This is a genomic window from Bosea sp. RAC05 (assembly GCF_001713455.1).
In the GTDB taxonomy this organism is placed as follows: domain Bacteria; phylum Pseudomonadota; class Alphaproteobacteria; order Rhizobiales; family Beijerinckiaceae; genus Allobosea.
The window spans coordinates 2,806,138-2,861,292 of sequence record NZ_CP016464.1 but is presented as its reverse complement, the minus strand read 5'-3'; the positions used below and the strand labels follow the sequence as shown (position 1 = coordinate 2,861,292).

The 55,155-nt window shown below is 67.8% G+C and carries 55 protein-coding genes and 1 tRNA gene (2 of these 56 cut by a window edge); 14 read left to right on the top strand and 42 right to left on the bottom strand.

The features are described 5' to 3' along the window. The 11 genes from BSY19_RS17020 to dusB all read right to left on the bottom strand — a co-directional run. On the bottom strand, window positions 1–901 hold the 5' end (the start) of the coding sequence (locus BSY19_RS17020) for an AAA family ATPase (protein WP_069055182.1). The gene continues 1,730 nt to the left of window position 1, outside the view; only the first 901 of its 2,631 coding nucleotides appear in the window; the start codon lies at window positions 899–901; its stop codon lies off the left edge, out of view. A gap of 10 nt (window positions 902–911) precedes the next feature. Continuing rightward, entirely contained in the window at window positions 912–2,036 is a 1,125-nt protein-coding gene (locus tag BSY19_RS17015) for a metallophosphoesterase family protein (RefSeq protein ID WP_069055181.1), read from the bottom strand. Between the two features lie 102 nt (window positions 2,037–2,138). Then, a complete protein-coding gene (locus BSY19_RS17010; RefSeq protein WP_069057191.1) occupies window positions 2,139–3,707 on the bottom strand; it encodes a cryptochrome/photolyase family protein in 1,569 nt (522 codons plus the stop codon). 136 nt (window positions 3,708–3,843) lie between these two features. Further along, complete coding sequence (locus BSY19_RS17005; protein WP_069055180.1) at window positions 3,844–6,180, bottom strand: DNA translocase FtsK; 2,337 nt, start codon at window positions 6,178–6,180, stop codon at window positions 3,844–3,846. Between the two features lie 113 nt (window positions 6,181–6,293). Further along, window positions 6,294–7,676 carry a GTPase HflX gene (gene hflX / locus BSY19_RS17000; RefSeq protein ID WP_069055179.1) on the bottom strand — a complete coding sequence of 461 codons (1,383 nt, stop codon included), beginning with the start codon at window positions 7,674–7,676 and terminating at the stop codon, window positions 6,294–6,296. A 5-nt stretch (window positions 7,677–7,681) separates the two neighbouring features. Next, entirely contained in the window at window positions 7,682–7,930 is a 249-nt protein-coding gene (gene hfq, locus BSY19_RS16995) for an RNA chaperone Hfq (protein WP_054141683.1), read from the bottom strand. Window positions 7,931–8,139: 209 nt separating this feature from the next. After that, window positions 8,140–9,507, bottom strand: a complete 1,368-nt coding sequence (ntrX, locus tag BSY19_RS16990) for a nitrogen assimilation response regulator NtrX (RefSeq protein WP_069055178.1) — start codon at window positions 9,505–9,507, stop codon at window positions 8,140–8,142. Then, entirely contained in the window at window positions 9,504–11,792 is a 2,289-nt protein-coding gene (locus tag BSY19_RS16985; protein ID WP_236840382.1) for a sensor histidine kinase NtrY-like, read from the bottom strand. Before BSY19_RS16985 ends, ntrX begins: the two co-directional genes overlap by 4 nt. 127 nt (window positions 11,793–11,919) lie before the next feature. Continuing rightward, window positions 11,920–13,368 carry a nitrogen regulation protein NR(I) gene (gene ntrC, locus BSY19_RS16980; RefSeq protein WP_069055176.1) on the bottom strand — a complete coding sequence of 483 codons (1,449 nt, stop codon included), beginning with the start codon at window positions 13,366–13,368 and terminating at the stop codon, window positions 11,920–11,922. 20 nt (window positions 13,369–13,388) lie between these two features. Then, the gene (locus BSY19_RS16975) at window positions 13,389–14,465 is read right to left on the bottom strand and encodes a two-component system sensor histidine kinase NtrB (protein ID WP_069057190.1); all 1,077 of its coding nucleotides are present in this window, start codon (window positions 14,463–14,465) and stop codon (window positions 13,389–13,391) included. Between the two features lie 82 nt (window positions 14,466–14,547). Further along, a complete protein-coding gene (gene dusB, locus BSY19_RS16970; RefSeq protein ID WP_236840381.1) occupies window positions 14,548–15,540 on the bottom strand; it encodes a tRNA dihydrouridine synthase DusB in 993 nt (330 codons plus the stop codon). 188 nt (window positions 15,541–15,728) lie between these two features. On the opposite strand from dusB, the gene BSY19_RS16965 reads away from it, so the two are divergent. Together BSY19_RS16965 and BSY19_RS16960 are read left to right on the top strand one after the other, a co-directional pair. Beyond that, window positions 15,729–16,955, top strand: a complete 1,227-nt coding sequence (locus BSY19_RS16965; RefSeq protein WP_069055174.1) for a bifunctional 2-C-methyl-D-erythritol 4-phosphate cytidylyltransferase/2-C-methyl-D-erythritol 2,4-cyclodiphosphate synthase — start codon at window positions 15,729–15,731, stop codon at window positions 16,953–16,955. Between the two features lie 17 nt (window positions 16,956–16,972). After that, window positions 16,973–17,470, top strand: coding sequence for a CinA family protein (locus tag BSY19_RS16960; RefSeq protein ID WP_069055173.1), 498 nt, complete (start codon window positions 16,973–16,975; stop codon window positions 17,468–17,470). An 8-nt stretch (window positions 17,471–17,478) separates the two neighbouring features. Here the strand turns inward: BSY19_RS16960 and BSY19_RS16955 are convergent, their stop codons facing one another. From BSY19_RS16955 to BSY19_RS16900, 12 genes are all read right to left on the bottom strand, one after another. Continuing rightward, window positions 17,479–19,593, bottom strand: a complete 2,115-nt coding sequence (locus BSY19_RS16955) for a spermidine synthase (RefSeq protein WP_069055172.1) — start codon at window positions 19,591–19,593, stop codon at window positions 17,479–17,481. Between the two features lie 42 nt (window positions 19,594–19,635). Beyond that, entirely contained in the window at window positions 19,636–20,115 is a 480-nt protein-coding gene (locus BSY19_RS16950) for a type II toxin-antitoxin system RatA family toxin (RefSeq protein ID WP_069055171.1), read from the bottom strand. Window positions 20,116–20,130: 15 nt separating this feature from the next. After that, window positions 20,131–21,156: a lipoyl synthase gene (lipA, locus tag BSY19_RS16945; protein WP_069055170.1), complete on the bottom strand. Its 1,026-nt coding sequence runs from the start codon at window positions 21,154–21,156 to the stop codon at window positions 20,131–20,133. 118 nt (window positions 21,157–21,274) lie between these two features. After that, on the bottom strand, window positions 21,275–21,553 hold the full coding sequence (locus BSY19_RS16940; protein ID WP_069055169.1) for a GlsB/YeaQ/YmgE family stress response membrane protein: 279 nt from the start codon (window positions 21,551–21,553) through the stop codon (window positions 21,275–21,277). Between the two features lie 74 nt (window positions 21,554–21,627). Then, window positions 21,628–21,966: a GlsB/YeaQ/YmgE family stress response membrane protein gene (locus tag BSY19_RS16935; RefSeq protein ID WP_083247662.1), complete on the bottom strand. Its 339-nt coding sequence runs from the start codon at window positions 21,964–21,966 to the stop codon at window positions 21,628–21,630. Window positions 21,967–22,009: 43 nt separating this feature from the next. Further along, window positions 22,010–22,780, bottom strand: a complete 771-nt coding sequence (locus BSY19_RS16930; RefSeq protein ID WP_150129648.1) for an alpha/beta hydrolase family protein — start codon at window positions 22,778–22,780, stop codon at window positions 22,010–22,012. A 47-nt stretch (window positions 22,781–22,827) separates the two neighbouring features. Further along, a complete protein-coding gene (lpdA, locus tag BSY19_RS16925; RefSeq protein ID WP_069055167.1) occupies window positions 22,828–24,267 on the bottom strand; it encodes a dihydrolipoyl dehydrogenase in 1,440 nt (479 codons plus the stop codon). 15 nt (window positions 24,268–24,282) lie between these two features. Further along, window positions 24,283–25,608, bottom strand: a complete 1,326-nt coding sequence (locus BSY19_RS16920; RefSeq protein WP_069055166.1) for a pyruvate dehydrogenase complex dihydrolipoamide acetyltransferase — start codon at window positions 25,606–25,608, stop codon at window positions 24,283–24,285. Between the two features lie 15 nt (window positions 25,609–25,623). Beyond that, the gene (locus BSY19_RS16915; RefSeq protein ID WP_069055165.1) at window positions 25,624–27,006 is read right to left on the bottom strand and encodes a pyruvate dehydrogenase complex E1 component subunit beta; all 1,383 of its coding nucleotides are present in this window, start codon (window positions 27,004–27,006) and stop codon (window positions 25,624–25,626) included. Window positions 27,007–27,063: 57 nt separating this feature from the next. Next, window positions 27,064–28,044, bottom strand: coding sequence for a pyruvate dehydrogenase (acetyl-transferring) E1 component subunit alpha (gene pdhA, locus BSY19_RS16910; protein WP_069057188.1), 981 nt, complete (start codon window positions 28,042–28,044; stop codon window positions 27,064–27,066). A gap of 297 nt (window positions 28,045–28,341) precedes the next feature. After that, window positions 28,342–28,653, bottom strand: a complete 312-nt coding sequence (locus BSY19_RS16905) for an FtsB family cell division protein (RefSeq protein WP_069055164.1) — start codon at window positions 28,651–28,653, stop codon at window positions 28,342–28,344. A gap of 35 nt (window positions 28,654–28,688) precedes the next feature. Next, window positions 28,689–29,777: a hypothetical protein gene (locus BSY19_RS16900; protein WP_069055163.1), complete on the bottom strand. Its 1,089-nt coding sequence runs from the start codon at window positions 29,775–29,777 to the stop codon at window positions 28,689–28,691. A 139-nt stretch (window positions 29,778–29,916) separates the two neighbouring features. Between BSY19_RS16900 and BSY19_RS16895 the strand changes: the two genes are divergently transcribed. Continuing rightward, window positions 29,917–29,991, top strand: a tRNA-Lys gene (locus BSY19_RS16895). 155 nt (window positions 29,992–30,146) lie between these two features. On the opposite strand, the gene BSY19_RS16890 is transcribed toward BSY19_RS16895, so the two are convergent. Beyond that, window positions 30,147–30,413 (bottom strand): hypothetical protein, encoded by a 267-nt coding sequence (locus BSY19_RS16890; protein ID WP_069055162.1) that lies wholly within the window; start codon window positions 30,411–30,413, stop codon window positions 30,147–30,149. Between the two features lie 88 nt (window positions 30,414–30,501). Here BSY19_RS16890 and BSY19_RS16885 point away from each other — a divergent pair, with 88 nt between their 5' ends. The 5 genes from BSY19_RS16885 (at window position 30,502) to BSY19_RS27605 (ending at window position 33,645) form a co-directional block, all read left to right on the top strand. Further along, window positions 30,502–30,750 (top strand): transcriptional regulator, encoded by a 249-nt coding sequence (locus BSY19_RS16885; protein WP_069055161.1) that lies wholly within the window; start codon window positions 30,502–30,504, stop codon window positions 30,748–30,750. Then, a complete protein-coding gene (locus BSY19_RS28390; RefSeq protein WP_236840380.1) occupies window positions 30,747–31,415 on the top strand; it encodes a DUF6998 domain-containing protein in 669 nt (222 codons plus the stop codon). The genes BSY19_RS16885 and BSY19_RS28390 overlap by 4 nt, the downstream gene beginning before the upstream one ends. 120 nt (window positions 31,416–31,535) lie before the next feature. Further along, window positions 31,536–32,099: a hypothetical protein gene (locus BSY19_RS16875; RefSeq protein ID WP_069055160.1), complete on the top strand. Its 564-nt coding sequence runs from the start codon at window positions 31,536–31,538 to the stop codon at window positions 32,097–32,099. Window positions 32,100–32,683: 584 nt separating this feature from the next. Next, window positions 32,684–33,262, top strand: a complete 579-nt coding sequence (locus tag BSY19_RS16870) for a Panacea domain-containing protein (protein WP_069055159.1) — start codon at window positions 32,684–32,686, stop codon at window positions 33,260–33,262. A gap of 2 nt (window positions 33,263–33,264) precedes the next feature. Next, on the top strand, window positions 33,265–33,645 hold the full coding sequence (locus BSY19_RS27605; RefSeq protein ID WP_150129647.1) for a hypothetical protein: 381 nt from the start codon (window positions 33,265–33,267) through the stop codon (window positions 33,643–33,645). An 81-nt stretch (window positions 33,646–33,726) separates the two neighbouring features. Here the strand turns inward: BSY19_RS27605 and BSY19_RS27600 are convergent, their stop codons facing one another. The 15 genes from BSY19_RS27600 to BSY19_RS16805 all read right to left on the bottom strand — a co-directional run bounded on the left by BSY19_RS27600 (window position 33,727) and on the right by BSY19_RS16805 (window position 44,948). Next, window positions 33,727–34,452 carry a hypothetical protein gene (locus BSY19_RS27600; protein ID WP_150129646.1) on the bottom strand — a complete coding sequence of 242 codons (726 nt, stop codon included), beginning with the start codon at window positions 34,450–34,452 and terminating at the stop codon, window positions 33,727–33,729. A gap of 9 nt (window positions 34,453–34,461) precedes the next feature. Continuing rightward, the gene (locus tag BSY19_RS27595) at window positions 34,462–34,983 is read right to left on the bottom strand and encodes a helix-turn-helix domain-containing protein (protein WP_150129645.1); all 522 of its coding nucleotides are present in this window, start codon (window positions 34,981–34,983) and stop codon (window positions 34,462–34,464) included. Continuing rightward, window positions 34,980–38,243 (bottom strand): lytic transglycosylase domain-containing protein, encoded by a 3,264-nt coding sequence (locus BSY19_RS16865; protein ID WP_069055158.1) that lies wholly within the window; start codon window positions 38,241–38,243, stop codon window positions 34,980–34,982. The genes BSY19_RS27595 and BSY19_RS16865 overlap by 4 nt, the downstream gene beginning before the upstream one ends. After that, a complete protein-coding gene (locus tag BSY19_RS16860; protein ID WP_069055157.1) occupies window positions 38,243–38,752 on the bottom strand; it encodes a hypothetical protein in 510 nt (169 codons plus the stop codon). The genes BSY19_RS16865 and BSY19_RS16860 overlap by 1 nt, the downstream gene beginning before the upstream one ends. Next, complete coding sequence (locus tag BSY19_RS16855) at window positions 38,749–38,949, bottom strand: helix-turn-helix domain-containing protein (RefSeq protein WP_069055156.1); 201 nt, start codon at window positions 38,947–38,949, stop codon at window positions 38,749–38,751. Before BSY19_RS16855 ends, BSY19_RS16860 begins: the two co-directional genes overlap by 4 nt. Before the next feature lie 64 nt (window positions 38,950–39,013). Further along, window positions 39,014–39,340 (bottom strand): hypothetical protein, encoded by a 327-nt coding sequence (locus tag BSY19_RS16850; protein WP_069055155.1) that lies wholly within the window; start codon window positions 39,338–39,340, stop codon window positions 39,014–39,016. Window positions 39,341–39,372: 32 nt separating this feature from the next. After that, a complete protein-coding gene (locus tag BSY19_RS16845) occupies window positions 39,373–39,633 on the bottom strand; it encodes a hypothetical protein (RefSeq protein WP_069055154.1) in 261 nt (86 codons plus the stop codon). A 565-nt stretch (window positions 39,634–40,198) separates the two neighbouring features. Continuing rightward, a complete protein-coding gene (locus BSY19_RS16840; protein ID WP_069055153.1) occupies window positions 40,199–41,041 on the bottom strand; it encodes a helix-turn-helix domain-containing protein in 843 nt (280 codons plus the stop codon). 64 nt (window positions 41,042–41,105) lie between these two features. Further along, window positions 41,106–41,693 (bottom strand): hypothetical protein, encoded by a 588-nt coding sequence (locus BSY19_RS16835; protein ID WP_069055152.1) that lies wholly within the window; start codon window positions 41,691–41,693, stop codon window positions 41,106–41,108. A gap of 7 nt (window positions 41,694–41,700) precedes the next feature. Next, complete coding sequence (locus BSY19_RS16830; protein ID WP_069055151.1) at window positions 41,701–41,925, bottom strand: hypothetical protein; 225 nt, start codon at window positions 41,923–41,925, stop codon at window positions 41,701–41,703. Then, window positions 41,922–42,332 carry a hypothetical protein gene (locus tag BSY19_RS16825; RefSeq protein ID WP_069055150.1) on the bottom strand — a complete coding sequence of 137 codons (411 nt, stop codon included), beginning with the start codon at window positions 42,330–42,332 and terminating at the stop codon, window positions 41,922–41,924. The genes BSY19_RS16830 and BSY19_RS16825 overlap by 4 nt, the downstream gene beginning before the upstream one ends. Window positions 42,333–42,335: 3 nt before the next feature. Then, window positions 42,336–42,548 carry a helix-turn-helix transcriptional regulator gene (locus BSY19_RS16820; RefSeq protein ID WP_069055149.1) on the bottom strand — a complete coding sequence of 71 codons (213 nt, stop codon included), beginning with the start codon at window positions 42,546–42,548 and terminating at the stop codon, window positions 42,336–42,338. Window positions 42,549–42,643: 95 nt separating this feature from the next. After that, a complete protein-coding gene (locus BSY19_RS16815; RefSeq protein WP_150129644.1) occupies window positions 42,644–43,162 on the bottom strand; it encodes a hypothetical protein in 519 nt (172 codons plus the stop codon). Window positions 43,163–43,167: 5 nt separating this feature from the next. Then, window positions 43,168–44,424, bottom strand: coding sequence for a tyrosine-type recombinase/integrase (locus BSY19_RS16810; RefSeq protein WP_069055147.1), 1,257 nt, complete (start codon window positions 44,422–44,424; stop codon window positions 43,168–43,170). Window positions 44,425–44,663: 239 nt separating this feature from the next. Next, window positions 44,664–44,948 carry a hypothetical protein gene (locus tag BSY19_RS16805; RefSeq protein ID WP_069055146.1) on the bottom strand — a complete coding sequence of 95 codons (285 nt, stop codon included), beginning with the start codon at window positions 44,946–44,948 and terminating at the stop codon, window positions 44,664–44,666. Between the two features lie 231 nt (window positions 44,949–45,179). On the opposite strand from BSY19_RS16805, the gene BSY19_RS16800 reads away from it, so the two are divergent. Beyond that, window positions 45,180–45,773: a PRC-barrel domain-containing protein gene (locus BSY19_RS16800; protein WP_069055145.1), complete on the top strand. Its 594-nt coding sequence runs from the start codon at window positions 45,180–45,182 to the stop codon at window positions 45,771–45,773. 50 nt (window positions 45,774–45,823) lie between these two features. Here the strand turns inward: BSY19_RS16800 and BSY19_RS16795 are convergent, their stop codons facing one another. Further along, window positions 45,824–47,347, bottom strand: a complete 1,524-nt coding sequence (locus BSY19_RS16795; RefSeq protein ID WP_069055144.1) for a bifunctional ADP-dependent NAD(P)H-hydrate dehydratase/NAD(P)H-hydrate epimerase — start codon at window positions 47,345–47,347, stop codon at window positions 45,824–45,826. Between the two features lie 309 nt (window positions 47,348–47,656). On the opposite strand from BSY19_RS16795, the gene BSY19_RS16790 reads away from it, so the two are divergent. The 3 genes from BSY19_RS16790 (at window position 47,657) to BSY19_RS16780 (ending at window position 50,538) form a co-directional block, all read left to right on the top strand. Beyond that, on the top strand, window positions 47,657–47,995 hold the full coding sequence (locus BSY19_RS16790; protein WP_066724541.1) for a P-II family nitrogen regulator: 339 nt from the start codon (window positions 47,657–47,659) through the stop codon (window positions 47,993–47,995). A 93-nt stretch (window positions 47,996–48,088) separates the two neighbouring features. After that, window positions 48,089–49,498, top strand: coding sequence for a type I glutamate--ammonia ligase (gene glnA / locus BSY19_RS16785; RefSeq protein ID WP_069055143.1), 1,410 nt, complete (start codon window positions 48,089–48,091; stop codon window positions 49,496–49,498). Window positions 49,499–49,710: 212 nt separating this feature from the next. Continuing rightward, entirely contained in the window at window positions 49,711–50,538 is an 828-nt protein-coding gene (locus BSY19_RS16780) for an FkbM family methyltransferase (protein ID WP_069055142.1), read from the top strand. Here the strand turns inward: BSY19_RS16780 and BSY19_RS16775 are convergent, their stop codons facing one another. Both BSY19_RS16775 and BSY19_RS16770 read right to left on the bottom strand, forming a co-directional pair. After that, window positions 50,539–51,756, bottom strand: coding sequence for a glycosyltransferase family 4 protein (locus tag BSY19_RS16775; protein WP_069055141.1), 1,218 nt, complete (start codon window positions 51,754–51,756; stop codon window positions 50,539–50,541). It abuts the gene before it with no gap. A 91-nt stretch (window positions 51,757–51,847) separates the two neighbouring features. Further along, entirely contained in the window at window positions 51,848–52,033 is a 186-nt protein-coding gene (locus tag BSY19_RS16770) for a hypothetical protein (protein ID WP_069055140.1), read from the bottom strand. A gap of 211 nt (window positions 52,034–52,244) precedes the next feature. Here BSY19_RS16770 and parE point away from each other — a divergent pair, with 211 nt between their 5' ends. Further along, window positions 52,245–54,353: a DNA topoisomerase IV subunit B gene (parE, locus tag BSY19_RS16765; RefSeq protein ID WP_083247934.1), complete on the top strand. Its 2,109-nt coding sequence runs from the start codon at window positions 52,245–52,247 to the stop codon at window positions 54,351–54,353. A gap of 228 nt (window positions 54,354–54,581) precedes the next feature. After that, window positions 54,582–55,155: the 5' portion of a LysR family transcriptional regulator gene (locus tag BSY19_RS16760; RefSeq protein WP_069055139.1), read on the top strand. Its footprint extends 386 nt past the window's final position; the window shows 574 of its 960 coding nt (coding positions 1–574); its start codon is at window positions 54,582–54,584; the stop codon falls past the right edge of the window.

Genomic DNA, 55,155 nt, shown 5'->3' with positions numbered 1-55,155 from the left:
GGCGCAGCGTGTCGAGCGCCTCGCGGGCCGCGTCGCGGGCATTGCGGGCGAGCGCGGCCTCGACCTCGGCCGTGCGCAGCGCCTCGCCATGGGCCCGGGCGGCGGCGAGCGCCGCCTCGGCCTGGGCGACCTCGCGCAGCAGGGTCGCATGGCGCTCGGCGTCGTCCAGCTCGGCGAGCCGGGCCCGCAGGCTGCGGCGCCGGTCGAGCGCGTCGCGCAGTTCGCGCAATTCGCCCGCAAGCTTCTGCTCCAGCTGGGCCAGCGCGTCGCGCTCCTCGAGCGCCTGGGCATAGGGACCGCCGGCCTTGGGCCGGCCCGTCGCCGTGACGAGAGGCGCCAGCTCCGCCTCGCAGGCCGCGAGCGCCTGCGCCATGCGGCGGCCGCCGGTGAGGGATTCGACCTCGCCCTGGACCGAGGTCAGGACGGATTCGCGGGCGCGCTTCTCGCCCTCCTCGTCGCTCTTGGCCCGGCGCTCGATGCCGGTGATGCCCTGGCGCACCCAGAGCAGACCGGCAGGGCCGCCGGGACCGGCCTGGACGAGGTTGGTGATGAAGCGCTCGGCCTCGTCGGCCTGGGCGACGAGCCGGCCGGACGCGAGCTCGCGCACCATGGCGCGCTTGCCGCCATAGAACTGCTTCGTCAGCCGGAAGGCGCCGTTCTCGGTCGTGATGTCGGCCTCGACCAGCGGGTTGCCGCCGCTATAGGGCCGCAGGCCCTGTACGGCGCCGGGCGTGCCGGTATGGGGCTGGAAGAACAGGGCGTGAAGCGCGTCGAAACAGGTCGACTTGCCGAACTCGTTGACGGCGCAGAGCACGTTGACGCCGTCGCCGATGCCCTCGACCGCGACGCCCCGGCCGGCGAAGCGGCGGACATTGTGAAGGCGCAGCGCCGTCAGCTTCATGCCGGGCACCTCATGACGGCATGGCCGCGCAATAGGAGAACAGCCGCGCCAGCGCGTCGCGCGCCGCCTGGCGCTCGGCTGCGGACCGGGCCTCGTCGAGGCTCTCCGTGAGGAGCGCGTCCGCGGCCTGGCGCAGCGCCCCGGCCCGGTCGATCGCGTCGAGATCGTCGCTCTCGCAATCCGTCGCCAGGGCCTCGGCGTCCAGTTGCAGGAAGGCGAATTCCGGCGCGACCGCCGCGATCGCGGCCTCGAGCCCGGCGCGCGCCTGTGGCCGCAGGCGCCCCGCGGCGACGACGCGCAAAAGGGTCTGCCGGCGGACGGGGCCGGCCGGCAGACGCTCTGTCAGAGCCGAGGCACCATCATCGCCGGAGAGCAGGTCGAGCGGCAGGCTGCGCCAGTCGAAGCTGCCGGTCTCCACGGGCGCGACATCGGGCACCGCGCCGGGACCGGCGAGCGAGACCAAGAGCGCCCGGCCCGGCTCATCATGCTTGAAGCGGTCGGGCTCCGGCGAGCCGGAGTACCAGCTGCGCGGACCGATCGGCATCTGGCCGTGCCAGTCGCCCAGCGCGAGATAGTCCAGCCCGGCGCGTATCGCCCGGTCGGGTGCGATGATGTCGAGGCCGCCGCCATCTTCGGAAAAGCTCTGGATCGCGCCATGGGCGAGGCCGATGCGCAGCGCGCCCTCCGGCGTGGGGGCTGAGTCCATCCAGTCGGTCAGGTCGCGGCCCGGGCGCCGCGTCGTGCAGGGCGCGGGCAGGATCACGACATCGGGTGCAAGCGCGAGCGGCGCGGCCTCCGTCGCCAGCACGACATTGCCCGGCAGGGCGGCGCGTGTCGCGGCCCAGAGCTCGTCGGCGAGCAGCGAGTCATGGTTGCCGGGCAGGATGATCCAGCGCAGCGGCGCATGGCCCGCCATGGCGGCGAGCGCCTGGCGCAGCATGGCCGGGCTCGGCGTCTCCGTGTCGAAGCTGTCGCCCGCCAGCAGAACGGTCTGCGCCCCGCCGGCCCGCGCCTGCGCCGCCAGCCGGTCGAGCACGGTATGGCGCGCCTCGCGCAGCCGGCCGCGCAGCTCGTCGGGCATGGTGCCGAAGCGCTTGCCGATATGCAGGTCGGAGGTGTGGAGAAACCGGAACATCGCGCCTGGGGACAGAGAGCGGACAGCGAATCCGCGGAGGCCCCGATCGGGCCGGCGCGCAGCATCGTCGCAAACGCGCGCGAAGGAAATGGCGGGACGCGATCAGCCGAACAGGTCCGGCTGCCCGGCCGGTGGCGCCGAAGGCGGAGCGTCGAGTCCATCGAGGATGGCGGCGGCCTCGCGCCGGATCGTCTCGACATGAGCCGGCGTCATCCGGGCCAGATTCTTGTAGGGCATCGCCATGCGCGGGTTGTTGCCGAGCCGGTCGCGGTTGCGGATCAGGAAGTCCCAGTAGAGCGGATTGAAGGGGCAGGCCCCCTTCCCGGTCTTGATCTTCGGATCATAGGCGCAGGACCCGCAATAATCCGACATCCGGTCGATATAGGCGCCCGAGGCGGCATAGGGCTTCGAGCCCAGCAGCCCACCATCGGCGAAGATCGCCATCCCGTGGGTGTTGGGCAGCTCGACCCATTCGAAGGCGTCGGCATAGACGGCGAGATACCAGGCCTCGATCTCGGCCGGGCGGATGCCGGCGAGCAGCGCGAAGTTGCCGGTCACCATCAGCCGCTGGATGTGATGCGCATAGGCGTTGCGGCGGGTGTCGGCGATGGCGTTGGCCATGCAGTTCATGTCCGTCTCGCCCGACCAGTAGAACCAGGGCAAAGGGCGGTCGGCCGCGAGCGCATTGGTCTGCGCATAGGCGGGCATCTCGAGCCAGTAGATGCCGCGGACATATTCGCGCCAGCCGAGGATCTGGCGGATGAAGCCCTCGACGGCGTTGAGCGGCGCCTTGCCGGCGCGCCAGGCGGTCTCGGCGGCGACACAGACCTCGCGCGGCAGCAGCAGGCCGATATTGAGATAGGGCGACAGCAAGGCATGGAAGAGGAACGGCTCATCTTCAGCCATCGCATCCTGATAGTCGCCGAAGGACGGCAGGGCGTCCGCGATGAAATGGTCGAGTGCGGCCAGCGCGTCGGTGCGCGTCACGGCCCAGCCAAAGCCGTCGAGATCGCCGAAGTGATCCGGAAAACGGTCCGCGACCAGCGCCATGACCTCGCGCGTGACCGCGTCCGGGGCCGTGCGCCCGCGGGGCGGAAGCGTCAGCGACGCCGGCAGGCGCTTGCGGTTCTCCGCGTCGAAATTCCATTGCCCGCCGACGGGCCCGTCATCCTCCATCAAGAGCCCGGTGCGACGGCGCATCTCGCGGTAGAAGAACTCCATGCGATAGGATTTGCGCCCGTCGGCCCAGGCGGCGAAATCGGCACGCGAGCAGAGGAAGCGGTCGTCGTCGCGGATCTCGACGGGGAGCCCGAGATCCTGCGCCCAGTCGTCCATCATCCGGCGCACGCGCCATTCGCCGGGCTCGGTGACGACGACGCGATCGGGCCGGTGGCGGGCGATGGCGCGCGCCAACTCGCCCGAGAAGGAGCCGGTATTGGCGGGATCGTCGAGCGCGACATAGTCGACGCTCAGCCCCTCCTCGCGCAACTCCTGCGCAAAATGGCGCATCGCCGCGAGAATGAAGGCGATCTTCTGCTTGTGATGGGGGACATAGGTCGTCTCCTCCGCCACCTCGACCATCAGCACGACGTCTCGCTGGGGGTCAAAGCCGTCGAGCGCGGAGAGGTCGCGGCTGAGCTGGTCGCCGAGGATCAGGACGAGGCTCTTCACCGCGCGGCTCTCGGCGGGCACCGGCGGTCGGTTGAAGATCCTGTCGGCCTCATCGCAGCGCTCCTGTCGTTGCGATGACTACGCCCAGCTCCCACAACCGGTTCAGCCCCGGCGCAGGCCGGCAGCTGTACCGCCGCTAGTCTTCGTCTTCCCTGGCCCTGCCGGTTTCGACGAGGATTTCGCGTTTGCCGGCGTGGTTGGCGGGGCCGACGATGCCCTCGTTCTCCATCCGCTCCATGATCGAGGCGGCGCGGTTGTAGCCGATCTGCAGGCGTCGCTGGATGTAGGAGGTCGAGGCCTTCTTGTCGCGCAGCACCACCGCCACCGCCTGGTCGTAAGGGTCCTCGCTCTCGGCCGCGGCCAGCGCGCCCTTGTCGAAGACGGCGCCGTCCTCGCCCTCGGGCGCAGCCTCTTCCTCCTCGGAGGTGACGGCGTCGAGATATTGCGGCCGGCCTTGCGTCTTGAGATGGGCGACGACCTTCTCGACCTCGGCATCCGAGACGAAGGGGCCGTGGACGCGGGTGATGCGCCCGCCGCCGGCCATGTAGAGCATGTCGCCCTGGCCCAGCAGCTGCTCGGCGCCCATCTCGCCGAGGATCGTGCGTGAGTCGATCTTGCTCGTGACCTGGAAGGAGATGCGCGTCGGGAAATTCGCCTTGATCGTGCCGGTGATGACGTCGACCGATGGGCGCTGCGTCGCCAGCACGACATGGATGCCCGCGGCACGGGCCATCTGGGCGAGGCGCTGGATCGTGCCCTCGATCTCCTTGCCGGCGACCATCATCAGGTCGGCCATCTCGTCGACGATCACGACGATATAGGGCAAGGGCTCGAGGTCCATGACCTCGTCCTCGTAAACAGCCTCGCCGGAGTGGCGGTCGAAGCCGGTCTGGACCGTGCGGGTGATGACCTCGCCGGCGGCCTTGGCCTCGCCCACGCGGGCGTTGAAGCCGTCGATGTTGCGCACCGAGAGCTTCGACATCTTCTTGTAGCGCTCCTCCATCTCGCGCACCGCCCATTTCAGGGCGACGACCGCCTTCTTCGGGTCGGTGACGACGGGGGTGAGCAGATGCGGGATGCCGTCATAGACCGACAGCTCCAGCATCTTGGGATCCACCATGATCAGCCGGCACTGCTCGGGCTTGAGCCGGTAGAGCAGCGACAGGATCATCGTGTTGATCGCCACCGACTTGCCCGAGCCGGTCGTGCCGGCGACCAGGAGATGGGGCATCTTGGCGAGATCGACGATCACCGGCTCACCGCCGATGGTCTTGCCGAGGCCCAAAGCGAGCTTGTGCTTGGAGCTCTCGAAATCCTGGCTCGCCAGCAGCTCGCGCAGATAAACCGTCTCGCGCTTGGCGTTGGGCAATTCGATGCCGATGGCGTTCTTGCCGGGAATCACCGCCACGCGCGCCGAGATCGCACTCATCGAGCGCGCAATGTCGTCGGCCAGCGAGATCACCCGCGAGGACTTCGTGCCCGGAGCCGGCTCCAGCTCGTAGAGCGTCACCACAGGGCCGGGGCAGGCCTGGACGATCTCGCCCCTGACGTTGAAATCCTCCAGCACGCCTTCGAGGAAGCCGGCATTCTGCTGGAGTACCTCGGTGGGGATCGCCGTCTCGACCGCCGGCGGCTCGCCGAGAATGGCGATATCGGGCAGCTCGAAGGGCGCCGGCGGCGCGACGCGGACCTCCGCACGCTCCGGCACCGGCGCAGCCACCGGTGCCGCGACGGGCTCTGGCATCGCCATCTCGGCCCGCGCGCGGCGGGTCACGACGACACCGCGCGCCGGACCGGCTGAGACCGACTCGGCGAGGGGGGCCGGCGCGACGGGCGTGACCATTGCCTGCGCAGCCGGGCGCATCGCTATCGCCCGAACAGGCGTTGCATGCTGCGGCTCAGCCTTGCGGGCCGCGCTGCGGGCCGGCGGCCTCGCGGCGACGGGCGCGGCCGGCCGCGCGGGACGTGGCATGGCGGCGGGCGCCTCGGCCCGGGGTGCGGCGGCCGTGCGGCCGGTCTCGTCCTCGGCGACATCGGCGGCGACGACTTCCCAGAAGGCGTGATCCGAGATCAGATCGAAGGGCGTCAGCGGAGCCGGCTCATGAGCGTCATCCGCGAAGGCCTCATCAACGACGACCTCGTCGACAGCGGCATGGCCCGACATCTCGACGAGCGACTCGACTTCGATCTCATCGATATCCGACTCGTCGTCGCCCAGCGCGACTTCGATCCCGGCGCCGCGCGCCCAGACGCTGCCGATCAGACGATCCGGCGTGCGCCAGAAGCGGACCTGCGGCGGTTCGGGGTGAGGCGGCGCAGCGGGAGCCTCGCCGGGCTTCACCAGCGCCAGCGGATTGGCGCGCGACCGGACGTAGACCGGGCCGCCCTGCTCCGTGGGCAGGTCCGGCGCATCGTCGGAAAAGGCTTCGGCGGCAATCTCTTGCGCGGAGGTGTGAAGGCCGGAATGACGCATGAGAAACCGCGGAGGCTGGCGTAGAAGACAGGCTCCAAGGGGTATCGGCCCAGCGTTAAGACGCGATGAACAAGCGCGCCGGCCGCAGCCTCGGGCGCGCTCCGTCCGCCTGCCTAGATCTCCCGCTGCGCCTCGGGGAAGCGGGCGCCGAAGGCCCCTTCCCGCTCGGGCGGCAGCCGGACCGTCAGGTCCAGCGTGCCGTCCTCGGCGTCGCGGCGTTCGAGGATCTCGCCATTGGCGTGCAGCCAGGCCAGCGACTGACCGTCCCCGGGGGGCAAGGCCAGGCGATAGATCGGGCGGCTGCGGGCGATTCGGCTCTCGATCGCGTCGGTGAGCCGTCCGATGCCATCGCCGGTCAGGGCCGAGACCAGGACCGGACGCGAGACCTCGGGCTTCAGACCGGCGAGGCCGAGCTGGCGCTCGCGCTCCTCCGGCGCCAGCAGGTCGGACTTGTTCCAGACCTCGACGACACGCTGGCCGTCATCGGGGTCGATGCCGAGATCGCGCAGGATCGCCTGAACGTCGGCGGCCTGGGCGGTGGTGTCCTCATGGGCGACGTCGCGGACATGGAGCAGCACATCGGCCTCGATGGCGTCCTCCAATGTGGCGCGGAAGGCGGCGACGAGCTGTGTCGGCAGGTCGGAGATGAAGCCCACCGTGTCCGACAGCATGATCCGGGCGCCATGCGGCAGCTTCAGCGCGCGGGCCGTCGGGTCGAGCGTGGCGAAGAGCATGTCCTGCGCCAGCACCTCGGCGGAGGTAAGCCGGTTGAACAGGGTCGACTTGCCGGCATTGGTGTAGCCGACCAGCGCCACGACCGGATAAGGCACACGCTTGCGGCTGGCGCGATGCAGACCGCGCGTGCGCTTGACCGCTTCCAGATCGCGCTCGATCTTGGTCATCCGCTCCTGGATGATGCGCCGGTCGGCCTCGATCTGGGTTTCGCCGGGGCCGCCGAGGAAGCCGAAGCCGCCGCGCTGGCGCTCGAGATGGGTCCAGGACCGCACCAGCCGGCTCTTCTGGTAGTTGAGATGGGCGAGTTCGACCTGCAGCGCGCCTTCCTTGGTGCGCGCCCGGCGGCCGAAGATCTCGAGAATCAGGCCAGTGCGGTCGATGACCTTGCAGCCGAAGGCCTTTTCGAGATTGCGCTGCTGCACCGGCGAGAGTGCGCAGTCCATCACGACGAGGCCGATCTCCTCGAGCTTGATACGCTCGGCGATCTCCTCGACCTTGCCCTTCCCGAGATAGGTCGCCGGCCGCAGCGCGGTCAGCATGACCTGGATCGGTTCGACCACGGTCAGGTCGATCGCGGCCGCCAGACCGACGGCCTCGTCGAGGCGCGCGGCGAAGGAGCGCTGGTTGGCGTCTCCGGCACCGCGACGCTGCTGATAGGGGCCGACGACATAGGCGCGGGTGTTGGCTGCGATCTCGCGCTCAATGGCGTCGAGCGGCTTGGTGGCCGTCCGCGCCTCGTCCGCATCGCTGCGGGCGCCCATCGGGGTCAGGCCTTGTCCTGTTCCTCGGGCTCGAACAGCTGCACCGGCTGGCCGGGCATGATCGTCGAGATGGCGTGCTTGTAGACGAGCTGCGAATGCCCGTCGCGGCGCAGCAGCACGCAGAAATTGTCGAACCAGGTGACGACGCCCTGCAGCTTAACGCCGTTGACGAGGAAGATCGTCAGCGGAATCTTCTGCTTGCGCACGTAGTTGAGGAACGTGTCCTGAAGGTTTTGAGCCCGCTCTGCGGCCATGGGTAGCCCCTGTTGTTGGGATCGCTCATCGGGTTCAAGCCCGCGATCCAATTCGTCCCGTTGGCGGCGCGAGACCGCGCGCCACTTCGGGACACCGATCCCGCATTAGATCGCTGACTCCGCCTACAACGCAAGTGCAACATTGCTTCGCATTGCGGCGAAGGGCCTGCGCCGCGCGCACGCGCTCATGCAAGCCATGCCTGCCGGCCTCAGCCCACGCCGAGCGATTTCAGCTTCCGATGCAGGGCCGAGCGCTCCATTCCGATGAATTCGGCGGTCCGGGAGATGTTCCCGGAGAAGCGCGCGATCTGCGCGATCAGATACTCGCGCTCGAAGATTTCGCGCGCATCGCGCAGCGGCAGGCTCATCAGGCGCTCGCCACCGGAGCCGGACGGCGTCGTCGGCACCATGGCGCCGACCTCGGCCGGCAGCATGTCGACGGTGATGTCGGCGGTGGGATCGCCCTTGGTCAGGATCATCAGCCGCTCGACATTGTTTCTGAGCTCGCGAACGTTGCCGGGCCATTCATGCGACTGCAGCACGGCCATGGCGTCCTGCCCGATCCGGCGCTTGGGCAGGCCGGACGCGATCGAGATCTGCTCCATGAAGAACTCGATCAGCTCCGGCACGTCCTCGCGGCGCTCGGAGAGCGCCGGCACCTTGACCGGAACGACCGAGAGCCGGTGATAGAGGTCCTCGCGGAACTGCCCGCCCGAGATCAGCTGGGCGAGGTCGCGGCTGGTCGAGGAGATGACGCGGACGTCGACATGAACCCGCGTCGCGCCGCCGACACGCTGGAAGTTCTGGTCGACCAGCACGCGCAGGATGCGGTTCTGGGTCTCGCGCGGCATGTCGCCGATCTCGTCGATGTAGAGCGAGCCGCCATGGGCCTCCTCCAGCGCACCGACGCGGCGGGAACGGCCGTCCCCGGCCTCGACGCCGAAGAGCTCCTCTTCCATCGTCTCGGGGGTGATGGTGGCCGCGTTGATCACCACGAAGGGGCCGGTGGCCCGCGTCGAGGCCTCGTGCAGGGTGCGGGCGGCCAGTTCCTTGCCGCAGCCGGGCTCACCGGTGATGAGGACGCGCGCATTGGTCGGTGCGACGCGCTCGATCGTCTGGCGCAGCTGGTTCACGACGGTCGACTTGCCGACGATGCGGCTGGCCTGGACCGAACCCTTCTTGAGTTCGCGCACCTCGCGCCGCAGCCGCGACGCCTCCAGCGCCCGCTCGGCGACGAGGACCAGCCGGTCGGCCTTGAACGGCTTCTCGATGAAGTCATAGGCGCCGCTCTTAATGGCCGAGACGGCGGTCTCGATGTTGCCATGGCCCGAGATCATCACCACCGCGAGGTCGGGATGGGCCTGCTTGACCAGTTCCAGCACCTGCAGCCCGTCGAGGCGGCTGCCCTGGAGCCAGATGTCGAGAAAGACGAGATTGGGACGGCGCGCCGCGATCGCCGCGAGCGCCTCGTCGGCGGAACTCGCCTTGCGCGTCCGATAGCCCTCGTCCTCGAGCAGGCCGGCGACCAGCTCGCGGATGTCGGCCTCGTCGTCGACGACCAGAATGTCAGCGCTCATACGCGTGCCCCATCATGTTGTTGCCGTGCCGCCGCCGCGTCGCGAGCTTGGTCGCTACGGCCGCCTTCCGGGTTCTCCTCGGCCGGTCCGGTCTCCGGGAACCAAAGCCGGACACGGGCGCCGCGCCCGCCCTCGCCCGCATCCGGACGATCGAGCAGGTCGATGCCACCGCCATGGTCCTCGAGAATCTTGCCGACGATCGCGAGGCCCAGCCCCGTGCCGCCCTCGCGGGTCGTCATATAGGGCTCCAGCAGCTTCTGGCGCTGGTCGGCCGGCAGACCCTTGCCGTTGTCGATCACGTCGATGACGATCCGGCCATCCTCGCGCCGCTCGAAAACGACATCGATCCGTCCGGGCCCGCGCTCGTCCATCGGCACGGCCTCGATCGCCTCGGTGGCGTTCTTGATCACATTGGTCAGGGCCTGGGAGAGCAGGCGACGGTCGAAGCGCGCCATCGCCGGCCCGTCGGGCAGATTCTCGGTAATCGTCAGCTCGGGATTGCCGACGCGCATCAGGAAGACGATCTGGCGAACCGTCTCGGCGATGTCGTCGCGGGCCAGCGAGGGCTTCGGCATGCGGGCGAAGGAGGAAAACTCGTCGACCATGCGGCGGATGTCCTCGACCTGGCGGACGATCGTCGCCGTGCACTGCTCGAAGACCTCCTTGTCCTCCACGATCACGCGCCCGAACTTCCGCCGGATGCGCTCGGCCGAGAGCTGGATCGGCGTGAGCGGATTCTTGATCTCATGGGCGATGCGGCGCGCCACGTCGGCCCAGGCGGCGGTGCGCTGCGCCGAGACCAGATCGGTAATGTCGTCGAGGGTGACCACGAGACCGGCGCCGGCCCCCTCGCCCTCGCGGGCGGCGCGGACATTGACCATGCGGTCGCGTCCGGCGCGGGTGATCGCGATCTGGCCGGAGGTCTGGCGCTGGCGCCCGGTGAGGGCTTCCGTGACGAAGGTGGCGATCTCGGGGGCGACGGCCGCGATCGGCTGGCCCAGCAGCCGGCCGCCGGTGCCCAGCAGGCTCTCGGCCGAGCGGTTGATGATGGTGATGTGGCCGTCGCCGTCGAGGCTGAGCACGCCGGACGAGACGCCCGACAGCACGGTTTCGGTGAAGCGGCGCCTGCGGTCGATGACCTCGCTGGCGGTGACCAGCCCGTCGCGCTGGCGGCGGAGTTCCGCGGTCATCTTGTTGAAGGTTTCGCCGAGATGGGCGAGGTCGCCCTCGGAACGGCGGATCGGAACCTGGACGTAGAAATTGCCGCTGGAAACCTGGTCGGTGGCGTGGATCATCCGGCGGATCGGCGCGACCAGCGCATTGGCGAAGCTCAGGCCGAGCCAGATCGCCGAGAGCAGCAGGATGACGGCGATCAGCCCGTACATCGAGGCGAAGGCGATCTGGACCCCCTTCCGCCGCGCGTCGATCGAGAGATACTCCGTCGCTGCGGCCCGCGCGATGGCCGGGAACTCGACCGCGAGCGGATCGACCTGCCGCGCGATGTGGAGGAAGGCGTTGTCATAGGCCGGCAGCTTCATCAGCGCGCCGAAGACCCGGCCGGTCGGGGGAATCACGCAGATCGGCTCGGGCGAGGCCATGGCGTCGTCGAAGGCCGCCTGGTCGGGCTTGGCCGCATCGCGCAGCACGTCGATGTTGGCGCGCGCCAGAACCTTGTCGGGAGACTGCATGATCGCGACGACGGGAACGCCGAGCGCCGTCGCCCGCGCCGTCAAGAAGCTGTCGAACCACTTGCGGTCGACATCAAAGGCGGCCCTGGCACGGGAGAGATCGTCGGAGAGCAGCCGGATCTCGCGGCCGAGCGACTGGCATTGCGAGCCGGCATAGGCATCGGCGACGTCGACCGAGCGGAAGATCGCGTCGCGCATGCGGTCCGAGAACCACGGCTCGAGACCGCGCTCGATCGTCACCGTGGCGATGATGGCGACGAGGATCGCGGGCAGCGCCGCGATGATGCTGAACAGGCCGACGATTCGGACGTGCAGCCCCGCCGCCGCGGCACCCGCCCGGCGCGCGCGGATCAGCACCGCGGTCTCGAAGGCGACGACGACGAGAAGCAGCAGGATCAGCAGGGCATTGAGGACGAAGACGCCGACGACGACCTGATGGACCGGGACCACCGGCGTGACGCCCGACAGCACGAGGAAGGTGACCAGCGCCGAGACCAGCGCGAAGACGACGACCGTCGCTCCCAGCCAGCCGGACACGCGTCGCGGCGTGTCCTCGGCGCGCGGCACGATCCTCAGGTCACTCGGTGATGCAGACACGATCGCAGACAACTCCCTGGCGGCCGGCGCACAGGACGCGCCCGGCCGCAGCGCCGCACTGATGCGCCGCCGCAACGGTGTTGTCAAAATATGACATATGAAAGGCGGAGCCGTGCCGCCATCCGTCTCACCGGGGTGAGCGCACCACCTGCATGTCGAGCTCGCGGATCTTCTTGCGCAGGGTGTTGCGGTTGAGCCCGAGCAGTTCAGCCGCGCGGATCTGGTTGCCGCGGGTCGCCGCGAGCGCCGCGGCGATCAGGGGCGGCTCGACCTCGCGCAGAATGCGGTGATAGAGGCCCGGCGGCGGGATATTGTCGCCGAAGCCACCGAAATACTGGTTGAGATGGCGCTCGACCGAACCCGACAGGGTTTCGGCCCTCTCCTGGGCGGGGTTGCCGGAGAAGCTCGCCGTCGCCGTCGCCGGCTGCAGCTCCGCCTCGATGATCGGGGCGGTGATGGTTTCCTGGGGATAGAGCGCCGCGAGGCGGCGCACCAGATTCTCCAGTTCGCGGACATTGCCCGGCCAGCGATAGCGCCGCATGACGTCCATCGCTTCCGAATCGATCTGCTTGCGCGGCAGCCCCTCCTTCTCGACCAGCGAGAAGAAGTGACGCGCGAGGTCGGGAATGTCCTCGACGCGCTCGCGCAGGGGCGGCAGGCGGATCGGCACCACGTTCAGGCGGAAGAACAGGTCCTCGCGGAACAGACCCTGGGCGATCGAGATCCGCAGGTCCTTGTTGGTCGCGGCGACGATGCGGACATTAGTCTTGATCGGGGTGCGGCCGCCGACGGTGGTGTATTCGCCCTGCTGCAGCACGCGCAGCAGGCGCGTCTGCGCCTCCATCGGCATGTCGCCGATCTCGTCGAGGAAGAGCGTGCCGCCCTCGGCCTGCTCGAAGCGGCCCGAGGAGCGGGTCAGCGCGCCGGTGAAGGCGCCCTTTTCGTGGCCGAAGAGCTCGGATTCGATCAGGTCCTTCGGGATCGCGGCCATGTTGATCGCGACGAAGGGGCCGTTCTTGCGCTTGCCGTAATCGTGCAGGGCGCGGGCGACGAGTTCCTTGCCCGTGCCGGATTCGCCGTTGATCATCACGGTCAGATCGATCGGCATCAGCCGGGCGAGCGCGCGGTAGACGTCCTGCATGGCCGGGGAGCGGCCGATCAGCGGGATGTCGTCGGGCTCGGCCGCATTGGCCCGGGCCCCCTCGCCGCGGGGCCGCGACAGGGCACGGCCGACGATGGCAACGAGCTCCTTCAGGTCGAAGGGCTTGGGCAGGTATTCATAGGCGCCGCGCTCGGAGGCCTTGATCGCGGTCATGAAGGTGTTCTGCGCGCTCATCACGATGATCGGCAGTTCCGGCCGCACGCGCTTGATGCGTGGCAGCAGGTCGAAGGCGTTGCCGTCCGGCATCACCACGTCGGTGATGATGAGGTCGCCCAGACCTTGGGCGGCCCAGGTCCACAGCGTCGCCGCCTGGCCGGTGGTCCTGACCTCGTACCCCGCCCGCGCCAGGGCCTGATTGAGGACGGTGCGGATCGCGGCGTCGTCGTCCGCGACGAGAATGTTACCGGTGGGCATTCACTGTGGTCCTGTAGGCCTCAATCCGCCTGCCGCGCCCGGAACTGGTGCAGAGGCAGCAGAATTCGAAACGTGGTGCGGCGGGGGACGGATTCGCATTCGACGATCCCGCCGTGATCCCCGATCACCTTGGCGACAAGTGCAAGTCCAAGGCCACTGCCCTGGGCCTTGGTGGTGACGAAGGGATCGAACAGGTGCGGCAGCAGATCGGGCGGCACGCCGGGACCATTGTCGCGGATGCCGATTTCGAGCGGCAGCGCGATGCGGCCCGACGATCCCGCGACCTGCATGCGGATGCCGGGCCGGTAGGCCGTGGTCAGGGTGACCTCGCCGTCGATCGCCTGTGTTCCAATGGCTTCTGCCGCATTCTTCATCAGGTTCAGCAGCACCTGCACGAGTTGGTCGCGGTTTCCCGAGACCGGCGGCAGGGACGGATCATAGATCTCGCTGAAGCGGATGTGGCGCGCGAAGCCGGACTGGGCGAGGCGCTTCACATGGTCGAGCACGTCATGGACGTTGACGGGATCGCGCTCGGTCGGGCGTTCGTCGCCGAAGAGCTCGACGCGCTCGACGAGCTTCACGATCCGGTCGGTCTCGTCGCAGATCAGCTGAGTCAGGATGCGCTCCTCGTCGGGAACGGTCGCTTCCAGCAGCTGCGCGGCGCCGCGAATGCCCGAGAGCGGGTTCTTGATCTCGTGGGCCAGCATCGCACCGAGCGCCGTGATGGAGCGCGCTGCTCCTCGATGCGTCAGTTGTCTGTCCATTTTTTCAGCAATTGTTCGTTCTTGAAGCATCAGAACGACCGCTTCGCCCTGGCTGGGCAAAGGCGAGGCAAAAACATCGACGATCCGATCGGCTCCGAGCCGGGGCGACCCGAGATCGAGCCGGTACTCGCTGACGCTCGACCCGCGGCGCTGAACCTCCTCGACGAGCGCCAGGACGGGCGAGCCGAAGGCGATGAGGTCATCGAGGCGCTGGCGCTTCAGCACCACCGCGCTGGACTGGAAGAAATCCTCGGCGGCGGTGTTGGCGTAGAGGATGCCGTTGCGCTCGCCGATCACCACCACGGGCATCGGCAGCACATTCAGCGCCTGCATCTCGATCGGATCGAGCAGGTAGCCGTCCCTGCCCTTTCCGCCGCTCTCGGCGAACGCCATCGTCATACGCGACACCTTCGGTTCAGGCCGCAACGCGGCTGCAATCGGGAGAAAAGAGGCGGGCCAGCATCGCGATGGCGCGGTCCGGCTCGTCGGTCGTCAACAGGATGCGGCGCTGCTCCGCATCGGCGGTGCCGCCGCTGGCGACGGCCTCGTCGGCATAGGCCGCCAGGTGCTTGCGGGCATGGCGGACGCCATGGGCTTTGCCCATGAGGGTCAGCAGCCCCTCATAGTGTTCCCGCGCCACGGCATGCTTCTGGGCGAGCGACAGCTCGACCGGGGCGAGCCCGTCCAGCGCGGCCCCGATGGCCCCGACGAGCCAGGGGCGCCCGAGCGCCGCGCGCCCGACCATGACGAGATCGGCCCCCGACCGGGCCAGGCACAGCCGGGCGTCGTCGGCATCGCGGATGTCGCCGTTCGCGACGAGCGGAAAGTCGCCAGCCGCCCGCACGGCGCGGATCGCCGCCCAATCGGCGACGCCCTTGTAGAACTGCTGGCGCGTGCGGCCATGGACCGTGATCAGCCGGGCGCCCGCCGCGACCGCGCGGCGCGCCAGCTCCGGCGCATTGCGCGAGGAATCGTCCCAGCCGAGGCGCATCTTCACCGTCACCGGCACCTTCACGGCGGCGACCGCGGCCTCGACCAGCGCGACGGCATGGTCGAGATCGCGCATCAGGGCCGAGCCGGCCCAGCCGCCGGTGACCTTCTTGGCCGGGCAGCCCATGTTGATGTCGACGATGGCGGCGCCGTTGGCCTCGGCCAGGCGCGCCGCCTCGCCGAGCCAATGTGGGTCGCAGCCGGCGAGCTGGACGACATGCGGCGAGATGCCGGCGCCCTCCGCCCGGATGCGCGCCTCTTCGCTGCCGCGGACGAACTCGTCCGAGGCCACCATCTCCGAGATGACGAGCCCCGCGCCATGGCGTGCCGCGATCCGGCGCATGACGATGTCCGTCACGCCCGACATCGGCGCCAGCAAGGCGCGCGACGCGAGCGTCACGGGAAGCGGAACGGCCATGGCGGAGCCTGTATTAAAGGCAACCTGCATCTTGCATATTTATTGGACATTGCTGCAGGAGCGCAAGGGACTCGCACGAAATAGTGCACCGCATCATCAACGTCCCCCGCAAGCCGCCGCGCGAGCCTGGGGGCTTGGCGCGGGTGCCGCCTGCGACTATCACCGAAGACCCTGCAGGACCAAGAGCCGTGGCCGCCGAACGAGATGACACGCAAGCCGCCGTCGCCGTGCTCGTCGTCGCGGGTGGCCGCGGGCTGAGGGCCGGCTTCGATGCTCCCAAGCAATACCGGCTGCTGGACGGGCGCCCGGTTCTTCGGCACGCGCTGGCTCCTTTTCTGGCGACGCCCGGGATCGCGCGCCTTGCGGTGGTGATCGGCGCCGGTGACGAGGCGCGCTATCAGGACGCCGTCGCCGGCCTTACCGACGATCGCATCGATCCGCCGACGCCAGGCGGCGCCACCCGTCAGGAGTCGGTCCGCCTCGGGCTCGAGGCGCTGGCGGCGAGCGGTTTTGCGGGACAGGTTCTGGTGCATGACGCGGCCCGCCCCTTTCTCACGGAGAACCTCGTGCGGGCGGCGATCGCGGCGGTCGACGCCGCCGGGGTGGCGGCAATCCCGGTCCTGCCCGTCACCGATACGATCAAGCGGCTGGACGATGCGGGCCGGATCGCCGAGACCCCGCCGCGCGACCGGCTCGTCAGCGTGCAGACGCCGCAGGCCTTCGGATTCGCGGTGCTGCTGGCCGCGCACCGGGCGGCGCTCGCGGCCGGTCGCGACGGCTTCACCGACGACGCTGCGCTGATGGAATGGGCCGGACATCCGGTCGCGACCTTCCCCGGGGAGCCCGCCAACTTGAAACTGACCCATCCCGAGGATTTCGACCGGGGCGGCGCGCCCGCAGGCCGGCCGCTGGTGGTGCGGGTCGGCACCGGCTACGACGTCCACGCCTTCACGCAGGGTGACCATGTCTGGCTGGGCGGCGTGCGCATCGCCCATGATCGCGGCGTGCTGGCGCATTCGGACGGCGACGTGGCGCTGCATGCCCTCACCGATGCGCTGTTGGGGGCGCTCGCCGAGGGCGACATCGGGACCCATTTCCCGCCGAGCGATCCGCAATGGCGCGGCGCCGCTTCGCACCGATTCCTGGCCTTCGCGGCCGAGCGGGTGCGGGCGCGCGGCGGGGTGATCGACTTCCTCGACCTGACCCTCGTCTGCGAGGCGCCGAAGGTCGGGCCGCATCGCGAAGCGATCCGCCAGGCCATCGCGACGGCGGCCGGGGTGCGGCTCGATCAGGTCGCGATCAAGGCGACGACCTCCGAGCGCCTCGGCTTCACCGGCCGCAAGGAAGGCCTGGCCGCGCTCGCGACCGCGACGATCCGCCTGCCCGATCCGCCGGCTGCGATGCCATCCCCCTGACCCGACGGAGGCCACCGATGCCGTTCGACAGCGAGATCACGCAGCACGCGATCGCCGTGCTGGAAGCCTGCCGGGCCCGGGGCGCAACCGTCGCGACGGTCGAATCCTGCACCGGAGGGCTGGTCGGCGGCGCGCTGACGGCGATCCCGGGCTCGTCGGATGTCGTGATGGGTGGCCTGATCACCTATTCCAACGCGGCGAAGACGGCCCTGGCCGGCGTGCCGGACGATCTGCTCGCGATCCATGGCGCCGTCAGTGAGCCGGTGGCGCGGGCGATGGCGGCGGGCGGCCGGGCCGCGCTGGCGTCGAGCCTCGCCGTCTCCATCACCGGGGTGGCCGGTCCCGGTGGCGGCAGCGAGGCCAAGCCCGTGGGCCTCGTCCACTTCGCCTGCGCCGGACCGGTCGGCACCGTGCACCGCGAAAGGCGCTTCGGCCCGCTCTCGCGCGACGAGATCCGGCGGCTGTCGGTGCTGATTGCCCTCGACATGCTGCACGAGGGCGCGTCGGGGGCCTGACGCCGCGATCAGCGCGCGAGCTTGCGCCAGATCGCGCTGATCACGTCGGCATAGTCGTCGCGCCAGGCCCGCGCCGTGCCCGGCCCCTCCTGCCTGACCCACCCTTCGACGGGGCTGAGGCCGACATCCTCGGCCTTGCGGGCGACGACCGCGACATGGGGCGAGAACTTCCGCTGCAGCATCAGCTCCGGCGTGGGGTTGGATGCGCGAATCCAGGTCGACAGTCCCCGCGCATGGGCGGTCGCGGTGACGACAGGGCCGAGATCCATGTTCCGGTTGGAGATGTGGAACAGGATCGCACCGTTCGGCTTCAGCTTGCTCAGATAGAGGCCGATCGCCTCCGTCGTCATCAGATGGATCGGGATCGCATCCGAGGAAAAGGCGTCCACGACGATCAGGTCGAGTGAGTCCGGCGCGGCATCCGACAGGGTCAGTCGGGCATCGCCCAGCACGATCCGGGCCCCTGGCGCGCACTGGCTCATGAAGCTGAAGCGGGCCGGGTCGGTGGCCATGCGCGCGACCTGCGGGTCGATCTCGAAGAAGGTCCAGTCCTCACCGGGCCGGGTCTGGCAGGCGAGCGAGCCGGTGCCCAGCCCAATCGCCGCGACGGCATGCAGCGTGCCGCCGCGCGCGCGCCGCACAGCGTCGATGCCGTCGGCAATGCCGCCGCCGGTGAAGTAGTAGCTGAGCGCCTCGGGCCGACCGGTGACGATGCTGTCGTCGTCGTTGCGCAGGCGCTGGGCGCCATGGACCGTGCTGCCATGGACGAGGATGCGGAAGCGGCCGTCCGGGCTCTCGGTGATCCGGTTGACCCCGAAGAAGGAGCGCACGGAGTCGCTGCGCTGCTGCTCGGTGACGATGATCGCGAACAATCCGACGAAGGCCAGGCCCACCAGCCCGGCGCGCACGGGGCGTGAGATCCGGATGCCGGTGAAGGCGGGGCGGCAGAGGACGCCCGCGATGATCAGGATGGGGTATTCGACCACGGAGTTGAACAGCAGGGGCGCGAACAGGCCGCAGAACAGGCCGCCGAGAACGCCGCCGAGCGACATCCAGAGATAGAACCCGGTCAGGTTGGCGGCATCGGGGCGGCGCCGCGCCAGCTCGCCATGGGCGACCATCGCCGTCGTGAAGAACAGGCCCAGATGCAGCGCGAGCTCGCCGCCCCAGCCGATACCGGGCTGAAACAGCATCTTGAGCGTCAGGGCGGCGACGAAGACGAGCTGGGCCGTCAGCATCCAGCCATGGCGCAGGACGGGGCGGCGCTGGAAGACGATCACGAAGGTCAGCAGGAACAGCGCCAGCGGCACCACCCAAAGCAGCGGCACTGAGGCGACATCGGTGGAGAGATGCGCCGTCACCGCGACGAGGAGGCCCGAGGGAACGAAGGCGAGCGCGACCCAGCCCAGCTTCTGGCGCCCGGTGACCGCGGCCGGCGCCGCCAGCTCGCGCGTCGCCGCGACGCCGGTCGCGCCGCCGCCGATCGCCAGGCCCGCACAGGCCGCGATGGCGGCGAGCAGCAGGCCGAAGCCCCAGCTCCAGGCATGAGACTGCAGCGACAGCGTCAGCACCGGCTCGACCAGGAAGGGATAGGCGATGAGCGCGAGGAAGCTGCCGATGTTCGAGGCGGCGTAGAGGAAATAGGGATCGGCGGCCCGGGGATGGCCGGAGCGGGCGAACCATGCCTGCAGCAGCGGCCCGTTGGCGGCGACGGCGAAGAAGGGCAGCCCCACCGAGGCGGCGAAGAGCGCGATCAGCCAGAGCGTCTCGCCCTCCTGCGGCGGACGTTCGAAGCCCGCCGCGATGCCGATCGGCAGGCCGACCAGCGGAACCGCGACCATCAGCGCGATATGCACCAGCGCCGCGCGACGGACAGTGAAGCGGCTGACGAGCCAATGCGCGTAGCCGTATCCGGCGAGCAGCACGGTCTGGAAGAAGACCATCGCCACCGACCACACACCCGGCGAGCCGCCGAGCTTCGGCAGCACCATCTTGGCGAACATCGGCTGGATGCCGAACAGCAGGAAGGCCGACAGGAACAACGTCACGGTATAGATCGGTACCGTAGCGGTCATCCGCCGCGTGGCGCCCAGGCTCGATGCCGGTGTCGACGACGCATCCATGTCAGGTCTCCCAGAGGTCCGGGGAAACCTGACAGCAACAACTTAAGACGTGGTGACCGTATCTCTCCTTGCGTCATCACCGTAAACAAGGTCGGCCCTACGCTCAAAGGCTTCCGCGAATTTACGGAAGGCCTTGTCGAACATCGCTCCCATCAGCAGCCCGAGCATGCGGCTGGCGAACTCGTAGGAAATGAAGAAGCCGATCTCGCAGCCGCTCTCGTGCGGCTTGAAGGTCCAGCGGTTCTCCAGATAGCGGAAGGGGCCGTCGACATATTCGACGAGGATCCGAAGATTGGCGGGATCGAGCGTGACGCGGCTGGTGAAGGTCTCGCGGATCGCCTTGTAGCCGACGGTCATGTCGGCCAGCAGGACCTCGCCACCGCCGTCCTGCGGCGTGCGGCGGCGCACCGTCAGGCCCTCGCAGAGCGGCAGGAACTGGGGGTATTTCTCGACATCGGCGACGAGCGCGAACATCTGCTCGGGGGTGTGGCGCACCCGCCGGGCGCTGTTGAACATCGGCATCGGATACGTGCCTTTTCAGCCGCGGCTGTTGTGGCCGATGCCGACCTTCGCCTCGCGGGCCGCGCGCAGCCGCGCGAAATCCTCGCCGGCATGATGCGAGGAGCGCGTCAGCGGCGTCGAGGACACCATCAGGAAGCCCTTCACATAGGCGATCGCCTCGAAGCCCTTGAACTCCTCGGGCGTGACGAAGCGGATCACCGCATGGTGCTTGCGCGAGGGCGCGAGATATTGGCCGATCGTGATGAAGTCGACATCGGCCGAGCGCAGATCGTCCATCAGCTGCAGGATCTCGTTCCGCTCCTCGCCGAGGCCGACCATGATGCCGGACTTGGTGAAGATCGTCGGGTCGAGCTCCTTGACCCGCTGCAGCAGCCGCAGCGAGTGGAAATAGCGCGCACCGGGGCGCACCGTCAGATACTTGCCCGGCACGGTCTCGAGATTGTGGTTGAAGACGTCGGGCTTGGCCGCGACGACGACCTCGAGCGCGCCGGGCTTGCGCAGGAAGTCCGGCGTCAGGATCTCGATGGTGGTGCCGGGCGAAGCCTTGCGGATGGCGCGGATGACCTGGGCGAAATGCTCGGCGCCGCCATCCTTAAGGTCGTCGCGATCGACCGAGGTGATCACGACATGCTCGAGCCCGAGCTTGGCGACGGCCTGGGCGACCTTGGCCGGCTCGAGCGGGTCGAGCGCCTGGGGCACGCCGGTCTTGACGTTGCAGAAGGCGCAGGCCCGCGTGCAGGTGTCGCCCATGATCATGAAGGTGGCGTGCTTCTTTTCCCAGCACTCGCCGATATTGGGGCAGCCGGCCTCCTCGCAGACCGTGACCAGCTTCTCGGCCTTCACGATCTTCTGGGTCTCGGCCCATTTCGGCGAGCCCGGAGCCTTGACGCGGATCCAGTCCGGCTTGCGCAGGATCGGGTTCTCGGGCCGCTTCTGCTTCTCCGGATGGCGCAGTTCCGCCGGGGCCTGGGCGGCCTCGGATTTCGGATTGCCGGCATTGGGCCGAGGATCGCGGTTGAGCAGGTCGAGGACGAGGGCCATCGGGACAGGATCCATCGCGGCGGCCCCTGGCCGCCGCCTGTCCCCTAGCTAATCGTCCCGGCCGCGCAGGGCAACCTTTGGCAGAGCGGTTGCCCTGTCGCAGGGCCCCGTCCGTCGCTCAGCGGCGCCCGCGCGCGGCGTTCCAGATCACGATGACGACGACCGCACCGGCGATCGCGGCCGCGAGCGTGCGCCAGAAGCCGAAGATCGGGATGTCCAGCAGCTCCGCCAGGCGGCTGCCGAGGAACGAGCCGGCGACGCCGACGAGCATGTTGGTGAAGAGGCCGTGATCGGCCGAGGTGATCTTTTCGGCGATCCAGCCGGCGAGCATGCCGATGAAGATCGTTGCGAAGAAGCCATAGCCCGGTTGGGCCATGGTGGCGGCGAAGTTTTCCATTGTCGTCCGTTCCCCAGTCCGTCCGCGGGTCTCGCGGATGCCCCGCCACAACGATGGTTGTGACCAAAGGTTCCCTAAGCGATGAAGCGCGCCAGCAAGACGACAAGAATGGCGCCGATGACCGCCATCGCCATGTCGTCGAGGCGCGCATAGCCGGTGCGGACACGCCAGCCCGTCAGCCTGACCAGCCCCTGCCCGACCAGCATGCCGAGCAGGCCAACCACGGCGTGGCGCAGCAGTCCGCCACCGCCGACGACGAGGCTGGCCACGAAGCCGGTCACCGTGCCGAGCGCCACCGTCGGCGCGATCACGCGCCAGTCGAGCACGAGGCCGCGACCGGGCGGCAGGATCTCGACCTGCTCGTCAGGCACGATCGTGTCGGCGTCTTTCGGTTTGCGGGTGCGGGGCGCCATCGCCGGGATATGCGGATCGGCCGGCGCGAAATCCAGAGGGGGGCTAGCGGACCATGCCGCCGAGCGCCGCGACCGAGGCTGAGGAGAGAGGCCCGTTGAAGTTATGCCCGCCGCCGACGATCTGGACGCGGGCGGAGAGGCCCCGCGCCTGTGCCTTCGCGACATAGTCCGTCGCCAGTTCGGGGCGCGTGTTGTCGTCGCCCTGCCCGGTCACCGCGACGATGGCGGTTCCCGGCGCGACGCCGGAGAGATAGTCCACCGGCGATTGCGACGAGAAGCCGCCGCGCCGGCCGCGGCTCGCATTCCACGCCGCGACATCGCAGGGGCAGGCGGCCAGCACGATGCCGTTCAGCAGGCCGGGATCGCTGCCGGCGATCACGCCGATCGTGCCGGCCCCGCCGGAATGGCCGAGCGCCACCGCCCCGCGCGCGCCGTAACGCTGCTTGAGCTCGCGGATCGCGCCCGCGACCGCGCGGTTGTTCCCGGAATGGAAGGTGTCGCGCCGGCCGTTGTCGGAGCCTGCGCTCTGCCGCCCGCCGCGGTCGTAATAGCCCGGCCGCAGCAGGGCGATGGCGACCACGTTCTTGCGCGAGGCGGCGAACTGCCGGGCATGGGCCACCATGTAGTCGGCCGGCCCACCCGCCGAGACATCGCCATGGATGAAAACGGCGAGCACCGGACGGCCTGCGCCCGGCGCCGGCCCGAAGGCCTCGTAGACCAGGCCGTTGGCGCAGCCGGCCCCCTCGCAGGCCCGGGCCGGAGACCAGGCCGTCAGCAGAGCCAGCACCGCCAATCCCAGAGAAAGCCGCTTCATCGTGACGGTCCCCCCCTCCGCCCGGCGGGCGGCTCGCCTGTTTCCCCTTAAGCGTTCAGCGCCTTGCCATAGGCGTCGAGCACGCTCTCCTTCATCACCTCCGAGATCGTCGGATGCGGGAAGACGGTGTGCATCAGCTCTTCCTCGGTGGTCTCGAGGTTCATCGCCACGACGAAGCCCTGGATCAGCTCGGTGACCTCGGGCCCGACCAGATGGGCGCCGAGCAGCTTGCCGGTCTTGGCATCGAAGATCGTCTTGGCGAGGCCGGAATCCTCGCCGAGCGCCACCGCCTTGCCGTTGGCGACGAAGGGGAAGCGGCCAACCTTGATCTCGTGTCCGGCAGCCTTGGCCTTGGCCTCGGTCAGGCCGACGCTGGCGATCTGCGGGTGGCAATAGGTGCAGCCCGGGATCATCAGCTTGTCCATCGGGTGCGGGTGGAGGCCCTTGATCGCCTCGACGCAGATCACGCCCTCATGCTCGGCCTTGTGGGCGAGCATCGGCGGGCCGGCGACGTCGCCGATGGCATAGAGGCCCTTCACATTGGTGCGGCAGAGCCCGTCGATGACGATGCAGCCGCGGTCGGTCTTCACACCGAGCGCCTCGAGGCCGAGATTCTCGATGTTGCCGACGACGCCGACGGCCGAGATCATGCGGTCGGCGGTGATCGTCTGCTTGCCGCCCTTCTCGTCCTCGATATGGGCGGTGACGCTGTCAGCGCCCTTCTCGACCTTGGTGACCTTGGCCGAGGTCAGGATCTTGATGCCCTGCTTCTCGAAGGCCTTGCGGGCGAAGGCGCCGATCTCGGCGTCCTCGACGGGGACGACCTGCGGCATCACCTCGACCACCGTCACCTCGACGCCCATGGTGCGGTAGAAGGAGGCGAACTCGATTCCGATGGCGCCCGAGCCCATGACGAGCAGCGATTTCGGCAGCTTGGCCGGCACCATCGCCTCGAAATAGGTCCAGATCAGCTTGCCGTCCGGCTCGATGCCGGGCAGCGCGCGCGGACGGGCGCCGGTCGCGACGATGATGTGGTCGGCGGTGTAGGTGCCCTCGCCCTTGGCGTTCTTGGGCGGAGGCACCTGCGGCTGCATCGCCGGCTTCTTGGTCGGCGCGACCTGGATCGTACCGGGTTTGGTCAGCTTGGCCTCGCCCCAGATCACGTCGACCTTGTTCTTCTTCATCAGGAACTGGACGCCGTTGTTCATCCGCGCCGCGATCCCGCGCGAGCGCTTCACAACCGCTTCGAGATCGGCCTTGAAGGTGCCTTCCAGCACCAGCCCGTAATCCTTGGCGTGCTGGCCGTAGTGCAGGATCTCGGCCGAGCGCAGCAGCGCCTTGGTCGGGATGCAGCCCCAGTTCGAGCAGATGCCGGCGAGATGCTCGCGCTCGACGATCGCCGTCCTGTAGCCGAGCTGGGCTGCCCGGATCGCCGCGACATAGCCGCCGGGGCCGGAGCCGATGATGATGATGTCGTAGTCAGCCATGATCGTTCTCCGGCCTCACACCAGCATCGCCATCGGCTTCTCGATATAGCCCTTGAAGGCCGCCAGCAGCTCGGCGCCGAGCGCGCCGTCGACGGCGCGGTGGTCGGTCGAGAGCGTTACCGACATCACGGTGGCGACCGCGAGCTGGCCGCCCTTGACCACGGCGCGCTGCTCGCCGGCGCCCACCGCCAGGATCGTCGCATGGGGCGGGTTCACGATCGCGGCGAAGTCCTTGACCCCGAACATGCCGAGATTGGAGACAGCCGTGGTGCCGCCCTGATACTCCTCGGGCTTGAGCTTGCGGGCCTTGGCGCGGGCCGCCATGTCCTTCATCTCGTTGGAGATCTGCGACAGGCTCTTGTGGCAGGCATCGCGGATGATCGGGGTGATCAGCCCGCCGGGGATCGAGACGGCCACGCCGACATCGGCGTGCTTGTGCTTGAGCATGGCGTTCTCGGTCCAGCTCACATTGGCGTCCGGCACGGCCTTCAGCGCCAGGGCCAGGGCCTTGATCACCATGTCGTTGACCGAGAGCTTGTAGACCGGCTTGCCGTCCTTCTCGGGCGCGGCGGCGTTGAGCTCGCCGCGCAGCTTGAGCAGGGCGTCGAGCTCGCAATCCACGGTGACGTAGAAATGCGGGACGGTCTGCTTGGCCTCGAGCAGGCGGCGCGCGATCGTCTTGCGCATGCCGTCATGCGGCACCTCTTCATAGGAATCGGCGGCGAACAGCTTCTTGACCTGCTCGTCGGAGGGGCCGGTCGCCAGCGGCGCCGCGGCGGGCTTGGGCGCGCTCGCCGGAGCCGCCGTCGCAGGCGCGGCAGCCGGTGCGGCCTTGGCCCCGCCACCGGTCTTCGCCGCCTCGACATCCTTCTCGACGATGCGGCCATGGGGGCCGGAGCCCTGGACCTTCGACAGATCCAGCCCGGCCTCCTTGGCGAGCCGGCGCGCCAGCGGCGAGGCGAAGGGCCGCTCGCCGGAGGACGCCACCGGCGCCGCCGCGGGAGCGGCCGCCGGAGCGGCGGCGGCAGGCGCGGCCTTGGGTGCTTCAGACTTGGGTGCTTCCGCCTTGGCCGGCGCGGCGGCCGCCTTGGCGTCCTCGCCCTCGGCGGCGATCACGCCGATGATCTCGTTGACGGCGACGTCGGCCGTGCCCTCCGGCACCACGATCCTGGCGAGGATGCCCTCGTCGACGGCCTCGACTTCCATCGTCGCCTTGTCGGTCTCGATCTCGGCGATGATGTCGCCGGACTTGATCGTATCGCCTTCCTTCTTCAGCCATTTGGCGAGATTGCCCTTCTCCATCGTGGGAGAGAGCGCGGGCATCAGGATGTTGGTCGGCATCGGTTGCGCCCCTTCTCAGCGATAGCAGACGGCCTTGGCCGCCGCGACGACCTCGCCGATGTTCGGCAGAGCCAGCTTCTCGAGGTTCGCGGCGTAGGGCATCGGAACATCCTTGCCGGTGACGCGGGCGACGGGCGCGTCGAGATAGTCGAAGGCGGCTTCCATGATCTTCATGCCGATCTCGGCGGTGACGCCGGACTGCGGGAAGCCCTCCTCGACCGCGACGCAGCGATGCGTCTTCTGCACGGAGGCGACGACGGTCTCGATGTCCATCGGGCGGATCGTGCGCAGGTCGATGACCTCGGCCTCGATGCCCTCCTTGGCCAGCGCCTCGGCGGCGCCGAGCGCATAGGTCATGCCGATGCCGAAGGAGACGATGGTGACGTCGGTGCCCGGGCGGGCGACCTTGGCCTTGCCGATCGGGATCAGGAAGTCATCGCCCTTGGGCACGTCGAAGGAGCGGCCGTAAAGGATCTCGTTCTCGAGGAAGATGATCGGGTTGGGGTCGCGGATGGCGCTCTTGAGCAGGCCCTTCGCGTCGGATGCGCTGTAGGGCATCACCACCTTGAGGCCGGGCACGTTGGAGTACCAGGCGGCATAGTCGTGGCTGTGCTGGGCGCCGACGCGGGCGGCCGCGCCGTTGGGCCCGCGGAACACGATCGGGCAGCCCATCTGGCCACCGGACATGTAGAGCGTCTTGGCGGCGGAGTTGATGATCTGGTCGATCGCCTGCATGGCGAAGTTGAAGGTCATGAACTCGACGATGGGGCGCAGGCCCGTCAGCGCGGCGCCGACGCCGATGCCGGCGAAGCCATGCTCGGTGATCGGCGTGTCGATGACGCGCTTGGCGCCGAATTCCTGCAGCAGCCCCTGCGTGACCTTGTAGGCGCCCTGGTACTCGGCGACCTCCTCGCCCATGACGAAGACGTCGCCGTCGCGGCGCATCTCCTCGGCCATGGCATCGCGCAGCGCCTCGCGGACCGTCATGCTGACGATCTCGGCGCCGGCCGGGAATTCCGACGAGGCGTCGTAGGACTTCGCCTGGGCCGGCACGGTCGCCGGCGCCGCGGCGGCCGGAGCCGCTGCTGCGGGGGCCGCGGGCGCGGCGACCGGTGCAGCCGCGGGTGCGGGCGCTGCGGCCGCCTTCGCATCCTCGCCCTCGGCGGCGATAATGCCGATCGGCGTGTTGACCGCCACGTTCTCGGTGCCGTCGGCGACGAGGATCTTGGCGAGGATGCCCTCGTCGACGGCCTCGACCTCCATCGTCGCCTTGTCGGTCTCGATCTCGGCGATGATGTCGCCGGCCTTGACGCTGTCGCCCTCGGCCTTCAGCCACTTGGCGAGCTTGCCCTGCTCCATGGTGGGCGAAAGGGCAGGCATGAGAATGTCGATCGGCATGAACGCACCCGGAATGATTGGACGAGGCGAAAGGGAAGGGCGGCGCGGCGAAGGCCCTCAGGCCTTGGCCGGCTCCAGCAGGATGTCCGTGAACAGCTCCGAGACATCGGGCTCGGGGTCATGCGTGGCGAACTCGGCCGCGTCGTTGACGATCTCGCGGACCTTGGCGTCGATCGCCTTCAGCTCGTCCTCGCCGACCTTGAACTCGCGGGTGAGACGGCCTCGCACCTGCTCGATCGGATCATGCTCCTCGCGCATGCGCTGGACCTCGTCCTTGGAGCGGTACTTCGCCGGGTCCGACATCGAGTGGCCGCGATAGCGGTAGGTCTGCATCTCCAGGATGTAGGGGCCCTTGCCGCTGCGGGCGTGCTCGATGGCGCGGGTCGCGGCGTCGCGCACGGCGCGCACGTCCATGCCGTCGACCTGCTCGCCGGGAATGCCGAAGGAGACGCCGCGGCGGGAGAAGTCGGTCTGGGCCGAGGCGCGGCTGACCGCGGTGCCCATGGCGTAGCGGTTGTTCTCGATCACGAACACGACCGGCAGCTTCCAGAGCTGGGCCATGTTGAAGCTCTCATAGACCTGGCCCTGGTTGGCCGCGCCGTCGCCGAAATAGGCGAGCGAGACGCGCCCGTCCTCGCGGTACCAGTTGGCGAAACCCAGCCCTGTGCCGAGCGAGACCTGGGCACCGACGATGCCGTGGCCGCCATAGAAGTTCTTCTCGCGGGAGAACATGTGCATCGAGCCGCCCTTGCCGCGCGAATAGCCGCCGCGCCGCCCGGTCAGCTCGGCCATCACGCCGCGCGATTCCATGCCGCAGGCCAGCATGTGGCCGTGGTCGCGATAGCCGGTGATGACCTGGTCGCCCTCTTTCGAGGCCATCTGCATGCCGACGACGACCGCTTCCTGCCCGATATAGAGATGGCAGAAGCCGCCGATCAGGCCCATGCCGTACATCTGGCCGGCCTTCTCCTCGAAGCGGCGGATCAGCAGCATCTCGCGATAGGCGTGGAGGTCTTCCTCCCGTGTGAAGACCGCCATGTTGCTGGGCGCGGCGGCGGACGCCTTGTCGGCGCCGGCCTTGGCCGTTCGCGCCTTGGCCGGCTTGGCGGCGGATTTGACGGGGGCGGCAGCTTTCGTCTTGCGCGCGGCAACGGCCATCGGCGGTCCTCCAGGGTCACTCGACCTTGGTTGTAGAGGATCGCAAAACCCTTGGCGAGGCAGCTATCTCGCATTGCAGCATGAGCCAAGCCCATGATTCTGCGAAGATTTCCTAATGTAACCAAATTCCAGTTAATCGATACGTCCGGGACTATTTGCCGGCGTCGACGGCCACCCTCAGCGACCCATCAGGATGACGTCGTTCTTGTGGATGCGGCCGAGGCTGTCGCGGGCCCGCTCCTCCAGCACGTCGCGATCGACGGACTCGTCGCGCACCAGCGAAAGCCGGTGCTCCCAGAGCTTGCGCTCCGTGGTCAGCGTGGCGAGTTCGGTCTCCATCTCGCGCAGCGAATCCTTCAGCGTGTCGCGGGCGTCGAGGCCGCGCGAGCCGTGCTGCGCATGGAACATGAAATACGTCACCGCCGCGCCCGACACGAGGTAGAGCGCGAGAGTGATGAAAACCGATCTGACGCCGCGGCGGATGACCATGGCACCAGCGTTAGGGCGACTTGGTTTCCGACCAGTTAACGCGGCAACGTCACGACGGCCGCTCCGTCGGCCTGCGGGGGCCGGCCGTTCGCCACAGCCGCGAGATCAGCCTCCATCCGGCGGGCGATCGGCAGGCGGTAATGCACCCGGTCCCAGTAGTTGTCGTCGCGCCGCGTGATCGGCGAGGTCAGCGCATAGTCGATCACGGTCGCGCCGCGGCGGGCGGCCACGGCGGCGAGGCCCTGCTTGCAGGCGCCGTAGCGCTGCCACCCGGCCGAGCCTTCGCGCGGCATCATCGCGTAATGGGCCGGCGGCAGCACGAGCAGGACCCGCGTCTGCGGCGGCAGGCGGGCGAGCGCCTGGTCGAGCCAGTCGAGCGCCGGGAAGCGCCACTGCGCCCGTGCCTCCGCCGGAACGGGCTCGGGCGGGACGATCGGCGCCGGGTCGGGCGCGACCCCGCCGCGGTCGGCGTAGAGATGCATCCGGGCGCGGGCGAGGTCGTAGAGCGGCTCGGGCGGGGTGAAGACCTCGTAGCCGTCGCCGCGGATGCGCTCGGGCATCAGGCCGAGGCGGTGCGCGAACAGGCGCGCGGCGATCTCGAGCGTGGTCAGGTTCATCAGCTCCGGCCAGTCGCGCCAGCCGACGCCGTCATAGAGCCAGGGCGGAAACGGCCGCGGCGTCAGCCGCTTGGCCGGGTCGGTCGCATCGGCTTCGCACCAGGTCGAATCGATGCCCCAGAGCACCGAGCGCGGCGCGGCGATCTGGCGCGCGAACAGCTCCGCCATCTGGACCTGCTCCCAGGGCGTCGCGGCGTTCATTCCGAGATTGACGAAGCGGCCGCCGATGCCGTCGGACAGCGCGGCCGGATCGAGCAGGCGCATGGTCGAGGTGCCGAACACGGCCGAATCGAAGCGCCCCGAGCGGACGAGCTGCGGGTACATGAAGCGCTGGTTGATATCCATGATCGGGCGCGGTGCCTGCCCGCTCGCGACCCGCAGACCGAAGGGATCGAGCGCGGCGGCGAATCCCCACAGGACGAGCAGCGTCGCCACGGCGGTGCCGAAGAACCCGATCGTCCAGCGTGTCCAGGCGGCCGTCGCCTGCGATCGCTTCGCACCGTTCATTCCGTCGTCGTCCCGAATCCGCCCGGTCTGGCGCGGCAGCCACCGGCCACCGCGCTGCATTGCCGCGCTTCTGGCATGGAAAGGCAGGCCGGAACAATGTTGACCCGCAGCCGGGGCATCCGTATGTCAGCGCCCGTGAGGGCGGGTAGCTCAGTGGTAGAGCACGTGACTTTTAATCATGTGGTCGAGGGTTCGATCCCCTCCCCGCTCACCAGCAAAATCAACCATTTAGTGTCTATTTGAGGGCGCCGCGCTTCCCAAGATGCTTCCCAAGAGCGATTCTGGGAAGCAATCTAGGTCGGCGCGCGACCGAACTTCACACGGCCGGCGCTTCGTCGAGCGCCCGGTCGAACGCTTCCTTGAGCGCTTTCACCTTACGAGTGATGTCGCGTTCGCTGACGACCGCACCTCGTCACGCCCGCTTTCCAGCATTTCGCGGAGTGTCACCAAGCGATCCCGAACATGCGCACCCAGGGCAAAAAGCGCATCGCGCTCTTGCCGATCCGACAGCGAGCCCGCAGCCAGGATGGAGGCGTCAACGAAATAGCGGGTGCAGTTCAGGTGATCCAGGGCATCGAGAAGGTCTGGGGTTTCAGGAAAGCCGGCAGCGTCCGTCGGCGCGAGCGGATTCGACATCGTTCATTTCTCCGATTGGTATGTGAGCGATCTAGTGATACGTTGCATATCACCAAGGGATCGACCGATCAATAAAAGATCACGCGATATGTCTGATATCACTTCGGCTCAGTTGCGCGCGGCTAGAGCGCTCGTTCGCTGGCGTGCGGAAGACCTGGCTCGCCATTCCAAAGTCGGTGTGGCGACGATCCGCCGCGCGGAAGGGACTGACGGCGTGATCACGATGACCGTTGCAAATCAGGCGGCGATCCGAACCGCGCTCGAGGCAGCCGGCGTCATCTTCGTCGCGGAGAACGGCGAAGGCCCCGGCGTTCGGCTCAGGAAGTCCGCATCGTGAGCGTACGCATTTCTCTGCCACCCGCTGTTGCTCGGATTTACGAAGCCGTTGCCGAGCTCGAACAGCGTTATCCTGGACGGAAATTCACGCCTGATGGCCATCTCGTCGGATCGATCGGCGAGGTTGTTGCTGCAGAGGCGCTTGGCTTGAAGCTGCATCCTGCCTCGTACCCCGGACACGATGCCTATGACGCTGACGGGGATGTTCAGATCAAGATGACCGGGCAGCGCGGCTCCAGCGTCTCACTCTATGCGACCTGCAATCGGCTTGTTGTGTTGAAGATCGTTTCGCCGCACGAGGCCGAGATCGTTTACGACGGGCCCGGCGAACCGGCCTGGGCCGCCGCGGGAGCAATGGGCAAAAACGGGCAGCGGTCGGTGGGGCTCTCCAAACTCCGCGCGTTGGCCGCCAGAGCCTGCGTTGATCGGCCATCGACAATGTCAGGGATAGCCCAAAGCCTTGCCACGGCCACCGAGGCCGAAATGCAGGCGAGCGCCGCCGTGGTGCGCGCCCTCGCCGCGGATGCTGTTGACGAGGCGCTGAGCGGGTCAGGCGCCACTGCCGAACAGAAAGCGGAGCGGCGCGGTACGCTGACGGACGAACCGGCGGTGATCTGTCAGGCGCGGGGTCAGGGGCCAGGCGTGAGGCTCAGGAAGGCGCGATAGGCGTGTGAGCGGCGCGCAATGCGCCGCCCTATATGGGCTTGCTGTGGACCGGCCGATCCGAGGGGTCGCTATCCGGGTTACCCGCGCTAGAGTGAGAAATCGGGCGCAAGGGGGCTCAGAATGCAGTGGTTCGTCGAGCAGATTTTGACGAAAGACGTCATCCTCGCATTTGCTCCCATGGCCCTCACTGCAACGTTCGGCCTTATCGGGTATTTTTTCGCTGCGCGTCCGAGGATTGAGTGGGCCGTTCAGTTTCAGAATATCTATCGGGTTCAAGAGGGTGATGCTGTAGTTTGGGTGCATACCCGCGACCTCATAATCAAGAATGCCGGGCGATTGATCGCCGAGGACGTGGAATTTGTATTAAATTACCCACCAATGCACGTGGCAATGTACCCGCCAGTGAACCATCAGGTGATCAATCAGCCTGGCGATCGACAGATATTCAGAATAGAGAGGTTAAATCCGCAAGAATTTGTGCTCTTGTCGTTGCTCCAAACGAAAATTGCAGTTCCTGATATTGTCAGCGTGCGATACAAAGGCGGTCCGGGAAAGCAAATTCAGATGGTCCCTATGCGAGCTTATCCTAACTGGTTCAATGTTACTGCCTTTGTATTGTTTATCTTGGGAATATATTTTTCCTCCTCTATTGTAGTAAAGATCCTCGCGAGGCTTTTTAGCTAGCTCTCTCGTCTTGTAGGTCCTTTTGCCTCAAGACATACCCGTCCGCTCGCGCAGCATAGTGATCTATTACGCTCGGCCTTGACGATAGGTTGCGCCCGCCGCATGCGGAGCACCGGAAGCGCAGGCACAGATCGGGGACGGGGGTGTCGGCGGGAAAGCGCTCGACCGCGACCTCGGCGTGATGATGGCAGCCGTTGCACCATATCTCAGCTCGACCAATGCCGGCCGCCAGCAAGCCGCCAACCGTCTCCGGGGCGACCTCGCGCCCTTGGGCGTCATAGCAGCGGCGGGGATTCCTCATCGGTCCAAGGTAGGCGCGGCCGGTGCGCGAGGACAACGGTTGCTGGCGCCACTGCGCAACGTTCACAGAGTGGATTAGTAGGACAGCACGCGCGACTGTTGCGCCGGCGCCACAAACTCTAAACAGCGAGTCCCGATCCGCGCCGATCGGTCGAAGTTCGTCGCGTTCTCGTTTCAGGCTCGTTGACAAATTTAAAACATCATAGCGAAGTTAGATCTCGGTTGTGATGTGTATTTTTGATCGAGCCGCGGCGCTTTGTTGCGCGAGCCGCTGAGGCCGTTTGATGCCACTCGACTTCCAACCAAACCTACCCAAGATCGTGGAGCTGCTGCTCTATCTAGCGCACCGTAAGCCGGGCGCAGATAAGTACCAGGCTGTGAAGTTCTTCTACCTCGCCGATCGCGAGCATCTCGCTCGGTACGGCCGACCAATCACGTCCGAGCGGTATTTCGCATTAACCTACGGTCCGGTGGCGTCGACAGCGAAAGATCTGCTCGAGCGCAACGCCTACGTCATGCGTGCCGCTGGCATCGACGATCTGCCTTTCGAACTCGCCGAGAAGGCCCGTGGCGGTCCGGAGAGGCGACCAATTGTTGTCCTTGGAACCCCAAAGCGTGACGTGGATCTCGATCTCTTTTCGCGAAGCGATTTGAGGGTTTTCGACGAGATTCTCGCGAAGTATGGCGACTATAACTTTGATCAGCTATTCAAGCTAACGCACAATCACGAGGCCTATAAACGAGCTTGGAACGGGCGTGGCAGCGCAAATCGTGCTCCGATGAAGTATGAAGAGATGATCGAGGACAAGCATGCCCGAGAGGCGATCGTTGTCGACGTTGGTCAGGTAGCATCTCACCTCTGACCATGAACCTTGGCCGCGTCCTGTTCTTCACATCTGATCAGGCAGTCGGCCACGAACAGCGGCCAAAATACCATTTATTTATCCAACGCACCGACGATCATCGCGCTACAGCAGAATATGCATTCCTTTTCATTAGCAGCCGGAGCTATGGGAATTGCTATTTAATAAATAAATCCGACTACGATTTCCTTGAGCACGATAGTTTTATTTCATGCGGTGGTGCAGTTTTTTATTCGCGCGAATACCTTTCTGCTTCCAAGCTACGATTCGTTGGGGAAATCGCTAAAACCCATCTTATCGAATTGAGAAACCACCTAGTCGATCACGACTTTATGCCGGCCTGGCAGATCAAGATGGTCTGCAATGCGCTCCCAGCCGCTTGACCACACAAGGTCAATTGAAGCTTACGCACACTGCTGCGCGCGACGAACAATGCGTACCTGCTAGCTTACGCTGCATCAGCGTCACCAGGGCAAAGAGCCCCGCTTGCGCCGATTAATCCACGGTCGCCGACGGTTGGTTGAAACCCGTCTGGCACAGGCGCAGAGTGCAGAGCCCGCGACACTACCTCCCAAAGGATCAGCGGGCTGGTCACCGGCGGCCTGTTTCTGTGCCGCTGGTGGCCACCTCCCGGACTGGTACATCCGCAGTCCCGGGCCGCCGTTTGGCAAAGCACTGCCTGTCGAACCATCACGCCGATAACTGGTCCGAGCCATCCCGCGAGCGGGAAAAGCGAGGGTTAGTGCGCCGCCCTCAACGGCCGGCCGCCGACGCCAGGCGCGCCCGGTAATTGATCGATGGCGTGGTGCCAGCGGCGAAGGTGTAGAGCCGCAGATACCGATAAATGGCGTCGCTCGACTCGTTGACGATGCCAACCTGCTTCTGGCCGACAGCCGAAACCTGAGCACCGCACGCCGCGCTGCACTGGCGCCGAGTTCGATCGCCGCCAGGTTCTCGATACCCGACGCGAAGGTCGAGGAGTTCGAGCCCTGCAGGATGATCTCGTAGCGCTCGTCGGCGTTCGCCACGTCCATCGCCGTGACATCCACGATCAGCATCGCTTCGAACTGGGCGTTCCCGACATCGAGGATCTTGGCCGAGCCGCCGACCTGGGCCGCGGCGGAGGCGGTGACCGCTCCTGCGTCCTTGAGCTCGAGGGCGGCGTCGAAGGTGTAAGCGCGATTGGGCATGAGAGCCTCCTATGGCTTCTGCGATTGGCGAGCGACGGCCCGCAGGCTGACGTTTTGATCGCGGCGCCGCTTGGCAACCGCGGCGGATTCAACGGACCAGCGCTGTGCCGCTGCTGCTTTCGCCGCAGCGCTGCGGGCTTCCGGCGACATGGACGCGGCCCGCTGCAGACCGCCACGACGGCCACGTTCAGCAAAAATCTTGCTAGGTGGGATCGCTTTCAACACAATGAGATCACTACATTTTTCGGCTTGTGCTTGGCCCCGCTTGGCATTTTTTTGAGGAGCGGGCTCGCAGATCACGCCGAGGTGCAGCCCGAGGGCCCGAAGAACGAGCGGCAACGATCGGGCACCGATGGCGCGGGCATTCCGTGCCTTCGGATTAGTGGCGCTGATCTCCAGTTTCGCGAGATAGCCTCCTGGCAGCCCAGCGATCAGGTCCACGTCGGTTTGCGACAGGCCGAGCCGCATCCGCCGATCACGGATCGCCTTCACCAGTTCCTCATAGGTCGAGGCGATGGCGAGAAGGTTCATCGGCCGGGCTCCGAGCGACGGGCGTTGCGCGCGTCGCGGCGTCGGATGGCGTCGGCCTCGACCCGGGCGGTGGCGGAATCACCTGCGCGGAGATCTTCGAGACGGCTTTCCGCCGCGGCTCGTGGCCCGGCCATCGCAGCTTCGAAATCACCCACGAACCGGAGCGATCGTCCCTGAGAATCTTGAAGCGGCATGAACATGCCATTCGGCGCCTGGACGACGATCGGATAGGACGGCGGTCGGCCGGAGTTGAACTCGGCCTCCGTGCGCGCGTCCGGCACCAGCATGCGCGGCGCAGCCAACAGCGCATCGGTGCGCTCGGCCGCGGCGCGCTGCTCTGGCGTCATGGCCAGGCGGTCAGAGGCACGCTCGCGGCGCACGCTGGGATCGACCGTCCGGCCGAGCGCCGCGCGCACATCGGCGTCGAGCTGCTTAACGAGCCATCCCTGCGAGCCGTCGATCGGCGGATAGGCAGGCGACCGCTCTGGCGCGAATTTCGTGAGGCGTCCGCCGTTCAGCGCCGATGGCGCCCAGACCCGCTTTAGCCGTTCCACCGCGAGTTCGCGCGCCTTCCCTTCATCGCCGACGACGGCATAGAAACGCGCGAACTCCTGATCGAAGTCGGCTTTCAGCGTGCCAGCCTGCAAGGGTTCGGCCGGAGGTGATGGCGAATTGAACGGGATCAGCGGCGTCGTGTCGAAGAAGCCCGCGATCTCGGCCACCGTGACCTTGCCGACCTTCGCCGTAGCCTCTTTGCGCAGTGCATCCCGCGCCTTCATCCGCGCTGGGTCATCGACCTGTGTCAGCTCGCGCGCGAGATCTTGAACCGGCATCATCGACATGCGCGCCGTCCATTCCTCCAGGCGGTCTTCGACGGTTGGGCCGAAGGTCTTCCCGAACGCGATCGGATCCCGGCGCCGTTCCGCATCGAGCACCGTGAAGGCGACCGACATCTTCCCGGGATCACCGGAGCGCGACATGCCGACGAGAGCATCCTTGATGCCGCCATCGGCCATCACGGCGCCGCGCTGTGCCGGCGGCAGCTGCGCGATGGTGCCGACGAGCATCGTGGCCGTGGGCGCGTCTGCCTGCGCCAGCACCGCGCCGAGCTGCGCGCGGTCGGCGGCGTCGAGGACGATGTCGGGCGCCTCGGGGTTGAGCTGCTTGACGGCGCCGAGGACGATCTGCCGCTCTCCCAGGGAGGCGCGGAAACCATCGGCCGATGATAGATCGAGCGGCCGCGGCACCGGGAGGCCGAGCGACTGATCCACCGCCCCGTAGCGGGTCGGCTCCTCCGCCATCACCTTGCGCAGCTCGTCGTTCTGCTTCTCCCAGGCGGCGATAATGTCGCGCTCGACCGCACTGGCGTTGCCCTGCCGGGCAGCCTCGCGGGAAACCGCCGTCAGGTTCTCCCGATCGCGCAGCGGCATGCCGGCGACCGACTGCTTGGCTTCCTCGATACCGAGGCGCGAGGCGATCTCCTTTCGAAGGTCGGCATCCGACACCTTGGGCAGCAGCGTGCGGAGATCGTCGACCTCTTGCCCAGACGGCGCCAGGCCGTCGTCCAGCGCCTTGCGGACCGACGCCCACGTTTCCTTCGTCCGCTCGTTCAGTGTGGCCTGGAGCGCCTTGACGACCTCAGGCAGCATCGGATTGCCGCCGCCGCCGGAGCCGCCTGCCTTGCGACCCATCCAGGCGTAGACCTCGCCCGCGCTCTTGGCTGTGCCGTCCGGCCGGAAGAACACTTCCCGGTTCGCGACCGCCACGCCAGGCCCCACCAGCGCGGCCGCCTGCGCGTCGGGATTGGCTTCAGCTCCCTTGACGAATTCGACCGCGCCGCCCGAACCGAGGAAATGCGCCGCGTAGAGGTTCTGATTGGTGTCGCGCAACCCATTGCGCCGGAGGGTTGCCGCGTTCTCTGCCGTGAAGACGCGAATCGCGCGCTCCTGCTGTGCCGGGTCCAGCCGGCCGGCGGGCGTCAGGCCAAGCTCCGGATTGGAGCGCATCAACGTCGCCCAGGTGCCCTCGGTGAATTGGTAGCGCCCGGTCGCCGTGCTGCGGGGATTCCGTGCCGCGTCGTCGCCGCCGCTTTCGGCCGCACGGATCGACGCCAGATAGTCGCCACCAGCCCCGGCGCCCGCCTGGACGCGATCGATGGCTGCAGCGGCATCCGCCGCGGACCCGTAGCGGACGATCGGCCGTGCTTCGGCCGTGACCTTGGCCGCTTCGAGATTGTATGCCGCCGCATAGGCGCGACCGGCGCGCAGCTTGCCGACCACCTCGTCGTAGCGCTTGAGATCGACCCGCTGCCCCTGGCCGAACAGCACGGCGAGCGACTGCGCTTCCTCCTTCGTCTCGGCGATCTCGGCCTGCCGCAGCGCGTGCTGGCCTGATAACCGCGCGCTCACCTGGCCGAGGTACCTCAGCTTTTCGGCCGGAGGAATCGGGAGCGCATCGAGGGCGCTTTCTGCCGTGCGCTGCGCCCGCGCCAGATCGCCGTCGCGCTCATAGTCGCGGCGCGCGATACCGACGATGCCGGCCGCCTTCAGCCCGACATCGAGGCGCTGATCATCGACCGCCCGCTGCTCTGGCGTGTACGCCAGCTTCGGATTGGCCGCTTTCTGTGAGCGGATGTCGTCGAGCTCGAGCCGCTTGCGCTGAAATTCCGCGGTCGTCGATCCGCCCTGGGACGCGAGCGCTTCCAGTTCTTCCGCCAGCAGCCCTTCGCGCGCCGTCAGCGACTGCAACGACCGGCGCAGATCCAGATCGTGCTTCGACGACAACAGGCCGCGGAAATGCTGGCTGGACTGCTGCTCGGCCTCTGCCTGCAGGAACGGCCGCAGCAGCGCATCACCACCCTTGCCGACCTCCTTCACGAAGCTTTTCGCCGCAGCCGCATACTCGGCCGGCTTTCCGTCGAACTGGTTCCGCAGCGCCAACAGGCCATTGTCGATATCGGTTTTCCCCGACGCGAGCGCCGCCTGCCGCGCAGCCGCATTGTAGAGCTTGTCGCCGCGCGAGAACTCGGCCCGCCACTGGACCTGCAGATTCCCGTCGGCGTCCTTGCTGACAGCCTTCGCGCCCTCTGCCGCCTGCGCGGGCTCGCCGGCCGCCTCCAGCGTCTCGCCCAGGGCGCCGACCGCGCGCGCAAGCTCGGTATACGGCCGCACCAGCTGCTCACCGCTCAGCGTTGACGTTGGCGTGGCGGCGAGGCCTGGCCTGGGTCGGCGTGCGCCGGAAACGTCCAGAATGTCGACCATCACACATCCTCCGCGGCGCGCGAGGGCGGAAGCTGGCGACCGATCTGGCGGGGCCCTTCGACCTCTCCGCGCAGATCGATGACGTAGCCGGCAATCACCGTCGGGCCATAAATGTTCGTCGTGCCGGCCTTCTCCGCTTCGCCGGACATCAGGCGAGCAGCTTCGACCGAGACCTTTTGCTGTGCCGCCGAGGCGCCATCCTGCAGACCGCGATCGCGGATCGTCGTCAGCAGCAGGTGATTCCGAGGCTTCTCGCCCTCGGCCAGCAGCTCGCACCGCCGCAGGAACTCGCGCCGCACCACAGGATCCGCCATCAGGCGCCGGGCCCGGTTCGTCCGCAGGCCGGCCGCCAGCGCCGCATCCGCCAGCTTCTCGCCGACGATCATGTGCTCGAGGAACTTCTGGACCTTCGGGATATCGAGCACCGTGCGCCCGCCCTCGGTCACCCGCGCGCGGTGCGCCTGGGGAACGCGGGCCCGGGTAGCGATCGCCACGTTGCGACCGGTCACGCGCGGGGCTCCACGCGCCGCGCGCCCAGGTAGACGGCAATGTCGACAGGATCGTAGCGGATCGCGCCGTTTACGCGGACGAACGCCGGCCCGACGCCGCGCGATCGCCAGGCTTTCAGCGTATCGGGCTTCACGCCGAGCGCGGCGGCGGCCTCGTCGTTTTTCAGGCGGGGGCGGACTTCATCCGGCAGCAGCATGGCGACCCTCTCTCGGTCGCAAGCCATCCACCAACATCAACCTTCATGCACCGCACAGGTCGGCTCAGGCCTTCGGCGCGCCTTTCCGCGGAGCGGGGCCCCAATTCTCCTTGGCGCGCTCGTCGTCGGTTGGGTCCAGGCTCATCACCGCCGCTGGCACGTTCCGGCGACGCCGCTCGTAGAACTCGACAATCGCCGCCCATTCCCGGCCGCCGTAGAGAGTGCTCACACGCGGGAAGCCCGCACGCTCCTCGACCTTCACGATCGCCGGCCACAGGTGCGCGCGCTTCGGCCCCAGGATCAGCAGCCCGAGCTCGTCATCGTTCGGCCAGTGGCAGCTCGGCTCGAGCCTGCTGAAGATCCGCCCATCATTGCCGGAGCGTGCTGCCATCGCGATGCCCCATCTGCTCGACCTCCCCGGGGCTAGTCCGTCGATCGGGCACGCTTGTTGAAGCCCTGAACCGTCTCGTCGAACTGGTCGCGAAGGCACTGCATCGCCGTCTCCGTTTCCGAACGCATCGTCTCGACCTCGCGCCGGCATCGCGAGAACTCGAACTCGTCCTCAAACTTCCCATAGCGGCTCGCGCACCGCGGCTGGTCGGGCACCAAGCAATAGGCCATCACCGGGCTCGCGAGGCCGATCACCACAACGACGGCGGCCGTCAGACCGAACAGTTCACGCATCACTCTCTCCATCATCACACCGTTGTCGCCGGCCGTAGGAAGAATCCTTACAGGCCATGCGCGACCCAGACCCCTGAATAATCCGGCCCGGAAAAAAATCACGCGCCCCGGCATTTTCGGGGGTCAGTGGCGCGCGTGCGGTAGGACGTACACAATTCGGCGCCGTTTTCGCCCCCCGCCCCTCGCCATGCGCGCGCCCAAGATCGAGGAGGTGCCATCGGAGCGACCGCGGCCCGCACCGGGCGTCGCGAGCCAGCCCAGATAGCCGATCGCGGCCCATAAAGCTTCCCAGAACGCGGCTTGACTGCTTCCCAGCCGCGCAAGCCATTGAGATCGCTGATTGAGCACGTGATGCCATATCACGAGGTGGCGCCGATCGGGCCCGATTGCCGCTCCGAGGCGCCTGGATCGAGCCGGCCGAGCGCCCTGCCCGGCTGCGTCGCGAATATCCTGACGCGCCCTCGCGTGGCCTGAGCACCTCAATCAGCGCCCAATCCTGCCCTTCATCAGCGCGTCGGGACGGGGCGGTGCTCGCACACGCGCGAGCGGCGATTGTGACGCGATGTCAGTGCGCTGGGGATGCCGCGGCGCGGGCTGCGACGATGGCTGTGGCGGCGGCAACGATGCCCTCTCGCTCGGCTAGGTCGATCATGTAGGCGAGGCGGGCCGGCGCGAGGCTGCTGGCGATGCGCTGGCCCTCGACCATATCGCCGCGGCCGAGCATCGCGATCACATCATGGCCCGCTTTTTTTTCCTCGTGTTCGTCCCCTATGTCCTGCTCCCCCTCGCCAAGCCTCTCTGTGGATGGCTGAGGTGGATCGTCTGAGGTGGATCCTGAGGAGGATAGGTGATCAGACCTGATCGCACCGTTTGATCGCACCTGATCACACGGTTCGCTCATATCTGACGTTTCCATGTGATCAGACCTGATCGAACGGAAGGCATCGCGCGCAATTCTCTTCTTGGCCGCCTCGAGCTTCCATGCGGTCATGCGATTGGTGAACTCGAGTTCGATCGTGGCCCAGACGGATCGGGAGAAGCTCAACCGGTACTCGTTGGTCGTCAGCGGCCGCCGGACCTTGGTGAGCCAGCCCCAGGCGACGGCGAGATCGAGCGCGCGCCGCACGGTGGCCACACCCCATCCGAGCTCGGCAGCGATCTCGTTCTGGTCGGCGAAGCAGACCGCGCGCTTGGCGAAGCTCATTCGGCCCGACGCGATGAAGCAGACCGCAGCCATGTTGGCGAAGGCCGGATCTCCCTGGCGATGGATCATCCGCAACCACTCGCCGCGCGCCGAGCGGAAGGTTGCGTCGCTGTGAAACTGGACGGGCTCGATGTCGTCGAGCGGCCGCGCAGGCTTGAGGTTGCGCGTCGGCCAGTTCGTCGATTTTGCGGGCTTGTCGAGCACGGCGCGCGTCGATCTTTCGAGGATCAGGAGTGGAAACCCCGGCGCGAGGCCGGGGCTGTGGCTGTCAGAGGCGCAGGCGCTCGCGGGTGTGTTCTTCGAGCGTGTTGGGCCCGCCGGGCTGCGCCTGAAGGTCAGGGCGGAACTTCCGCGCACCGGCAGCGACCAGGACGTGATCGAACCAGAACTGAGGCGCGAGCTGGAAGGCGACGTTCGGCTCGATCCCGTTGGTGACCGGCTCGTTCAGCGATTCCTGGTGCGCCACGATCGCCGCGACGAAATCGCGCGCCGCCTGATCGACCGCGACCGCCTTCTCGACCGATACGGCGACGGCTGCCAGGCAGCGCTTGCGGCGCTCAGCATCGGCGAGCGACTGCCGGAACGGGCCGTCCGCGTCCCAACGGGCCTGCAGCTTGCTCATCGTGTTGACGATGGCGTTGCGCTCGATCGCCGTCTCGCTCACCAGCGCGGCCAACTTCAGTGCGGACGCTTTGGCACCAGCCTTGCCCGCTGCGATGTCGGCTGACAGATCGTCGATCTGACGTTCTGCCGCCTCGATCTCACGTGCCTTGGCTGCGGCCCGCTGGTTCAGACTGTCGATCTGATCCGGCATCTCTCGCCGTTCGGCGATGCTCAATTCTGCGGTCATGGTCATGGTCCTTTCAAAATCGCCGCCGGGACTTCCGGTCGGCCCTGCGGTTGGATCGGGGTGGCGAATAGAGCGGCAGGCCGTGCTCGTTCGGGCCCAGGAACAGATCGACCCAGCCGGGCGCGGCCATGGGTGGGTCGAGAGAGGCCGGCTCGGCGGGCGCTTCGGCGGCTGGGACCGGCGCATCGTCATCGACCCAAACGCGCCGGCCGCTGGTATCCGTCACGAAGCGGGTCATGGCAGCACCTCATCCTCGAGGCGGATATCCGAGTGCGAGATCAGGATTCGCCGGCCGTCGACCGGCTGAGCAACGCGAACCCATTCGAGCGACAGACCGGCGCCCTCGTGACCCCGGCCGACAACGAAGATGCGGCGCGAGCTGCGCAGGTTGCGTCGCTCGACGACGATCGTTTCGCCGGGCTCATAAACTCGCTCGTCGAAAAGCACGCGGCCGTTGCCGATCGCCGCGACCAGGCCGGGCAGATCATCGTCGGTGCCATTCGCGAAAATGACCGGGACGAGGTTGAGCCTCGCGGCGATGTCTGGCCGCGGGGCAGTCCGGAGAGGCCCGCGTATGGCCGCGATGATGGCGTTCAGCTCGGCAATGTGGGCGGCGAAGGTATCCGGCTTGGGGCGGCGGGCCATGGCTCAGGCCGCCGTTTGCTTGTCGAGCCAGTCGATCAGGTCGCCGAGGCGCCAGCCGAGCTTCTTGCCACCGAGGCAGATGGCCTTGGGCAGTTTTCCGTCAGCGCGCAGCTTGCGCCAATTTGGAACTGATTGGCCACAGAACGTCGCTGCCAGTTCCGTGTCCAGCACGCGACGACGTGCGATCTCAGGCGGCAGCCGGTCCAAATCGGACATCAGTGTGTTCCTTGTTGCTATCGTTGCGTCGATAGAACCAAGGAGACACGCCAGAATTCACCGTAATAGTGGCATGGCTGTTTTTGTGAAATTGATCAGAGCTTCGAGGCGAGCTTCAGAAGCTGGTGCCTTTGGTGTCGTTTGATTAGCTCCAGCGACCGCGCATCCTCAAATTCGCGCTGGCATTTTCTCGCGAAATTCAGGCGCGACGTGCCCTTCCAATTCAGGGTCTTGTAACGTGGAAAGTCCCGCTCCAATTCGTTTTTGAACATAGCCAGCAGCTTAACTTGGTCCCCATACTTCGTAGGCGAAAGTCCGCTCTGCTCGTATAGCTTCTGGATACGCTGATGAAACCGGATCATCTCTTGTCGATCCTTTTTACGCGCCCCTCGGGGACGAGACATGTCTGCAGGCTGAAACCCGGGAAACAAGAGGAGAACTTCATAAAGGAGCAATTCTATCGCCGCAGGATTGGCTTCCTCGATGCCGAAATAGTCGAACAATGCTGCGAGCCGAGGTTTCAGGAACTCAACGTCGGGTAGTGCCGCCTCCGATAAATTGGCACGGCTGACCATGATGTCGGGAAAATCATCTGGGAGGGAAAGCGCTTTCATCCTGCTCATTGAAATCGGCCTTCGACGATCGCCGCCAAGTGGTCCGCCCAGGCGGCAAGAGCCGCGCGCTTCTCCGCTGCGTACTTGCTGCGATTGTAGATGCCGGCCACGCCCTTCTTACCGCTCTCCGCGCTGGAGACGTGGTTCAAGATGGCCTCGACCACATGCGGCAGCACACCGAGCTCCTCGGTGGCGAGGGTAGCAAATGTCCGTCGGAGATCGTGCAGCGTCCAGCGCGGCAACGGCGCCGGCTCCCGCCCGTCTGCTTCCGCAGCCACGGCTCGAGCATCGCCTATCCGCGTTTCAAGATCCCGCTTCGCGCGGCTCCAGCCGGAGAACGAGCCCTCTCCAGTACCGAACAGCAGATCGCGGGGTGTCTCCTCGTCGGGCTCAGGGACAGATTCGACGATCGCCAGAGCGGCGGGAGCAAGCGGCACGTCGTGCGCTAGTCCGTTCTTGGTCCTTCCCGGCGGAAGCGACCAGAGCGCCTTATCCAGCCGCAGCTCAGAGCGCGCCATCGCGCCGACCTCCTCGCGCCGCTGTCCCGTCAGGAGCAGCAGCCGAACGATCCTGCCGAAGTCACCATAGCCAGCTTGCGTCCAGATCTCCCGCAGCTCGCCGTGCGACAGCACGCGATCGCGGTGGCGTTCGTCGGCCGGCTTGTTGGTGAACGTTACCGGATTCGCCTGGAGGGTTTCGAGGAGCCCTTCGCGCATGGCCCAGCCATATGCGGTCGAGAGAGCCGCACGAGCCCGGTTTGCGGCTATCGGGCCATTCGAGGTCGCGATTTCTGTCAGTTGCGCAGCGATGTCTTTCCGCGCGAGCGCGTGCGCCGCGGTCGCGTGTAGAGGCGCCCAATGCTGGCGCAGGTAACGCTCCGTTGCGGCCAGCGATGCCGGCTTCATGGCGCCATTCGCGACGCGGCGCTCTGCGAAACTGAGATAGGCGTCGACGATGTGGAGCACGGTCGTCTTGGCGCGCTCTTTCTCGGCCAGCCGTTCCCCCTGGGGATCGGCGCCGAGCGTAACGCCTGCCTTCAGTGCCCGCGCCTTCTCTCGCGCTTTCGCCGTGCTGAGGTTATCGACTCGGTCGATCGTCACCCGCCGCTGTTGCCCGCCAGCCCGGTACTGGCACACCCAGACCCGCTTTCCACCCGCGCGCAGGCGGATGCCGAAGCCTGGCTCCTTCTCGTCGAAAACGATATGCTCGCTCTTGCCATCAGGGATGGCGAGCTTGGCGACGACCTGATCGGTAAGCAGCATGTCCCGGCTCCTGGGAAGCAATCTGGGAAGCTTTTTGCATAGCACTGCTTCCCAGCAGGTAGCGCGAAAATCACGTGCCGAGAGGTGAAAATCTGGGGACTAAGCCCTGTTTACCTCTGCTTCGCGTTACCTATCACATGCTGGCGCTGACTTTTAATCATGTGGTCGAGGGTTCGATCCCCTCCCCGCTCACCACGGTTGCTCGCCGAGCCCCCAGAAGCCTTTAGCGGTTGTTGCCGTCACCCCAGCCGCCGGACCGGCGGGCGCGCGGCAGGAGCGTGCTGCGTCGCCGGTGCCTTGCCGCGAGAGCCCCACCCGCCCGACTGGTTCACGCCCAGCGCCGGCCAGCCCGGATCGGCATAGGCGCCGAGTTCGTGGCAGCGATGGCGCACACGCTCGCGCTCGGTAGTCGCATCGGCGCACATCGAGACCTGCCCCCGCGACCAGAAGGCCTGCGCCGGGCCTGCGCCGAGCCCGGTGCCGATGATGGCGAGGACGGCTGCGGCCGCGAATGGTCGTATCATGGCAAATCCCTGCCCCGCCCGTGGCGGCCTTCCGGCCACCTGTTGCCCCATCAGGCCGCGAGACCCTTTGAGGAAGGCTTAAGCGGCGGTCGTCTCCCCCCACCGGGCCGGCAGCCCGGCAGCTCGCGGCCCAAAAAACCGACCGAGGCGTGAACAATCACAGCCCGCGCGGGTTGATGAGGCAGACCGTCGCAAGGCGGACGCCCCTCGACCGGACTGAAGGAGGACACCATGTTCAAGCATTCCCTGACCGCGACCTCGCTCGCTCTCGCGCTGATGAGCGCCACCGCCATCGCCCAGACCACCGCTCCCGCGCCGACCGCGCCCAGCGCCGCTCCCAACGCGACCATCTCGCCCTCGCCGGCCGCTCCCGCCGCCTCCGGCACGTCGGCCACGCTGGCGCCGCAGAACCAGGCGATGCGCGGCACCTGGCGCGCATCGAAGCTGATGGGTGTCGACATCTACGGCCCCGATAACGAGAAGGTCGGCGACGTCACCGAAGTGCTGATCGACAGCTCGGGCAAGATCACCGGCGTCACCGTCGGCGTCGGCGGCTTCCTCGGCCTCGGCACCAAGAACGTCGCGGTCAAGTTCGAGGAGGTGAACTGGAGCATGCAGCCGATGGCGGCCACCGCCACGGGTACGGCCGCGACCGGCACCAATGCGACGGGCACGACCGCCACCGGCACGGCCACGACCGCGCCGCGCGCGACCGGCACCGCCGCGACGGCGCCGATGGACCCGATGTATCCGGACCATGGCAAGATCACCATGACCAAGGACCAGCTCAAGGCGGCCCCGGCCGTGACCTACTCCAACAGCTGATCCCCGCCTGACCCAAAAGCGCCCGCCGTCCAGCCGGACGGCGGGCGTTGTCACGTCTCGTCCCGGTCGCGTTCGCCGGCGAGGCGGCCAAGCGCGGCGGGCAGATCGTCGGCGATCAGGCCGCGGCCGAGCGCCTCGCCGGCCTTGCCATGCAGCCAGACGGCCGCGCAGGCCGCCTCGAAGGCCGGCATGCCCTGCGCCAGCAGCCCGGCGATCGCGCCGCCGAGCACATCGCCCGACCCCGCCGTCGCCAGGGCGGGATCGCCGGTGGCGTTGATGGCGGCGCGACCATCGGGCCCGGCGACGACCGTATCGATGCCCTTCAGCACGACGACGGCCCGTGCATGGGCCGCGGCCCGCCTCGCCCGCTCGAGCTTGGACGGCGCGTCCATGATCCCGGCGACCCCGGAAAACAGCCTCTCAAACTCGCCCTCATGCGGCGTCAGCACGCAGGCGCCGCCCCGCCGGCCCAGGAGATGCGGCAGCCTCGCCCCGGACGGAACCAGCAAGGTGAGCGCATCCGCGTCGAGCACGCAGGGGACGCTGCTGCGCAGCACCGCCATGACGGCGTCCCGAGCGGCGGCATCGAGCCCCAGCGCCGGACCGACGAGCACGGCCGAGAGCCTGCGCTCCGAGAGGAGCACCGCCAGTGCCTCTGAGTCATCGACCGCGCGCTGCATCAGCGCGTCGGGCCCCCGGGCGGCGTGCGCCACCAGCGCCTCGGGATGGCAGGCGATCGTCACCAGTCCCGCTCCGACCCGCAGCGCGGCGCCTGCCCCCAGGCGCGGCGCGCCGACGCCGGCGAGCCCGCCGGCGACCACGAGCACGGCGCCGCGGCGGTATTTGTGCGTGTCGCGTGCGTGACGCGGCCAGACCTCGCGCCAGAGCGGCGGCGCATTGGCGAACAGGACGGGCGGGGTCGCCGTGGTGAAGACCAGCGCCGGGTCGATGCCGATGTCGGCCAGCGTGACGGTGCCGCAGAGGTTGCGGCCCGGCCAGAGCAGATGTCCGGGCTTCAGCCGGAAGAAGGTGACCGTCTCCGTCGCCGCGACGACGGGGCCGATCGCGCATCCCGTGTCGCCGGAGAGGCCGCTGGGCACGTCGACCGCCACGACCGGGCGCTGCGCCGCATTGATCGCCGCGACCAGCGCCGCCGCCGGCCCGTCGAGCGGGCGATTGAGCCCGGCGCCGAACAGGGCATCGACGATCAGGCCATGCGCCTGCGGCTGGACCGCCTCGATTCCCTCGACCGGCCCGTTCCAGGCCGCCGCCATGGCGGCGGCATCGCCCGCGAGCCGGTCCCTCTCCCCCAGCAGCGCCAGCGTCACGGGCCGCCCGCGCCGCGCGAGCAGGCGCGCCGCCACGAAGCCGTCGCCGCCATTGTTGCCGGGCCCGCACAGCACCAGGATGCGCGCGCCCGGCGGCGTCCGGCGATCGACGGCGTCGGCGACCGCCTTGCCGGCGCGCTCCATCAGGACCGCGCCGGGCGTGCCGGCCGCGATGGCGATGGCGTCGGCCGCCGCCATCCCGGCGACGTCGAGCAGAGCGAGGTCATGGGGAGCGGCGTGCGGCATCGGCGCATCATCCGGCAGCACGGGGATAGGGGCAAGGGCGAGGCCTTCGAGGCCAAATGATCACATCTTGATCATTTGCCTAATTTATCATCTGTTTTCTGCCCCATGATCGCGCATCGGTCAGGAGGGCTTCGCGTAGCGAGAGACAGGCGCCGATGCTATGAGCAGAGATGAGGATGTTGCCGTCGGCCCCGCCGGGCCAGTCCGAGCCTGCCGGCCCGGGCAAGCCGTGGCGGGCCGGACGGCGGGAGCAGACGGTTCCGGCGTTCCGCCGGGGCGACGTTCGGCGCAAGGGAGGCCGGTCCGCGCATGAAGAAGATCGAAGCGATCATCAAGCCGTTCAAGCTGGACGAGGTGAAGGAGGCGCTTCAGGAGGTCGGCCTGCAAGGCATCACCGTTCTCGAGGCCAAGGGCTTCGGACGGCAGAAGGGCCACACCGAGCTCTATCGCGGCGCCGAATACGTCGTCGACTTCCTGCCCAAGGTCAAAATCGAGATCGTGCTGGCCGACGAGATGGTCGACGGTGCCATCGAGGCCATCATGAAGGCGGCCCAGACCGGCCGGATCGGCGATGGCAAGATTTTTGTATCGACGGTGGAGGGGGCGATCCGCATCCGCACCGGGGAAACCGGCGCGGACGCGATCTGAGGGCTCATCCCGACCCGCGCGTTCGGTGGCCCGGAGGTCGAGCGACCCAAAGGGCCGAATGAGTTGAGAAACGACCACAAGAGGAATGCTGAGATGAAGAACGCCAAGGATGTCCTGAAGGCGATCAAGGACAACGACGTCAAATATGTCGACTTCCGCTTCACCGACCCGCGCGGCAAGTGGCAGCATGTGACGTTCGACGTCACCATGATCGACGAGGACATCTTCGCCGAGGGCACGATGTTCGACGGCTCCTCGATCGCCGGCTGGAAGGCGATCAACGAGTCCGACATGCTGCTGATGCCGGATCCGACCACCGCCTGCATGGATCCGTTCTTCTCGGCCGCGACGATGGTGATCACCTGCGACGTGCTCGAGCCCGCCACCGGCGAGCCCTATGGTCGCGACCCGCGCGGCATGGCCAAGAAGGCCGAGGCCTATCTCAAGTCGACCGGCATCGGCGACACGATCTATGTCGGCCCCGAGGCCGAGTTCTTCGTCTTCGACGACGTCAAGATCGCCGCCGACCCCTACAACACCGGCTTCAAGCTGGACAACGTCGAGCTGCCGATCAACGGCATGACCGAGTATGAGGGCGGCAATCTCGGCCACCGCATCGCCACCAAGGGCGGCTATTTCCCCGTCCCGCCGCAGGACTCGGCGCAGGACATGCGCGGCGAGATGCTGGCGGCCATGGCGGCCATGGGCGCCAAGGTCGAGAAGCACCACCACGAGGTCGCTTCCGCCCAGCACGAGCTCGGCCTGAAGTTCGACACGCTGACCCACATGGCCGACACCATGCAGGTCTACAAGTACGCGATCCACAACGTCGCGCAGAGCTACGGCAAGACCGCGACCTTCATGCCGAAGCCGATCTATGGCGACAACGGCTCGGGCATGCACGTCCACCAGTCGATCTGGAAGAACGGCAAGCCGATCATGGCCGGCAACAAGTATGCCGACCTGTCGCAGGAGTGCCTCTGGTACATCGGCGGCATCATCAAGCACGCCAAGTCGCTGAACGCCTTCACCAACCCGTCGACCAACTCCTACAAGCGTCTGGTCCCGGGCTATGAGGCGCCGGTGCTGCTGGCCTATTCGGCCCGCAACCGCTCGGCTTCCTGCCGTATTCCGTGGACGACCTCGCCGAAGGCCAAGCGCGTCGAGGTCCGCTTCCCCGATCCGATGGCGAACCCCTATCTCGCCTTCGCGGCCATGCTGATGGCCGGCATCGACGGCATCGTGAACAAGATCGATCCGGGCCCGGCCATGGACAAGGATCTCTACGACCTGCCGCCGCGTGAGCTGAAGAAGATCCCGACGGTCTGCGGCTCGCTGCGCGAGGCGCTGGAGGCGCTCAAGAAGGACAACGCCTATCTCAAGGCCGGCGGCGTCTTCAACGACGACTTCATCGAGAGCTACATCGAGCTGAAGATGCAGGACGTGGCGCGCTTCGAGATGACGCCGCACCCGGTCGAGTTCGCGATGTACTACTCCTACTGAGGATTTCGGCCGGCCCGCATGGCCGGCCGCGAGCTTCCTCCCGACCGCGGTTCGCGCGGTCCACCTTTGCAGCCGGGGTGGCGACACCCCGGCTGTTTTTTCATGCGCAGCGGCCCGATGTTCCGGAAGTCTCAACGATCGCAGCCCTATGGGAAGCGTGGGGCGCCGCCACCGACCGGGCGCCGCAGACCCCGCAAGGAGGACGAAACGCCATGGCAGCGCTGGCGCGGCTGAGGGATTTGGCCATCAAGGCGCTCGTCCGCTGGCAATGGGCGAGCCTGCGCGCCACGTCGCCGCGTCTTGCCGTCGTTCCCCATGAACATGTCGGCCTGGCTGTGCTGACCACCGGCCTCTATGAACGCGAGGAACTGGACTGCCTGCGTGCGCTCGTTCAGGCGCGGGGCCTGGGAGGCGGCGTCTGCCTCGACATCGGAGCCAATATCGGGAATCACGCCGTCATCTGGTCGCAGCTGTTCGAGGAGGTCGTCTGTTTCGAACCGAACCCTCAAATGGGCGCGGTGCTGCGGGCCAATCTTGCGCTGAACCTGTGCGGCAATGTCCGTGTCGTCGATGTCGGCCTTGGCACGCAGGATGCGCAGCTGCCGTTCTCGTTTCAGGAAGCGGGCAATGACGGCACCGGCACCTTCGCGCGGGGCATCGGGGACATCACCCTGCCGGTTCGCCGAGGCGACGATGCGATCGACGAACTCGGCCTCACCCTGCCGATCACGCTGGTCAAATGCGATGTCGAGGGCTTCGAGCATCTGGTCTTCGAAGGCTTGACCGAGACGCTGAGTCGCCATCGGCCGGTCGTGATCTTCGAGAGCAATGCGATCGAAGCCGGGAACGCCGCCTGGAGCAGCCTGCGCCGCAGCGGCTATGACCGGCTCTACGAGATCCGGCACAGCGCGGCTGCCCTGCCCCAGCCCCTGCGCGAGATCGTTCGGCTCGCGACGGGCCATCGCTGCTCGATCGAGCGGATCGACGCCGTGCCACGGCATCCGGCCAATCTCATCGCCGCAACGGTCGCGCTCGATTGATCAGGCGCCGGCGAGAAGCCGGCCATAGGCCTCCTGCAGGCCCGCAACATGGCGGTCGACGGATTGCGGCTTCGCCCAGTAGTCGTCATAGGCGGCACGCCCCATGGGGCCGACGACGTCGTCCCGCCTGATCTGCTTCAGGCTTTCGGTGAGATCGGCGGTGTCGCCGGCGGTGACCACAAAGCCATTGCGGCCATGGGCGACCGCTTCGGCAGCCCCGATCGTGCGGGAGACGATGGTCGGCACGCCCTGCGCCATCGTTTCAGCCACCGTCATCGGCCCGGTTTCGTACCAGAGCGATGGCGCCACAACGCAGCGAGCCGCGCGCACGGCTTCGACGACAGCTGCGGCATCGACCCAGCCGGTGAACTGCGCCGCAGGACAGAGCCGGGCGATCTCGGCGCGGATGGCCGCCTCGCCATCGCCCACCAGCCGCAGCGGAATGTCGGCCGCCCGGGCGGCGGCGGCGGCGACGAGCACGCCCTTCTCCTGCGTGAAGCGGCCGAGAAACAGGGCCGGCCGGTTGGCGGCGACATCTGCCGGGCTCAGGCGCGTGGTCTCGATCATGTTGGCCAGCACAAGATGCCGGGACGGTGTCGGCAGAAAGGGTTCGGCGACGCGCGCGGCGAGTGCGGACACATGGATGAACAGCGGCGAGCGCAGCGCTCGCAGCGCCGTGTCGGAACGCCATTGCCGCGCCACGCGGACCAGCTTGTGGCCATAGCTTTCGCGGTCGCAGTTCGCCGCCAGGCAGGCGCCCGACATCGGCCGGCGGGCACAGGGTCGCCCTGCCTTGAAATCGAAATAGCCGCCGGTCGGGCAAAACGAGAAGTAGTCGTGCAGGGTGATCGCCACCGGCAGCCTGCTCTCGGCCGCGGCGGCGATGGCGGCCGGGCTGAAGGCCTTCGTCCACTGATGCAGATGGACAATCGTTCCGGGCGGCTGGCGCTTGAGCAGCGCCGTCAGGAAGGCATGGGCGGCCGCGTTCCAGATCCCCTGCCGGGCGGCGGCGATGCGCCCCCCCACTTTCCAGACCTCCTCGCCCTCGAAGCGCTGGACGTCGATGCGGGGATGGTCGAGCCGCGGCGAGACGGGCCCGATCGCGCAGGCGAAGACAACATCAACGCCGGCCTCGGCCAGGCCGCGCGCGCTCTCGATCGCCACCTTGGCCGCGCCGCCATTGACGGCACCGAAATCGCTGACGATGACGCAACGCATTGGCAAGACACCTTTCCTGCGCACACCCTAGGGCGCAAAGATTGATGTTTTGCGGTGGTTCCGCGGCGGCGCGGTCCGGCTCGGCCTGCGCTCAGCGGGTGCCGGGCACCAGGCGACCGAGCATGGCTGAGAACCCGGCGGAGAGCCGCGCCCGCCAGCCGGACGGGAAGGCCGCGTCGCCATAACCGGCGACCTCGTCATGGCCGAAGGCTTCGCCGGCGCAACGCGCCGCCCGCTCGAGCCCCGCCATCGTGATGCGCGCTTCCCTGTGGGCCATGCCGTTTCCCCTCGCTTCGGCGCCAGCGTCGAGGGCGCTGGAAGCGTCTCGCCTGTCGTCATTGCGGCGATCGTGCCGCACGCTGCCTTAACGCGGCTTGAACGGGCCGGTTCCCAGCGCGGCGGCATCGCTGTAGGACAGGGGCCAGACGCGTTTCGGCCCCATCTGGGCTATGATCGAACGCTGCGAATCGGGGACTATCGGGCGGATCATGGCGGACAACGGCGACCTTTTCGGCGGCACCCCCGTGGCGGCACCCGCCCTGCCTCCGGCCGTCCCGCCCGGCGCGCGGCCGGGGGCCGCAGCCGCTGCGCCCGCAGCCGCTGCCGTGCGCCAGCAGCCGGCCGCGGCGGCGCCCCCGCGCAACGGCACCCTGTCGGAGGCCGGCTACGACGCCTCCGCGATCGAGGTTCTGGAGGGTCTCGAGCCGGTCCGGCGGCGGCCGGGCATGTATATCGGCGGCACCGACGAGCGCGCGCTGCATCACCTCTTCGCCGAGGTGATCGACAACGCCATGGATGAGGCGGTCGCCGGCCACGCCAGCTTCATCGATGTCGAGCTGCTGGAGGATGGCTCGATCGCGGTGACCGACAATGGCCGCGGCATCCCGGTCGACCCGCACCCGAAATTTCCCGGCAAATCGGCGCTCGAGGTCATCATGACCACGCTGCATGCCGGGGGAAAATTCGATTCCAAGGCCTATGAGACCTCCGGCGGCCTGCACGGCGTCGGCGTCTCGGTGGTCAATGCGCTCTCCGACCGGCTTGAGGTCGAGGTCGCGCGCGGCAAGATGCTCTACCGCCAGCTGTTCTCGCGCGGCCTGCCACAGGGGCCTCTGGAGACGGTCGGCGCGGTGGCGAACCGGCGCGGCACGCGGGTGCGCTTCCACCCCGACGCGCAGATCTTCGGCGAAGGCGCCCAGTTCGTGCCGGCGCGGCTGTTCCGCATGGCCCGCTCCAAGGCCTATCTGTTCGGCGGCGTCGAGATTCGCTGGCGCTGCGCGCCCGGCCTGCTCAAGCCGGAGGGCGATGTCGCCGCCGAGGCCGTCTTCAAGTTCCCGGGCGGCCTGCGCGACTATCTGGCCCGGGAGATCGAGGGCAAGGACCTCGTGGCCGAGCCGATCTTCTCCGGCAAGATCACCAAGGAGGGCAGCCATGGTTCGCTCGAATGGGCGATCGCCTGGCTGGCGACGGGCGAGGACGGCTTCTCCTCCTCCTACTGCAACACGATCCCGACGCCCGAGGGCGGCACGCATGAATCCGGCCTGCGGATCGCGCTGCTGCGCGGCCTGCGCGACCATGCCGAGCGCATCGGCCAGTCGAAGCGCATGGCGCAGGTCACCGCCGACGACGTGATGGCGACCTGCGCGGCAATGCTCTCGGTGTTCATCCGCGAGCCGGAGTTCCAGGGCCAGACCAAGGACAAGCTGGCGACGCTGGAGGCCTCGCGCATCGTCGAGAATGCCGTGCGCGACGCCTTCGACCACTGGCTCGCCCAGGCGCCGCAGCAGGCGCTGAAGCTGCTCGACTGGTCGGTCGACCGGGCCGAGGAGCGGCTGCGCCGCCGGCTCGAGAAAGAGGTTTCGCGCAAGACCGCGACGCGCAAGCTCAGGCTGCCCGGCAAGCTCGCCGACTGCTCGAATGCGGGCGCGGCGGGCTCGGAGCTGTTCATCGTCGAGGGCGATTCGGCCGGCGGCTCGGCCAAGCAGGCGCGCAATCGCGCGACCCAGGCGATCCTGCCGCTGCGCGGCAAGATCCTCAATGTCGCCAATGCGACGCGCGAGAAGCTGAATGCGAACCAGCAGCTCGCCGACCTGATCCTGGCGCTCGGCTGCGGCATCGGCAGCCAGTTCCGCGAGGACGACCTGCGCTACGAGAAGGTCATCGTGATGACCGACGCCGATGTCGACGGCGCGCATATCGCCTCGCTGTTGGTGACCTTCTTCTGGCGGCAGATGCCGCGGCTGATCGAGAAGGGGCATCTCTACCTCTCGATCCCGCCGCTCTATCGCCTGCGCCTTGGGGGCAAATCCGTCTATGCCCGCGACGACGCCCACAAGGACGAGCTGATCGCCAGCGTCTTCAAGGGCAAGAAGCCCGAGATCGGGCGCTTCAAGGGTCTCGGCGAGATGATGCCGGCCGAGCTCAAGGAGACCACGATGGATCCCGCCAAGCGGATCCTGCTGAAGGTCATGGTCGACCACGAGGCCCGCGAGGAGACCTCCGATACGGTCGAGCGGCTGATGGGCAACAAGCCGGAGGCGCGCTTCCTCTTCATCCAGGAGCGGGCCGCCTTCGCCGGGGAACTGATCGACCTGTGATCGCCGCGGCCCGCCCCGGCGCGAGCGGGCAGCCCCGCATCCTTGCAGGGTTGGCCGGCAAAGCTGTCGGGCTGCGCGGGACAGGCATGGCGCGCATGCTCGCCCCATGCCGAACGACACGCCCTCCCGCCCGCCGCCGCCTTGCCATGATTCCTCCGGAACCGCCGACAAGCGCTTGCGCGAACTGCCCTTCCGCGCAATGCCTTTCCGCGACGGGCCGCTGATCCGATGGGGCGCCCTCCTTCCGCTGCACCTGGACGCGACGGCGATCTGGCGGCGCCCGGCTGGGACGATCTGCGGATCTTCCACGCCATCGCCGAAAGCGGGTCGCTGGCCCTGGCGGCGGTCCGGCTGCGCCTGAGCGAGGCGACGATCGCTCGCCGGCTCAAGATCCTGGAGCGGGATCTCGGACTGCTGCTGTTCCGGCGGGGCGCCAACCGCCTGATCCCGACCGAGGCCGGCGCGGCCCTCGCCCGCGAGGCGGACCAGGTCGCGGCCGCCGCCGCGCGTTTCGCGAGCCGGGCGCGCGGCCTGCGCGTGGCGGCGGATGCGCCGGTCCGGGTGACGGCGACGACGTCGATCAGCCTGATGCTGACGAAGCACGCCACCGCCCTCTCCGCAGCGGCCGGCGGCGTCGAGATCGTGATCATCAGCACACGACAACGGCTCGATCTCGCCCGCGGCGACGCCGACATCGCGATCCGGATGAGCCGCGTTCCCGATGAGCCCGGCCATTTCAGCCAGAGGGTCGGCCGGCTGGTGCAGGCGCTCTATGTCCGCCGCGACGTCGACCCGCAGACGG

What these genes read in the sequence shown, in the direction of transcription:
- BSY19_RS17015 (WP_069055181.1), bottom strand. Translation starts at nt 2,036, where the DNA reads ATGTTCCGGTTTCTCCACACCTCCGACCTGCATATCGGCAAGCGCTTC.
- BSY19_RS17005 (WP_069055180.1), bottom strand. Translation starts at nt 6,180, where the DNA reads ATGCGTCATTCCGGCCTTCACACCTCCGCGCAAGAGATTGCCGCCGAA.
- hflX (WP_069055179.1), bottom strand. Translation starts at nt 7,676, where the DNA reads ATGGGCGCCCGCAGCGATGCGGACGAGGCGCGGACGGCCACCAAGCCG.
- hfq (WP_054141683.1), bottom strand. Translation starts at nt 7,930, where the DNA reads ATGGCCGCAGAGCGGGCTCAAAACCTTCAGGACACGTTCCTCAACTAC.
- ntrX (WP_069055178.1), bottom strand. Translation starts at nt 9,507, where the DNA reads ATGAGCGCTGACATTCTGGTCGTCGACGACGAGGCCGACATCCGCGAG.
- ntrC (WP_069055176.1), bottom strand. Translation starts at nt 13,368, where the DNA reads ATGCCCACCGGTAACATTCTCGTCGCGGACGACGACGCCGCGATCCGC.
- BSY19_RS16975 (WP_069057190.1), bottom strand. Translation starts at nt 14,465, where the DNA reads ATGCAGGCGCTGAATGTGCTGCCGATGCCCGTGGTGGTGATCGGCGAG.
- dusB (WP_236840381.1), bottom strand. Translation starts at nt 15,540, where the DNA reads ATGGCCGTTCCGCTTCCCGTGACGCTCGCGTCGCGCGCCTTGCTGGCG.
- BSY19_RS16960 (WP_069055173.1), top strand. Translation starts at nt 16,973, where the DNA reads ATGCCGTTCGACAGCGAGATCACGCAGCACGCGATCGCCGTGCTGGAA.
- BSY19_RS16955 (WP_069055172.1), bottom strand. Translation starts at nt 19,593, where the DNA reads ATGGATGCGTCGTCGACACCGGCATCGAGCCTGGGCGCCACGCGGCGG.
- BSY19_RS16950 (WP_069055171.1), bottom strand. Translation starts at nt 20,115, where the DNA reads ATGCCGATGTTCAACAGCGCCCGGCGGGTGCGCCACACCCCCGAGCAG.
- lipA (WP_069055170.1), bottom strand. Translation starts at nt 21,156, where the DNA reads ATGGCCCTCGTCCTCGACCTGCTCAACCGCGATCCTCGGCCCAATGCC.
- BSY19_RS16940 (WP_069055169.1), bottom strand. Translation starts at nt 21,553, where the DNA reads ATGGAAAACTTCGCCGCCACCATGGCCCAACCGGGCTATGGCTTCTTC.
- BSY19_RS16935 (WP_083247662.1), bottom strand. Translation starts at nt 21,966, where the DNA reads ATGGCGCCCCGCACCCGCAAACCGAAAGACGCCGACACGATCGTGCCT.
- BSY19_RS16930 (WP_150129648.1), bottom strand. Translation starts at nt 22,780, where the DNA reads ATGAAGCGGCTTTCTCTGGGATTGGCGGTGCTGGCTCTGCTGACGGCC.
- lpdA (WP_069055167.1), bottom strand. Translation starts at nt 24,267, where the DNA reads ATGGCTGACTACGACATCATCATCATCGGCTCCGGCCCCGGCGGCTAT.
- BSY19_RS16920 (WP_069055166.1), bottom strand. Translation starts at nt 25,608, where the DNA reads ATGCCGACCAACATCCTGATGCCCGCGCTCTCTCCCACGATGGAGAAG.
- BSY19_RS16915 (WP_069055165.1), bottom strand. Translation starts at nt 27,006, where the DNA reads ATGCCGATCGACATTCTCATGCCTGCCCTTTCGCCCACCATGGAGCAG.
- pdhA (WP_069057188.1), bottom strand. Translation starts at nt 28,044, where the DNA reads ATGGCGGTCTTCACACGGGAGGAAGACCTCCACGCCTATCGCGAGATG.
- BSY19_RS16905 (WP_069055164.1), bottom strand. Translation starts at nt 28,653, where the DNA reads ATGGTCATCCGCCGCGGCGTCAGATCGGTTTTCATCACTCTCGCGCTC.
- BSY19_RS16900 (WP_069055163.1), bottom strand. Translation starts at nt 29,777, where the DNA reads ATGAACGGTGCGAAGCGATCGCAGGCGACGGCCGCCTGGACACGCTGG.
- BSY19_RS16890 (WP_069055162.1), bottom strand. Translation starts at nt 30,413, where the DNA reads ATGTCGAATCCGCTCGCGCCGACGGACGCTGCCGGCTTTCCTGAAACC.
- BSY19_RS16885 (WP_069055161.1), top strand. Translation starts at nt 30,502, where the DNA reads ATGTCTGATATCACTTCGGCTCAGTTGCGCGCGGCTAGAGCGCTCGTT.
- BSY19_RS16875 (WP_069055160.1), top strand. Translation starts at nt 31,536, where the DNA reads ATGCAGTGGTTCGTCGAGCAGATTTTGACGAAAGACGTCATCCTCGCA.
- BSY19_RS16870 (WP_069055159.1), top strand. Translation starts at nt 32,684, where the DNA reads ATGCCACTCGACTTCCAACCAAACCTACCCAAGATCGTGGAGCTGCTG.
- BSY19_RS27605 (WP_150129647.1), top strand. Translation starts at nt 33,265, where the DNA reads ATGAACCTTGGCCGCGTCCTGTTCTTCACATCTGATCAGGCAGTCGGC.
- BSY19_RS27600 (WP_150129646.1), bottom strand. Translation starts at nt 34,452, where the DNA reads ATGCCCAATCGCGCTTACACCTTCGACGCCGCCCTCGAGCTCAAGGAC.
- BSY19_RS27595 (WP_150129645.1), bottom strand. Translation starts at nt 34,983, where the DNA reads ATGAACCTTCTCGCCATCGCCTCGACCTATGAGGAACTGGTGAAGGCG.
- BSY19_RS16865 (WP_069055158.1), bottom strand. Translation starts at nt 38,243, where the DNA reads ATGGTCGACATTCTGGACGTTTCCGGCGCACGCCGACCCAGGCCAGGC.
- BSY19_RS16855 (WP_069055156.1), bottom strand. Translation starts at nt 38,949, where the DNA reads ATGCTGCTGCCGGATGAAGTCCGCCCCCGCCTGAAAAACGACGAGGCC.
- BSY19_RS16850 (WP_069055155.1), bottom strand. Translation starts at nt 39,340, where the DNA reads ATGGCAGCACGCTCCGGCAATGATGGGCGGATCTTCAGCAGGCTCGAG.
- BSY19_RS16845 (WP_069055154.1), bottom strand. Translation starts at nt 39,633, where the DNA reads ATGCGTGAACTGTTCGGTCTGACGGCCGCCGTCGTTGTGGTGATCGGC.
- BSY19_RS16835 (WP_069055152.1), bottom strand. Translation starts at nt 41,693, where the DNA reads ATGACCATGACCGCAGAATTGAGCATCGCCGAACGGCGAGAGATGCCG.
- BSY19_RS16830 (WP_069055151.1), bottom strand. Translation starts at nt 41,925, where the DNA reads ATGACCCGCTTCGTGACGGATACCAGCGGCCGGCGCGTTTGGGTCGAT.
- BSY19_RS16825 (WP_069055150.1), bottom strand. Translation starts at nt 42,332, where the DNA reads ATGGCCCGCCGCCCCAAGCCGGATACCTTCGCCGCCCACATTGCCGAG.
- BSY19_RS16820 (WP_069055149.1), bottom strand. Translation starts at nt 42,548, where the DNA reads ATGTCCGATTTGGACCGGCTGCCGCCTGAGATCGCACGTCGTCGCGTG.
- BSY19_RS16815 (WP_150129644.1), bottom strand. Translation starts at nt 43,162, where the DNA reads ATGAAAGCGCTTTCCCTCCCAGATGATTTTCCCGACATCATGGTCAGC.
- BSY19_RS16810 (WP_069055147.1), bottom strand. Translation starts at nt 44,424, where the DNA reads ATGCTGCTTACCGATCAGGTCGTCGCCAAGCTCGCCATCCCTGATGGC.
- BSY19_RS16805 (WP_069055146.1), bottom strand. Translation starts at nt 44,948, where the DNA reads ATGATACGACCATTCGCGGCCGCAGCCGTCCTCGCCATCATCGGCACC.
- BSY19_RS16800 (WP_069055145.1), top strand. Translation starts at nt 45,180, where the DNA reads ATGTTCAAGCATTCCCTGACCGCGACCTCGCTCGCTCTCGCGCTGATG.
- BSY19_RS16795 (WP_069055144.1), bottom strand. Translation starts at nt 47,347, where the DNA reads ATGCCGCACGCCGCTCCCCATGACCTCGCTCTGCTCGACGTCGCCGGG.
- BSY19_RS16790 (WP_066724541.1), top strand. Translation starts at nt 47,657, where the DNA reads ATGAAGAAGATCGAAGCGATCATCAAGCCGTTCAAGCTGGACGAGGTG.
- glnA (WP_069055143.1), top strand. Translation starts at nt 48,089, where the DNA reads ATGAAGAACGCCAAGGATGTCCTGAAGGCGATCAAGGACAACGACGTC.
- BSY19_RS16780 (WP_069055142.1), top strand. Translation starts at nt 49,711, where the DNA reads ATGGCAGCGCTGGCGCGGCTGAGGGATTTGGCCATCAAGGCGCTCGTC.
- BSY19_RS16775 (WP_069055141.1), bottom strand. Translation starts at nt 51,756, where the DNA reads ATGCGTTGCGTCATCGTCAGCGATTTCGGTGCCGTCAATGGCGGCGCG.
- BSY19_RS16770 (WP_069055140.1), bottom strand. Translation starts at nt 52,033, where the DNA reads ATGGCCCACAGGGAAGCGCGCATCACGATGGCGGGGCTCGAGCGGGCG.
- parE (WP_083247934.1), top strand. Translation starts at nt 52,245, where the DNA reads ATGGCGGACAACGGCGACCTTTTCGGCGGCACCCCCGTGGCGGCACCC.